This window comes from Brachybacterium vulturis (genome assembly GCF_043641765.1).
GTDB lineage: Bacteria > Actinomycetota > Actinomycetes > Actinomycetales > Dermabacteraceae > Brachybacterium > Brachybacterium vulturis_A.
Window position 1 is genome coordinate 1 of sequence record NZ_JBHZRO010000002.1, and the last position, 57,671, is coordinate 57,671.

Annotated in this window: 49 protein-coding genes and 2 tRNA genes (1 of these 51 running past the window's edge); 34 read left to right on the top strand and 17 right to left on the bottom strand. The window is 70.4% G+C overall.

Translation table 11 applies throughout. The annotated features are described in order from the left end of the window. Positions 1 to 292 precede the first annotated feature (292 nt). Complete coding sequence (locus tag ACHUEU_RS01480; RefSeq protein WP_394214108.1) at positions 293 to 784, top strand: single-stranded DNA-binding protein; 492 nt, start codon at positions 293 to 295, stop codon at positions 782 to 784. 19 nt (positions 785 to 803) lie between these two features. On the opposite strand, the gene ACHUEU_RS01485 is transcribed toward ACHUEU_RS01480, so the two are convergent. Further along, on the bottom strand, positions 804 to 1,331 hold the full coding sequence (locus ACHUEU_RS01485) for a PPA1309 family protein (RefSeq protein ID WP_394214109.1): 528 nt from the start codon (positions 1,329 to 1,331) through the stop codon (positions 804 to 806). A gap of 154 nt (positions 1,332 to 1,485) precedes the next feature. Between ACHUEU_RS01485 and ACHUEU_RS01490 the strand changes: the two genes are divergently transcribed. The 3 genes from ACHUEU_RS01490 to ACHUEU_RS01500 all read left to right on the top strand — a co-directional run bounded on the left by ACHUEU_RS01490 (position 1,486) and on the right by ACHUEU_RS01500 (position 5,531). Then, on the top strand, positions 1,486 to 4,587 hold the full coding sequence (locus tag ACHUEU_RS01490; protein WP_394214110.1) for a UPF0182 family membrane protein: 3,102 nt from the start codon (positions 1,486 to 1,488) through the stop codon (positions 4,585 to 4,587). Positions 4,588 to 4,760: 173 nt separating this feature from the next. Beyond that, positions 4,761 to 4,834, top strand: a tRNA-Met gene (locus ACHUEU_RS01495). 67 nt (positions 4,835 to 4,901) lie between these two features. Next, complete coding sequence (locus ACHUEU_RS01500; protein ID WP_394214111.1) at positions 4,902 to 5,531, top strand: SGNH/GDSL hydrolase family protein; 630 nt, start codon at positions 4,902 to 4,904, stop codon at positions 5,529 to 5,531. Positions 5,532 to 5,543: 12 nt separating this feature from the next. Here ACHUEU_RS01500 and ACHUEU_RS01505 read toward each other — a convergent pair whose 3' ends face one another. The 6 genes from ACHUEU_RS01505 to ACHUEU_RS01530 form a co-directional block, all read right to left on the bottom strand. Beyond that, positions 5,544 to 6,236, bottom strand: a complete 693-nt coding sequence (locus ACHUEU_RS01505) for a C2 family cysteine protease (protein WP_394214112.1) — start codon at positions 6,234 to 6,236, stop codon at positions 5,544 to 5,546. 228 nt (positions 6,237 to 6,464) lie between these two features. Continuing rightward, entirely contained in the window at positions 6,465 to 7,685 is a 1,221-nt protein-coding gene (locus tag ACHUEU_RS01510) for a pyrophosphate--fructose-6-phosphate 1-phosphotransferase (RefSeq protein ID WP_394214114.1), read from the bottom strand. Between the two features lie 118 nt (positions 7,686 to 7,803). Continuing rightward, a complete protein-coding gene (locus tag ACHUEU_RS01515; protein ID WP_394214115.1) occupies positions 7,804 to 8,598 on the bottom strand; it encodes an inositol monophosphatase family protein in 795 nt (264 codons plus the stop codon). Between the two features lie 99 nt (positions 8,599 to 8,697). Then, complete coding sequence (gene rsgA, locus ACHUEU_RS01520; RefSeq protein WP_394214116.1) at positions 8,698 to 9,765, bottom strand: ribosome small subunit-dependent GTPase A; 1,068 nt, start codon at positions 9,763 to 9,765, stop codon at positions 8,698 to 8,700. Then, the gene (gene aroA, locus ACHUEU_RS01525; RefSeq protein ID WP_394214118.1) at positions 9,762 to 11,087 is read right to left on the bottom strand and encodes a 3-phosphoshikimate 1-carboxyvinyltransferase; all 1,326 of its coding nucleotides are present in this window, start codon (positions 11,085 to 11,087) and stop codon (positions 9,762 to 9,764) included. The genes rsgA and aroA overlap by 4 nt, the downstream gene beginning before the upstream one ends. A 4-nt stretch (positions 11,088 to 11,091) precedes the next feature. After that, on the bottom strand, positions 11,092 to 11,658 hold the full coding sequence (locus ACHUEU_RS01530) for a hypothetical protein (protein ID WP_394214120.1): 567 nt from the start codon (positions 11,656 to 11,658) through the stop codon (positions 11,092 to 11,094). A gap of 277 nt (positions 11,659 to 11,935) precedes the next feature. Between ACHUEU_RS01530 and ACHUEU_RS01535 the strand changes: the two genes are divergently transcribed. Both ACHUEU_RS01535 and rsrA read left to right on the top strand, forming a co-directional pair. Then, positions 11,936 to 12,658, top strand: coding sequence for a sigma-70 family RNA polymerase sigma factor (locus ACHUEU_RS01535; protein WP_394214121.1), 723 nt, complete (start codon positions 11,936 to 11,938; stop codon positions 12,656 to 12,658). Continuing rightward, entirely contained in the window at positions 12,655 to 12,999 is a 345-nt protein-coding gene (gene rsrA / locus ACHUEU_RS01540; protein WP_394214122.1) for a mycothiol system anti-sigma-R factor, read from the top strand. The genes ACHUEU_RS01535 and rsrA overlap by 4 nt, the downstream gene beginning before the upstream one ends. 136 nt (positions 13,000 to 13,135) lie before the next feature. Here rsrA and ACHUEU_RS01545 read toward each other — a convergent pair whose 3' ends face one another. The 5 genes from ACHUEU_RS01545 to ACHUEU_RS01565 all read right to left on the bottom strand — a co-directional run bounded on the left by ACHUEU_RS01545 (position 13,136) and on the right by ACHUEU_RS01565 (position 20,004). Further along, a complete protein-coding gene (locus ACHUEU_RS01545; RefSeq protein WP_377017627.1) occupies positions 13,136 to 13,210 on the bottom strand; it encodes a 50S ribosomal protein bL37 in 75 nt (24 codons plus the stop codon). A gap of 120 nt (positions 13,211 to 13,330) precedes the next feature. Beyond that, positions 13,331 to 13,975, bottom strand: a complete 645-nt coding sequence (locus tag ACHUEU_RS01550; protein WP_394214123.1) for a GDSL-type esterase/lipase family protein — start codon at positions 13,973 to 13,975, stop codon at positions 13,331 to 13,333. 81 nt (positions 13,976 to 14,056) lie between these two features. Beyond that, entirely contained in the window at positions 14,057 to 17,968 is a 3,912-nt protein-coding gene (locus tag ACHUEU_RS01555; RefSeq protein WP_394214124.1) for a multifunctional oxoglutarate decarboxylase/oxoglutarate dehydrogenase thiamine pyrophosphate-binding subunit/dihydrolipoyllysine-residue succinyltransferase subunit, read from the bottom strand. Between the two features lie 123 nt (positions 17,969 to 18,091). Beyond that, entirely contained in the window at positions 18,092 to 19,186 is a 1,095-nt protein-coding gene (locus ACHUEU_RS01560; RefSeq protein WP_394214125.1) for a sensor histidine kinase, read from the bottom strand. Further along, a complete protein-coding gene (locus ACHUEU_RS01565) occupies positions 19,183 to 20,004 on the bottom strand; it encodes a response regulator transcription factor (protein ID WP_394214126.1) in 822 nt (273 codons plus the stop codon). The genes ACHUEU_RS01560 and ACHUEU_RS01565 overlap by 4 nt, the downstream gene beginning before the upstream one ends. A 382-nt stretch (positions 20,005 to 20,386) precedes the next feature. Here ACHUEU_RS01565 and ACHUEU_RS01570 point away from each other — a divergent pair, with 382 nt between their 5' ends. The 3 genes from ACHUEU_RS01570 to ACHUEU_RS01580 all read left to right on the top strand — a co-directional run bounded on the left by ACHUEU_RS01570 (position 20,387) and on the right by ACHUEU_RS01580 (position 22,405). Next, the gene (locus tag ACHUEU_RS01570; RefSeq protein ID WP_394214127.1) at positions 20,387 to 21,196 is read left to right on the top strand and encodes a M23 family metallopeptidase; all 810 of its coding nucleotides are present in this window, start codon (positions 20,387 to 20,389) and stop codon (positions 21,194 to 21,196) included. After that, a complete protein-coding gene (gene tsaD, locus ACHUEU_RS01575; protein WP_394214128.1) occupies positions 21,193 to 22,251 on the top strand; it encodes a tRNA (adenosine(37)-N6)-threonylcarbamoyltransferase complex transferase subunit TsaD in 1,059 nt (352 codons plus the stop codon). Before ACHUEU_RS01570 ends, tsaD begins: the two co-directional genes overlap by 4 nt. A 78-nt stretch (positions 22,252 to 22,329) precedes the next feature. After that, a tRNA-Arg gene (locus ACHUEU_RS01580) sits at positions 22,330 to 22,405 on the top strand. 52 nt (positions 22,406 to 22,457) lie between these two features. Here ACHUEU_RS01580 and ACHUEU_RS01585 read toward each other — a convergent pair. Next, positions 22,458 to 24,740 (bottom strand): bifunctional alpha,alpha-trehalose-phosphate synthase (UDP-forming)/trehalose-phosphatase, encoded by a 2,283-nt coding sequence (locus tag ACHUEU_RS01585; protein ID WP_394214129.1) that lies wholly within the window; start codon positions 24,738 to 24,740, stop codon positions 22,458 to 22,460. A 335-nt stretch (positions 24,741 to 25,075) separates the two neighbouring features. Here ACHUEU_RS01585 and lysA point away from each other — a divergent pair, with 335 nt between their 5' ends. The 22 genes from lysA to ACHUEU_RS01695 all read left to right on the top strand — a co-directional run bounded on the left by lysA (position 25,076) and on the right by ACHUEU_RS01695 (position 48,364). Continuing rightward, a complete protein-coding gene (lysA, locus tag ACHUEU_RS01590) occupies positions 25,076 to 26,488 on the top strand; it encodes a diaminopimelate decarboxylase (protein ID WP_394214130.1) in 1,413 nt (470 codons plus the stop codon). A gap of 165 nt (positions 26,489 to 26,653) precedes the next feature. Then, complete coding sequence (locus ACHUEU_RS01595) at positions 26,654 to 28,021, top strand: homoserine dehydrogenase (RefSeq protein WP_394214131.1); 1,368 nt, start codon at positions 26,654 to 26,656, stop codon at positions 28,019 to 28,021. A gap of 4 nt (positions 28,022 to 28,025) precedes the next feature. Continuing rightward, a complete protein-coding gene (gene thrC, locus ACHUEU_RS01600; RefSeq protein WP_394214132.1) occupies positions 28,026 to 29,084 on the top strand; it encodes a threonine synthase in 1,059 nt (352 codons plus the stop codon). Next, complete coding sequence (gene thrB / locus ACHUEU_RS01605; RefSeq protein ID WP_394214133.1) at positions 29,081 to 29,995, top strand: homoserine kinase; 915 nt, start codon at positions 29,081 to 29,083, stop codon at positions 29,993 to 29,995. Before thrC ends, thrB begins: the two co-directional genes overlap by 4 nt. 330 nt (positions 29,996 to 30,325) lie before the next feature. After that, entirely contained in the window at positions 30,326 to 32,284 is a 1,959-nt protein-coding gene (rho, locus tag ACHUEU_RS01610; protein WP_394214134.1) for a transcription termination factor Rho, read from the top strand. Positions 32,285 to 32,514: 230 nt separating this feature from the next. Then, positions 32,515 to 34,527, top strand: a complete 2,013-nt coding sequence (locus ACHUEU_RS01615) for an aldo/keto reductase (protein WP_394214136.1) — start codon at positions 32,515 to 32,517, stop codon at positions 34,525 to 34,527. Next, positions 34,524 to 35,507, top strand: coding sequence for a LacI family DNA-binding transcriptional regulator (locus tag ACHUEU_RS01620; RefSeq protein WP_394214137.1), 984 nt, complete (start codon positions 34,524 to 34,526; stop codon positions 35,505 to 35,507). The genes ACHUEU_RS01615 and ACHUEU_RS01620 overlap by 4 nt, the downstream gene beginning before the upstream one ends. Before the next feature lie 131 nt (positions 35,508 to 35,638). Continuing rightward, positions 35,639 to 35,851 carry a 50S ribosomal protein L31 gene (rpmE, locus tag ACHUEU_RS01625; RefSeq protein ID WP_394214138.1) on the top strand — a complete coding sequence of 71 codons (213 nt, stop codon included), beginning with the start codon at positions 35,639 to 35,641 and terminating at the stop codon, positions 35,849 to 35,851. Positions 35,852 to 36,024: 173 nt separating this feature from the next. Further along, positions 36,025 to 37,161, top strand: coding sequence for a peptide chain release factor 1 (prfA, locus tag ACHUEU_RS01630; protein WP_394214139.1), 1,137 nt, complete (start codon positions 36,025 to 36,027; stop codon positions 37,159 to 37,161). Beyond that, the gene (locus ACHUEU_RS01635; RefSeq protein ID WP_394214140.1) at positions 37,161 to 38,066 is read left to right on the top strand and encodes a N5-glutamine methyltransferase family protein; all 906 of its coding nucleotides are present in this window, start codon (positions 37,161 to 37,163) and stop codon (positions 38,064 to 38,066) included. The genes prfA and ACHUEU_RS01635 overlap by 1 nt, the downstream gene beginning before the upstream one ends. Continuing rightward, positions 38,063 to 39,067 (top strand): L-threonylcarbamoyladenylate synthase, encoded by a 1,005-nt coding sequence (locus ACHUEU_RS01640; protein ID WP_394214141.1) that lies wholly within the window; start codon positions 38,063 to 38,065, stop codon positions 39,065 to 39,067. Before ACHUEU_RS01635 ends, ACHUEU_RS01640 begins: the two co-directional genes overlap by 4 nt. Continuing rightward, complete coding sequence (locus tag ACHUEU_RS01645) at positions 39,064 to 40,188, top strand: MraY family glycosyltransferase (protein ID WP_394214142.1); 1,125 nt, start codon at positions 39,064 to 39,066, stop codon at positions 40,186 to 40,188. The genes ACHUEU_RS01640 and ACHUEU_RS01645 overlap by 4 nt, the downstream gene beginning before the upstream one ends. After that, positions 40,172 to 40,672: a hypothetical protein gene (locus ACHUEU_RS01650; RefSeq protein ID WP_394214143.1), complete on the top strand. Its 501-nt coding sequence runs from the start codon at positions 40,172 to 40,174 to the stop codon at positions 40,670 to 40,672. Before ACHUEU_RS01645 ends, ACHUEU_RS01650 begins: the two co-directional genes overlap by 17 nt. Before the next feature lie 164 nt (positions 40,673 to 40,836). Continuing rightward, positions 40,837 to 41,685: a F0F1 ATP synthase subunit A gene (gene atpB, locus ACHUEU_RS01655; RefSeq protein ID WP_394214144.1), complete on the top strand. Its 849-nt coding sequence runs from the start codon at positions 40,837 to 40,839 to the stop codon at positions 41,683 to 41,685. A gap of 79 nt (positions 41,686 to 41,764) precedes the next feature. Further along, positions 41,765 to 41,995 (top strand): ATP synthase F0 subunit C, encoded by a 231-nt coding sequence (gene atpE / locus ACHUEU_RS01660; protein ID WP_089064063.1) that lies wholly within the window; start codon positions 41,765 to 41,767, stop codon positions 41,993 to 41,995. 11 nt (positions 41,996 to 42,006) lie between these two features. Beyond that, complete coding sequence (locus tag ACHUEU_RS01665) at positions 42,007 to 42,552, top strand: F0F1 ATP synthase subunit B (RefSeq protein ID WP_394214145.1); 546 nt, start codon at positions 42,007 to 42,009, stop codon at positions 42,550 to 42,552. Between the two features lie 9 nt (positions 42,553 to 42,561). After that, positions 42,562 to 43,377, top strand: coding sequence for a F0F1 ATP synthase subunit delta (locus ACHUEU_RS01670; RefSeq protein ID WP_394214146.1), 816 nt, complete (start codon positions 42,562 to 42,564; stop codon positions 43,375 to 43,377). A gap of 99 nt (positions 43,378 to 43,476) precedes the next feature. Then, a complete protein-coding gene (atpA, locus tag ACHUEU_RS01675; RefSeq protein WP_394214147.1) occupies positions 43,477 to 45,102 on the top strand; it encodes a F0F1 ATP synthase subunit alpha in 1,626 nt (541 codons plus the stop codon). A gap of 72 nt (positions 45,103 to 45,174) precedes the next feature. Next, a complete protein-coding gene (locus ACHUEU_RS01680; protein WP_394214148.1) occupies positions 45,175 to 46,086 on the top strand; it encodes a F0F1 ATP synthase subunit gamma in 912 nt (303 codons plus the stop codon). Positions 46,087 to 46,148: 62 nt separating this feature from the next. Beyond that, on the top strand, positions 46,149 to 47,621 hold the full coding sequence (gene atpD, locus ACHUEU_RS01685; protein ID WP_394214149.1) for a F0F1 ATP synthase subunit beta: 1,473 nt from the start codon (positions 46,149 to 46,151) through the stop codon (positions 47,619 to 47,621). Then, positions 47,618 to 47,899, top strand: a complete 282-nt coding sequence (locus ACHUEU_RS01690) for a F0F1 ATP synthase subunit epsilon (RefSeq protein WP_394214150.1) — start codon at positions 47,618 to 47,620, stop codon at positions 47,897 to 47,899. The genes atpD and ACHUEU_RS01690 overlap by 4 nt, the downstream gene beginning before the upstream one ends. An 18-nt stretch (positions 47,900 to 47,917) precedes the next feature. Beyond that, positions 47,918 to 48,364 carry a DUF2550 family protein gene (locus ACHUEU_RS01695; protein ID WP_394214151.1) on the top strand — a complete coding sequence of 149 codons (447 nt, stop codon included), beginning with the start codon at positions 47,918 to 47,920 and terminating at the stop codon, positions 48,362 to 48,364. Between the two features lie 30 nt (positions 48,365 to 48,394). On the opposite strand, the gene ACHUEU_RS01700 is transcribed toward ACHUEU_RS01695, so the two are convergent. Continuing rightward, positions 48,395 to 49,624 carry an N-acetylglucosamine-6-phosphate deacetylase gene (locus tag ACHUEU_RS01700; RefSeq protein ID WP_394214152.1) on the bottom strand — a complete coding sequence of 410 codons (1,230 nt, stop codon included), beginning with the start codon at positions 49,622 to 49,624 and terminating at the stop codon, positions 48,395 to 48,397. Between the two features lie 73 nt (positions 49,625 to 49,697). Beyond that, entirely contained in the window at positions 49,698 to 50,405 is a 708-nt protein-coding gene (gene nucS, locus ACHUEU_RS01705; protein ID WP_394214153.1) for an endonuclease NucS, read from the bottom strand. A 192-nt stretch (positions 50,406 to 50,597) separates the two neighbouring features. Between nucS and ACHUEU_RS01710 the strand changes: the two genes are divergently transcribed. The 3 genes from ACHUEU_RS01710 to ACHUEU_RS01720 all read left to right on the top strand — a co-directional run bounded on the left by ACHUEU_RS01710 (position 50,598) and on the right by ACHUEU_RS01720 (position 53,446). Further along, the gene (locus tag ACHUEU_RS01710; RefSeq protein WP_394214154.1) at positions 50,598 to 51,386 is read left to right on the top strand and encodes a hypothetical protein; all 789 of its coding nucleotides are present in this window, start codon (positions 50,598 to 50,600) and stop codon (positions 51,384 to 51,386) included. A 41-nt stretch (positions 51,387 to 51,427) separates the two neighbouring features. After that, the gene (locus ACHUEU_RS01715) at positions 51,428 to 52,471 is read left to right on the top strand and encodes a hypothetical protein (RefSeq protein ID WP_394214155.1); all 1,044 of its coding nucleotides are present in this window, start codon (positions 51,428 to 51,430) and stop codon (positions 52,469 to 52,471) included. A gap of 75 nt (positions 52,472 to 52,546) precedes the next feature. Beyond that, positions 52,547 to 53,446 carry a co-chaperone YbbN gene (locus ACHUEU_RS01720; RefSeq protein ID WP_394214156.1) on the top strand — a complete coding sequence of 300 codons (900 nt, stop codon included), beginning with the start codon at positions 52,547 to 52,549 and terminating at the stop codon, positions 53,444 to 53,446. 68 nt (positions 53,447 to 53,514) lie between these two features. Here the strand turns inward: ACHUEU_RS01720 and glgB are convergent, their stop codons facing one another. Continuing rightward, entirely contained in the window at positions 53,515 to 55,755 is a 2,241-nt protein-coding gene (glgB, locus tag ACHUEU_RS01725; protein ID WP_394214157.1) for a 1,4-alpha-glucan branching protein GlgB, read from the bottom strand. Between the two features lies 1 nt (position 55,756). Further along, positions 55,757 to 57,671: the 3' portion of an alpha-1,4-glucan--maltose-1-phosphate maltosyltransferase gene (locus tag ACHUEU_RS01730; RefSeq protein WP_394214158.1), read on the bottom strand. 113 nt of this gene lie beyond the right edge of the window; the window shows 1,915 of its 2,028 coding nt (coding positions 114–2,028); the start codon falls outside the window, past its right edge; the stop codon is at positions 55,757 to 55,759.

The window sequence follows — 57,671 nt, forward strand, 5'->3', positions numbered from 1 at the left end:
TGAGCTCCTGCTGCGGTCCCGACCTCCTGCCGCGCTGCGCGCCGGGTGCGGACGGGCCGCTGAGCGTCCCGGACGGGCCGATGGTGAGGTGAGCCGGCAATAGTGCCGGCCCGTCGCACCATCGGCCCGTCTGTTGCATCGTGGGTGAGACGTGAGGGACGGTTCCTCCCCAGGGCCCCACCGTCCACATTCTCGGACCGGCACTGGAGCGAGCCGCGTCCGCAGGGAAGCCTGAGACACATCGGCAAGGAGCCGACGCCGGGATCCCCGGCACCTCAGGAAGGACACCGCCATGCGCGACATCCAGACCACTCTCTTGGGTAACGCCACCGCTGACCCCATCGAGCGAAAGCAGGCCGACGGGAGCCCCTCCGCGAGCGTGCGGATCGCAGTCACCGGCAGCTACTTCAACTCCGCCACCGGGGACTTCGCCGACCGGAAGACGGAATTCATCACGGTGTTCGCCCGGCGGAACCTGGCACGGAACCTGCTGGCCTCGGTGCGCAGGGGACAGCCGCTGGTGGTCAGCGGCCGGCTCAGCACCTCGGAGTGGACGGGAGAGGATGAGACGCTCCGCCACTCCCTGAACATCCAGGCCGAGGCGATCGGGCACGACCTCACCTACGGCACCGCCACCTTCTCGAAGCCGCTGCGGGACAGGGACACCCCGGACATCGACCCGCAGACCGCCACGGTCATCCCGAGTCGCCCGGCGGACGAGGACGAGGAGACCGACACGGCCGACCAGGAGGCCGGCGAGAGCTCGTACGCGCCGGCATTCTGACCCCGCCCGTGCACTGGCCTCAGTCGGAGGCCTGCAGCGTCTGGACCAGGGCCTGGGAGATCTCGGGGAGCAGCGCGACGCCGAGGACGTAGCCGTCCTCGTCGCCATGGTGCACCGCCGACCAGGTGGTGCCGTCCTCCAGCGCGGCGACCACCACACGCAGCGACCGCTCGGCCGGCAGCTGACGATCGCCCTGGTCATCACGGACGGTCCAGGCGGCGGGGGCGAGGTCGCAGGCGATCGCTCCGCCCGCGGCCAGATCCGGCCATTGCGCCGACTCGAGCGCGGCCAGCGGGTCCGCAGCAGCTGCGGTGCCGTCCTCGAGATCGATCGGGGTGAGGTGGAGAGCGTCCTGGGCGTCGCCCCCGTCCGCTCCCAGCAGGGCGGCGAGCGAGGGTGAGGCCGCCATCAGTTCCGCGCTGCGAGCCAGCGCGAACAGGCGGGGTGCGGGCAGCGGACCGTCCTCGACATGGCGGGCCACCTCGAGAACTGCCGCCGCCAGAGCAGCCGTCGGAGCATCCAGAGGGTCCGGAGAAGCAGTCGTCATCGGATCGAGAGGTCCCTTACAGGTTTGCCTGACAGAATGGGGTGACCGGCGCGGTGACGCGGCGGGACCACACTGTACCCGGAGCTCTCGGACCAATGCCTGCGCAGCGGCAGGCGGGACCGTCGACTCCGACACCGAATCACCGAGGTTATCTGTGAGCTTCTCCGCCCCGTTCGGCGACATGCCCCGGCCGCGTCCCCGGCCGTCCCCTGATGCGAGTCCCCGCGGTCCCCGGCGGATCTCGCCGCTGGCGATCAGCGCCGGGGTCGTCGCCCTCCTGGTCATCCTGCTGGTCATCGCCTCCGAGGTGTGGACCAAGTTCCTGTGGACGGACCAGCTGGGGTACACGGACGTGCTGCTCACGCGCTGGGGCACCCAGGCTGCGCTGTTCGTCGGCGGTGCCGTGGTGTTCGCGGTGCCGCTGTTCATCAGCCTCCGCCTGGCGTACATGAAACGGCCCGTCTACCCGCCCGTGACCCGGGAGCAGGAGGCGCTCGAGCAGTTCCGCGCGGCCGTGGATCCGCTGCGGCGCGGCCTGACCTACGGTGCCCCGGTGGTGATCGGCGCCTTCGGCGGCCTGGCGCTCTCCCGCCGCTGGCAGGACGTGCAGCTCTTCCTCCACCCCCAGGACTTCGGACAGACCGATCCGGTCTTCGACAACGACATCGGCTTCTACGTCTTCACCCTGCCGCTGATCGACATGGTCATCGCCTTCGGACAGTTCGTCCTGCTGGTCGCGATCGTGGGTGCGCTGATCGGCCACTTCGTCTACGGCGGCGTCAGCTGGGGCCAGGAGAGCGGCCTCGAGGTCACCCGCTCCGCGCGCCGCCACCTCGGCATCCTCGCCACCATCTACGTGCTGCTGCTCGGCGCCGGGCACTGGTTCCAGCGCTACGACCTGCTCACCGCGTCGCACCCGCGGTTCGAGGGTGCGTCCTACGCCGACGTCAAGGCGATCCTCCCTGCCCAGACCATCCTCGCCATCGCCTCGATCGCGGTGGCGGCACTGTTCGTGGTGTGGGTCTTCCGCTCGGACTGGCGCATCCCCGCGATCGGCGCCGGCCTGATGATCCTGTCCACGCTGGTGGTGGGCAACCTCTACCCCTGGGCGATCCAGCAGTTCCAGGTCCAGCCCAACGAGCGTGCGCTCGAGCAGCCGTACATCCAGAACAACATCGATGCGACCCGTGCCGCCTTCAACCTCGACGACGTCAACGAGGTGCCCTACACGGCCAGCACGGATGCTGAGCCGGGAGCTCTGCGCGAGGACGCCTCGACCACCGCGCAGATCCGCCTGATGGATCCTCACATCATCTCGCCCACCTTCGAGCAGCGCGAGGCGAACCGCCGCTACTGGGGCTTCGATGACGTGCTCAGCGTGGACCGGTACGAGATCGACGGCCAGCTGCAGGACACCGTCATCGGCGTGCGCGAGCTGCGCCCGGACAAGTTCGGCCTGGCCGGGCGCTCCTGGGTCGATCAGCACATCATCTACACCCACGGCTACGGCACCGCGGCCGCCTACGGCAACCGCCGCAACGCGGACGGCGAGCCCTCCTTCCTGCAATCCGGCGTGCCCGGTGACGGTGCCTTCGGCGAGTATCAGGAGCGGGTGTACTTCGGCCAGTACTCGCCCGACTACTCGATCGTGGGCGCTCCCGAGGGCAGCGAGCCCGAGGAGTTCGACTACCAGCGCGTCAGCACCGAGGACGCAGAGGGCGGAGACCAGGTCTACAACACCTACCAGGGCGATGGCGGACCCTCCGTCGGCGGATTCATGAATCAGCTGCTCTACGCGATCAAGTTCCGCGACCCGAACATCGTGATCTCGGACTACCTCAACGAGGAGTCGCAGATCCTCTACGACCGCGAACCGCAGCAGCGGGTCCGGGAGGTCGCCCCGTTCCTGTCGCTGGACTCCCAGATGTACCCGGCCGTGGTCGACGACACGCTGGTGTGGGTGGTCGACGGCTACACCACCACCTCGGAGTTCCCCTATGCGCAGTCGGTGAACCTCGACCAGACCGTCGATGATTCGCAGACCGATCCGGGCGCCACCGCGGCCATCCGCGACCGTTCGGCGAACTACATGCGCAACTCCGTCAAGGCGACCGTGAACGCCTTCGACGGTTCGGTCACGCTGTACTCCTGGGACACGGAGGACCCGATCCTGAGGTCCTGGGCAGAGGTGTTCCCGGAGGCGCTGAGGCCGGCCTCCGAGATCAGCGGTGAGCTGATGTCGCACCTGCGCTATCCGGAGGACCTCTTCAAGGCCCAGCGGGAGATCCTCTCCACCTATCACGTCACCGACGCGGACGACTTCTTCACCCAGCAGGACTTCTGGCAGGTCCCGCCGGATCCCACGGTCCCCGCGCCGACGAACCCCGACGGCACCACCGGTGAGCAGGCGCCGCAGCCGCCGATGTACCTCACGATGCAGATGCCCTCGGATGAGTCCCCGCGCTTCATGCTCTCCTCGAGCTTCATCCCCGCCGAAGGGCAGAACGTGCTCACCGGCTATCTGGCGGTGGACTCGGAGACCGGAGACCAGAGTGGCAACCCCGCGGACTCCTTCGCGGACATGACCCTGCTGGTGCTTCCGGCCTCGAACCCCGTCAACGGTCCGGGACAGGTGCAGGCGACCTTCAACGCGGAGCCGAACGTCTCGCAGGCGCTGAACCTGCTGAAGTCCGGAAACTCCGAGGTGCTCAACGGCAACCTGCTCACTCTGCCGGTCGGCGGCGGGCTGCTGTACGTCCAACCCGTCTACCTGCAGTCCTCCGCCTCGGGCGGTGGCACCCAGTACCCGCTGCTGCAGATGGCGCTGGTCTCCTTCGGGGACAAGATCGGCTTCGCGCCGACTCTCGATGAGGCACTGGACCTGGTCTTCGGCGGCGACTCCGGCGCGACGGCCGGCGATGCCGAGGTCTCCGACCCCGACGCCCCCTCCGGCACGGCCGATGCCGTGACCGAGGAAGGCGGCGGCGAGGAGGGTGAGGATCCCGCTGCCGAGGGCGAGGAGCCGAGCGCGGCGCCGTCCGCGGACGGCACGGCGCAGGAGCGCCTGGAATCGGCGCTCACGGACATGGACACTGCTGTCACCGATGCGGAGACTGCGATGGCCGACGGTGACTGGGCCGCCTACGGTGCGGCGCAGGAGCGTCTGGCGGACGCCCTGAACCGGGCGATCGCCGCCAATGAGGAGCTCGGCGGCAGCGGTGTTCCGGCCCAGCCCTCCGATGGCGGAGGCGGCTGATCCGCAGCTGACCCCCAGCCCGAGGACGCCCGACCGGCGCCGGCCCACCGCCGGATCCGGTCGGGCGTTCCGGCGTCAGGGCAGGTGAACGATCCATGAACGTGTCATGGCACACGTTGGGCCACTGCTGAGTGGACGCGGAGGTGGGGGAGCCGTAGAGTTACACATGTCGCCGCGGGGTGGAGCAGTTCGGTAGCTCGCCGGGCTCATAACCCGGAGGTCGTAGGTTCAAATCCTGCCCCCGCTACGAGATGAAGGCCCGGACAGTGGAAACACTGTCCGGGCCTTCTGCGATGTCTGGCACGATGTCGTCCATGACCGCCTCCGCTGTCCCCGCTCCCCGCAGGCTGCTGTTCATCGGCGACTCCATCACCGACTGCGGGCGGCGTGAGGACCCCGAGGGTCTCGGCCACGGCTACGTGCGACTGCTGGCCGAGCACGTCGCCACTCATGAACCTACGGCCACGGTGATCAACCGCGGGATCAGTGGTGACAGGGTCGCGGATCTCGAGGCGCGCTTCGACGCCGACTGCCTCGACCTGACACCCGATGCGGTGACGATCTATGTGGGCGTGAATGACGCCTGGCACCGCTTCACCCGCGGTGAGCGGATCACCGAGGAATCCTTCGCGCAGGGATACCGCCACCTGCTCGAGCAGCTCGCCGCCGCGGTGCCCGCGGCGCCGGTGGTGCTGATCATCCCCTTCGTCGCGGACATCGACGAGGGCGCAGCGCAGATCCACGCCGACCTCGATGGCAAGGTGGCGATCATCCGCGCCCTCGCGAGCGAGCACGGGCACCGGATCGTGGATCTTGAGCAGATGCTCACCACGGCCTACGCCGCCGGGCACACCCCCGCCACCATCGCGGAGGACGGCGTCCACCCCACCCCCGCCGGGCACCGCCTGATCGCCGACGCCTGGCTCGACGCCGTCGGCCGCTGAACGGACCGCGGATCAGCGCAGCGGCCCGGTGACGTCCACGGAGAGGAACCCGCGGCGGAAGCGGCGGGCATCGAGCACCAGGACCCTCGCGGGGCGCACCGGATTGCGCAGGTGGATGTGCCCGGTGCGGGCGTCGGCACCGACCACGGCGAAGACGTGACTGGGCGGCAGCGGCCCGGCGGAGGTGGGCACCAGCAGCGGACTCAGCGGATGGGTCGAGGCGCAGATCGCCCGGCCCTCGGCCCGCCACGCGATGATCTGAGCGGCATTCGGCATGCGCAGGTCCGAGCGCACCCGCTCACCCAGCAGCAGTTCGAGGCCGAAGCGCGCGAAGCCCCGCTGCAGGAAGGCGTAGCCGCCGGCCACGTGGACGGCGATCGCCTTCTCCAGCACGCCCACCCAGCCGGGATTCGCGCCGTCCCGGCGGCCGAAACGGAAGGCGCCCCGGGCATCGACCGGGAGATGGCGATCCACCCGGATCGGGCTCGGCATCCCCGGCAGGTGCACGGCGACGACCCCGCCCGCCTCTTCGGTCAGCAGCTCGCGCAGACGCTCCGGAGCGGCCTCGTGGATCGCGAGCATCGGGGCCATCACCCAGCAGTCCCCGAGTCGGCCCTGGCGGGGCCGCAGCAGACGTCGGGGCAGCAGCGGGCCGGTGTCGTCCCGCAGCGCGACGGCGCGCGGACCGGGTCCGATGCGCAGCACCGGTCTGTCGCCCGCCGCATCCCCCGGTCCAGCACCCCATTGCGACCGACGGCACCTCATACGGCGCGGGAGAGGTGCCGTGGGCAGCACTCGGTCACCGATGCCCCCGGCAAGCGCGTCGCGCGCCCGCCCGGTGAGGGCGAGCGCGCGAAGGGTGCGGCGCCAGGTGCGCACGCGGGGGCGGTGAGCACTCATCAGCATCTCCGCCCCGTCGGTGGCCACCGGTGGTCAGTGCGCCTCGGCCGGGACGATCTTCTGGCCGGTGCGCTCCATGACCTCATGGAACCAGGGCTGGGAGATGTCGAAGGCCTTGTGGCCGGCGACCCGCTCGAACTCGACGGCGCGCAGCACGTTCCCGCGCTCCTCGTCATGCCCGACCAGGCCCGAGCCGCCCTCGAGGGCGACCTGCACGGCATAGTCGGTCATCGACTTGATCAGCCGGATGTCCTCGGGGTTCGCCTTCGCGGAACGGGCGAAGTAGCCGGACTTCTGGACCATGACCTTCTCGGCGCCGAGCCGCGGGGCGAACTGCTTCGCGAACCACTGGCCGGGGTTGATGGTGTCGATCTTGACGTGGCCGAAGGGATCCTTCTCCGGCTCCTCGCCGCGGGCCTGCATCTCGGCGACGATCTCGGGGATCCCGGCGCCCTCGGAGAGGAAGATGTTCACGCAGCCGGCATCGTCCATGACGGCCTTGAGGCGCTCGGCCTCGGCGTCGATGTCGAGCGTGAGCTCGGGCAGGTAGACGGCGTGGACGTCCCAGCGCTCGGCGCGGTGGCCGATCCCGGGCAGCCACTCCTGCTGGGAGTGCCAGCTCTGGTAGTACTCGGCGGCCTGCGCCGTGAGGTAGCCGCAGGCACGGCCCATGATCTCGTGGATGATCAGCATCTTCGGGTTCGAGCCGTGCTCGGCGATGATGTTCTGCGCGAAGACGCTGCTCTGCTCCGCAGCGGACTTCGCGCCGAGGGACTGACGGATCGGCACGATGTCGTTGTCGATCGTCTTGGGCAGGCCCACTACCTGCAGCTCGTGGCCGTTCTCGTGGAGGAACTTCGCCAGGTCCGCGGCGGTGGTGTTGGTGTCGTCGCCGCCGATGGTGTGCAGCACGTCCACACCGTCGTCCTTGAGCTTGTTCGCGGCCACCTCCAGGGCGTTCTCGCCCTCCTGGATCAGGCCGCGCGTGACCAGATCCTCGGTGTTGGTGAGCTTCACGCGGGAGTTGCCGATGGGGGAGCCGCCGTAGTTGTGCAGCAGGCCCGCCTTCGCGCGCACCTCGTCGTCCACCACCAGCTTCTCGCCGGAGAGCAGACCCCAGTAGCCGTGCTGGTAGGCGATGATCTCGACCTCGGGCACCAGTTCGGTGTACCGCTCGATGAGACCGCCGACGGCGGAGGACAGGCAGGGGGCATAGCCACCGGCGGTCAGAAGGGCGACGCGCTTGACGGTCATGGAGAGGGAGTTCCTTCACGGTTCGGGGTCAACGATGTCCCGAGTCTACCGAGGAGACCTGGACGGCTCCTGCCGCGGTCCAGGCGTGGACGCTCTGTCCTGGACGTGGCCCTCGCGCTCAGGACTGCCGGGCCGCGAGGGCCTCCAGGATCTCCTCGTGCAGGAGGCCGTTGGTGGCCACGGCGTTCCCGCCGAAGGGACCGTCCTCTCCGTCCAGCGAGGTGAAGCGACCGCCGGCCTCGGTGACGATCGGGGCCAGTGCGACCATGTCGTGCAGTGCGAGCTCCGGTTCACAGGCTGCATCGACCGCGCCCTCGGCCACCAGCATGTAGGACCAGAAGTCGCCGTAGGCGCGGGTGCGCCAGAAGCGCTGCATGAGGTTCAGCATCTGCGGCAGTCGATCCCGCTCCGCCCAGCCGTGCAGCGAGGAGTAGGACAGGGAGGCCTCCGCGAGCGAGTCGACGGAGGAGACCTGCAGGCGGGAGGCGCTGTTGATGCGTGAACCGGTCCAGGCCCCTACGCCCTCGCCTCCCCACCAGCGTCGGCCCAGCGAGGGCGCGGAGACGAGCCCCACGACGGGGCGGCCGTCCTCGATGAGCCCGATGAGCGTGCCCCACACGGGCACCCCGCGCACGAAGTTGCTGGTGCCGTCGATGGGGTCGATCACCCACTGCCGCGGGGAAGCGCCGGTGCTGCCGAACTCCTCCCCGATCACCTGATCGCGGGAGCGGACGCGGGAGAGCTGGGCGCGCACCAGCTGCTCGGCCGCACGATCGGCGTCAGTGACCTCGGTGAGGTCCGGCTTGGCCGAGACCTCGAGATCCTGCGCCTTGAAGCGCGACATGGTCAGCTGGTCCACGGCATCGGCCAGCACATGGGCCAGGCGCAGGTCATCGGCGAATCGACTGGACATGCGCCTACAGTACGGGCCCGGGCCGTCGGCTCCGGGCAGCGACGCGGGACCGTCCCGGGGCATGGCCGGCGACGGTGCGCCTCACGGGTCCGAAGCGGCTCACATCTCCCAGGCGTCGTTCTTGCGCAGCGTGGTGGCCAGTCGCCGGTAGGAGAGCAGCCGGGCCGGGCCGGCGCTGCCGGCACCGCCGGCGGCGACCTGCTGGTCCAGGGAGCAGTCCGGGGCGTCCTCGAGGTGGGTGCAGCCGCGGGGGCACTGCTCCGCCAGCTCGGCGAGGTCCGCGAAGGCGTCCAGCAGCTCCTCGGGATCCACATGTCCCAGTCCGAAGGAGCGCACCCCGGGAGTGTCGATCACCCAGCCGGCATCGCCGGGCAGGGGCATCGCCAGCGCCGAGGAGGAGGTGTGGCGGCCCCGCCCGGTGACGTCGTTGACCACGCCGATGGCGCGGTCCGTGCCCGGCACCAGGGCGTTCAGCAGCGTCGACTTCCCCACGCCGGAATGGCCGATGAGCACGCTGACGCGACCCGAGAGCCGCGCCCGCAGCTCCTCCAGCCCCACGATCGCGGGGAGTGAGGGGTCCGTGGTCTGCTCCGGCGTCTCGCGGCGCGTGACCACGTGCTCGAGCCCCAGGGGTGCATAGGTGGTGAGGAACTCCTCGGGGGCGCGCAGATCGGTCTTGGTGAGCACGAGCAGGGTGTCGATCCCGGCGACGAAGGCGGCGACCAGGCAGCGGTCGATCATCCCGCCGCGGGGCTCCGGCTCCGCGACGGCGGTGACCATCACCATCAGGTCCACGTTGGCGACCAGGGGACGCTCCGTCGAGTCGTCGTCGTCCGCGCTGCGTCGCAGGAAGGAGCTGCGTTCCCGGATGCGCACGATCCGGGCGAGCGTGCCGTCCCGTCCCGAGGTGTCCCCGACCAGACCCACCAGGTCACCGGGGACGATGGGGGAGCGGCCCAGCTCGCGGGCGCGCATCGCGGTGACCGCCCGCTCCTGGTCCGTGCCCTCGGCGAGCAGGGTCCGCCACCGTCCGCGGTCCACGGAGACCACCCGGGCGGTGACGGCGTCCTCGTGCTTGGGCCGATCCTTCGTGCGCGGTCGTGAGCCGCGCCGTTGCGGGCGGACCCGCACGTCGCTCTCGTCGTACTCCCTCGCGGAGCGGCTCACGCGGGGTCCGCCGCCGGCTCCGGGTGCAGCATCGACAGCCACATCCCCACGAAATCCGGGAGCGTCTTCTGCGTGGTGCTGATGTCGACCACCCGCAGATCCGCGACCCGCAGGCCGATGATCGCGCCTGCGGTCGCCATCCGGTGGTCCTCGTAGCTCTCGAAGACCGCGCCGCGCAGCCGGCCGGGATGGATCTCCACCCCGTCCGCCAGCTCCTCGGTGCGGGCACCGACCTTGGTCAGCTCCGTGGCAAGCGCCTTCAGCCGATCGGTCTCGTGACCGCGCAGGTGCGCGACGCCGGTGAGCCGGGATGGTGAATCCGCCAGCGCGCACAGAGCGGACATCGTCGGCACCAGCTCGCCCATGGCCGACATGTCCGCGTCGATCCCGTGGATCTGTCCGTCGCCGCGCACGCAGAGGGTGCGGCCCTCCCGCCAGACCGTGCCGCCCATCCGGGCCAGCAGGTCACGGTAGGCGTCGCCGGGCTGGGTGGTCGTCTCGGGCCAGTCGTCGACGGCGATGGTGCCGCCGGTGGCCAATGCCGCGGCCAGGAACGGCCCGGCGTTGGAGAGATCGGGCTCGATGGTGACCGCCACCGGCCGGATCTCGCCACGGCGGACCGACCAGCACTGGTGCCCCTGCTCATCGATCCGGTGGGAGGCCTCGACCCCGGCCTGGCGCATGGTCTCGATCGTCATGTCGATGTGCGGCAACGAGGGCAGCACCTCACCCACGTGCACCAGCTCGACATCCTCCTGAGCTCGGGCCGCGACCAGGAGCAGGTTGGAGATGAACTGGCTGGACGCGGAGGCGTCGACCTCGAGGCGACCACCGCGGAGCTGCCCGGTGCCGTGCACGGTCAGCGGCAGCCGACCGGGCTCTCCGTGCTCGGTGACCTCCACACCCTGCTGACGGAGCAGGTCGACGACCGGATCCATCGGCCGTTGCAGCGCCGCGGCATCGCCGGTGAAGCGGACATCGCCATGATGCAGCGCCGCGAGCAGCGGCACGAAGCGCATCACCGTGCCCGCGAGCCCGGTATGGATCTCGATCGGCTCGGCCGGCTGGGCGGCGGGCGGCGGGAGCGGGGTGACGTGCAGGGCCCCGTCGTGCACCTCGAGCTCCGCGCCGAGGCGTTCGAGCGCATCTCGCATCAGCCGTGTATCGCGGGAGACGAGTGCTCCCCGCAGCACCGAGGGTTCCGTTGCGGCGGCGGCCAGCAGCATCCATCGTGCGGTCAGGGACTTCGATCCCGGCACCCTCACCAGAGCGTCGACCGGCTGGTCGGCGACCGGTGCGGTCCACAGCACCTCTGAGGTCACGTGGTCAGCCCCGCTGGTCGGCGAGCTGCTTCCGCGCGGTCGCGACCGCGCCCTTCGCCTTCTTCTCCAGCGTCCCCGCCTTCTTCTCGAGCTCGCGCTGCTTCGCCGCGGCCTTCTTCTGGCTGCGCTCGAGGAACTTGTTCGCCCGGTAGCCGAGCGAGGGGCGGCCGTCATGGTCCACCACGGCCAGCAGCACGCCGCCGAGCAGACCGGCATCGGTGAGGATGGACTGGACCTCCTGGGTCAGCTCCTCGCCGCGCAGCTCCCACACCTTCTTGCGACCGGCCCAGCCGACGGACGTGGTCGCCAGGAGCGCCACGGCGGCGGCGCGCGGGTAGCGGTTGGTGGCGTACAGGACACCGGCACCGGCAGCGACGGCGCCGCTGACGCGGATGACGGTCCGCACGTCCACGAACCCGGGGGCGGAGCTCTTGGCGATCGCGGAATCGGCCGCGTCGAATGCCTGCGGATAGACATCGATCTCCCGCTCGGGGTGCACAGCGGTGCGCACTCCCTCGACGACGAAGGGTGCAGCGAGCAGGGGCCGGGCGATGCGACGGACCAGAGACATGGTGTCCTCACGTTCTCGACGGGGTCAGGAGGTCGGGCGATCCGGCCGTGTCGGCCAGGTCACCGGGATCCAGACTACCGTCCGGGGAACATCTCTCGTGCCGAGCGCGTTGTACTGGACGGCGCGGCATGACCGCCGCGCCTCATGACGACCGCGCGGCGGCCGCATGACCACCGCAGGACGAGACGCCCACAGGTGTCGGGGAGGCAGGCGGCCCATGACGGCTTCGGCGCTGCAGGACGCTCCGACCCGGCTCGGTGGCGTAGGTTTGAGGGTGATGACCCGAACAGATCCCGCCCTGGGCCCCGATGCGGGCCTCCCGGACCCCGCTCCCGTCGCGGATGAGCCGGGGACCGCTGGCGCCCCGGACTTCGACTTCGAGACCGAGGCGCTCTCGCACCTCGACTCCCTCTACGGCGGTGCGCTGCGGATGACCCGCAACCCGCACGACGCCGAGGACCTGGTGCAGGACACCTTCGTCAAGGCCTTCCGGGCCCGTGACCGGTTCACCCCCGGCACCAACATGCGTGCCTGGCTGTACCGGATCATGACCAACAGCTTCATCTCGATGTACCGGACCAAGCAGCGCCGACCCAAGGAGGCCTGGACCGACACCGTCGAGGACTGGCAGCTGGCCGAGGTCGCCGGGCACACCAGCCGCGGCCTGCGCTCCGCGGAGACCGAGGCGCTGGATCACCTGCCCGACTCCGCGGTCAAGGAGGCCCTGGGCGAGCTCCGCGAGGACTACCGCATGGCGGTCTACCTCGCCGACGTCGAAGGCTTCGCCTACAAGGAGATCGCAGAGATCATGGACACCCCGATCGGGACCGTCATGTCCCGTCTGCATCGGGGACGCCGCCAGCTGCGGGAGAAGCTCTCGGACTACGCCTACCGCAGCGGATTCCTGCGCGGGGATCCCGCGACCGCCGAGGCATCCACCGGCGGCAGCACGGCCGAGGGCAGCACGAGAGGATCGATGGATCGGGAGGACGAACGATGAGTGACGACGATCTGACCGGTCGCGGTGGCTCCGTGGAGCAGGAGCGGCGCGATCTGCGCTTCGGGCTGGAGGAGGCGCTGGACGGTGAACTGCCCGAGGAGGTGGTCCAGCGCATGCAGCGCCACACCGATGACTGCCCGGAGTGCGCCGAGGAGTGGGAGCAGGTGCGGCGGATGAAGGAGCTGGTGCGTCGCAGCTGCGCCGATCGTGCCCCGTCGGAGCTGCGCGAGCGCATCACCGTGCAGTGCCGTACCGTCTCGGTGACCCGCACGGAGACCGACGGCAGCACGGTGCGGGTCACCCGCACCGAGACCGTCCGCCGCGGGTTCCCGGCACCCTGAAGGTCGACGGCGCCTGCCCGCGCGGAGCCGATCCGGTGCACGGACGACAGCGTGCAGGGGCGGGCCGAAGCACAGACGACGGGCCGTTCCCGAGAGGGAACGGCCCGTCGTCATGTCGCGCGCGGCGACGTCACGGTCAGCTGTTGGGGCGCTTGCCGTGATTCGCGCTGTTCTTGCGGCGAGCCTTGCGCTTGCGTCCTCGCTTGCTCATCACGATCTCCTTCCTTCGCCCGGATGATCTGACGATTGTGCCACATCGCGCTGGCAGCGGCGTCGCTGAAAGAGGTGTCCGCCCGCCGCTGAGTCCGAGGTCACTCGGGAGGTGAGGGCGTCAGGAGGAGGTGCCCAGCCAGCGGCCGAAACCGCCGTGGAGCACCAGCCAGGCGATCAGGCCGTAGCCGGTCTGCCCGGGGTGGTCGCCGGCGGAGCGGGCGAGATCGGACTCCCACTGGTCGTGGCCGATCAGGCCGCCGACCGTGTCGACGTAGGGGATGCGGCGGCGGGAGCAGACATCCTCGAACGCTCCGGAGAGCTCCTGCACCGCGGCGGTGGTCCCGGGGTCCCTGCTGGGGGTCGGCCCCACCACGAAGGCCGGGATGCGCAGACGCTCCAGCCCGTCGAGCACCTTGGCGAGGTTCAACCGGGAGCGGGCCAGGGAGATGCCGGCACCGACATCGGCACGACCCATCGCCAGCACCACGCGATTGTCCACGGAGCCATCGGCCTGCCCCTGGGTCGAGAAGCGGCGCTGCACGTCCTGGTCCCAGCGGTCGGCGAGCTCGGCGGAGGTCTCCGCGGGCAGCGCGGCGCTGAACACGTCGATGCGGTTGGCCGCTCCCTGCTCACTGGCCACGGCACGGCCGAGCCATCCCAGCGCTCGAGCATCACCCACCCCTGCCAGGAGCTCGTCTCCGAGCGCGATGATGCGGATCCGGGACTCCGGAGACGGGGCGGGCGTCATGGGCACTGTGAGCACCGGGACCTCCTGGGCGGGGACGGGATCGTCAACTCTAACGGCGGCGCGGGTCACGGGCGAACCCGGGACCCGCGGCGGTGCTCAGGCCTCGAAGGCCCGGTCCAGCAGATCCTCCTGCTCGATCTTGTGCGTCGCGTTCGAGCCGGTCGCCGGGGAGGCGGAGGCGGCGCGGGCGACGACCCGCAGCGTGCGGCCGACCTCGACGGCGAAGTTCATCGCCATGAAGCTCCAGGCCCCCTGGTTCTGCGGCTCCTCCTGGACCCAGGTCAGTGATGCCTCCGGGTAGCTCTCCAGGACGGCCTGCAGCTGCTCGGTGGGCAACGGGTAGAGCTGCTCGACCCGCACGATCGCAGTATCGGTGATGCCCTGCTTCTCACGCCGGGCGACGAGGTCCCAGTAGACCTTGCCGGAGGTCAGCAGCACGCGGCTGACGCCGGCCGGGTCCACGGTGGTATCGGGCAGGACGGGCTCGAACGTCCCGGTGGTGAAGTCCTCGACCGCGCTGACCGCGGCCTTGTTGCGCAGCATCGACTTCGGGGTGAAGACGATCAGCGGCTTCTTCGCCTCGGTGAGCGCCTGCCTGCGCAGCAGGTGGAAGTAGCTCGCCGGGGTGGACGGCGCGGAGACCCGCATGTTGTTCTCCGCGCACAGCTGGAGGAAACGTTCGATGCGGGCGGAGGAGTGGTCCGGGCCCTGGCCCTCGTAGCCGTGGGGAAGGAGCATGACCACGCTCGACTTCTGTCCCCACTTCTGCTCGGAGGCGGAGATGAACTCGTCGATGATCGTCTGCGCGCCGTTGACGAAGTCGCCGAACTGCGCTTCCCACAGCACCAGCGACTGCGGGCTCTCGACCGAATAGCCGTACTCGAACCCGAGCGCTGCGAACTCCGAGAGCGAGGAGTCGTAGGCGTTGAACCTCGCCTGGTCGTCGGAGAGGTAGGCGAGCGGGGTCCAGGTGTCTCCGTTGTCGTGATCGATGAGCACGCTGTGCCGCTGGACGAAGGTGCCGCGGCGGGAGTCCTGGCCGGCCAGTCGCACCCGATGTCCCTGCAGCAGCAGCGACCCGAAGGCCAGCAGTTCGCCGAAGGACCAGTCGATGCTGCCCGCGGTCGCCATCTGGGCGCGGCGCTGCAGCACCGTCATCAGCTTGGGATGGACGGCGAAGGAGGCGGGGACCTCCGAATGCGCCGTCCCGATCCGTTCCAGCACAGCGGCCTCGACCGCGGTCTGCACCTGCGCCTCGTCGGCGGTTCCCTGCTGCGCGTCCGGCAGGTCCAGGCCCTGGACGTTCTGCTGCGTCGCCGGGTCGGTGGACGGCGCCGTGCGGGTGGAGGTGAAGGCTTCGTCCAGGTGCTCCTGGAAGTTCCGCACCAGCCCTTCGGTCTCCTCCTCGGTGAGGTCGCCGCGCTCGATGAGCGCCTCCGTGTAGAGCTTGCGGGTCGAGGGCTTCTCGGCGATCAGCTTGTACATCTCGGGCTGCGTCATCGAGGGGTCATCGCCCTCGTTGTGCCCGCGGCGGCGGTAGCACTGCATGTCGATGACCACGTCGCGGTGGAACTTCTGACGGAACTCGAAGGCGATCTCGGCGACCCGCACGCAGGCCTCCGGATCGTCGCCGTTGACGTGGAAGATCGGCAGCTGGGTGGACTTGGCGACGTCGGTCGAGTAGTACGACGAACGCGAGGAGTCCGGCAGCGTGGTGAAGCCGATCTGGTTGTTGATGATCACGTGGATCGTGCCGCCAGTGCGGTAGCCGCGCAGCTCGGAGAGGTTCAAGGTCTCGGTGACCACGCCCTGGCCGGCGAAGGCGGCGTCGCCGTGCACGAGGACCGGCAGCACCGGGAACTCCTCGGGACGCTCGAGGCGGTCCTGCTTGGCGCGGACGATGCCCTCCAGGACGGGGTTCACGGCCTCCAGGTGGGAGGGGTTCGCGGCGAGGTACACCTTGGTGCTCTTGCCGTCGTGCGAGGTGTAGGAGCCCTCGGTGCCCAGGTGGTACTTCACGTCGCCGGAGCCGAGCTTCTGGCCGTAGTTGCCCTCGAACTCCTGGAAGATCTGCCCGTAGCTCTTGCCGGCCAGGTTCGAGAGCACGTTGAGCCGGCCGCGGTGGCTCATCCCGATGGCCACCTCCTCCATGCCGTCGTGCGCGGCGCCGTGCAGCACAGCGTCGAGCATCGGGATGACCGCCTCGCCGCCCTCGAGGGAGAAGCGCTTCTGTCCCACGAACTTCGTCTGCAGGAACGTCTCGAAGGCCTCGGCGGAGTTGAGGCGATCCATGATGTGGGTGAGCTCGTCCTTGTCGAACGGCCGGCGCGGGATCTCCATCTTCTGCTGGATCCAGTCGCGCTCCTCCGGGTCGGAGATGTGCATGTACTCCACACCGATGGTGCGGCAGTACGCATCACGCAGCACGCCGAGGATGTCGCGCAGGGACATCTTGTCCTTGCCGCCCAGCCCGCGGGTGGGGAAGGAGCGGTCCAGGTCCCACAGGGTCAGCCCGTAGGTCTCGACGTCCAGATCCGGGTGGGTGCGCACCTTGTACTGCAGTGGATCGGTGTCCGCCATCAGGTGCCCGCGCACGCGGTAGGCGTGGATCATGTCCATCACCCGGGCCAGACGCTCGGAGGTGGTGTGCCGGAAGGGGTTGTCCGGCACCCAGCGGACCGGCTGGTAGGGCAGGCGCAGCGAGGCGAAGACCCGGTCGTAGAAGCCGTCCTTGCCCAGCAGCTTGTCGCTCATCCGCTTGAGGAACTCGCCGGAGGCGGCACCCTGGATGATGCGGTGGTCGTAGGTCGAGGTCAGCGTCATGACCTTCGAGATCGCGAGCTCGGCGAGGGTGGCGGGACTCGCGCCCTGGAACTGCGCGGGATAGTCCATCGCGCCGACGCCGACGATCACGCCCTGGCCCTGCATGAGGCGGGGGATGGAATGGACGGTGCCGATGCCGCCGGGGTTGGTCAGGGAGACCGTGGTGTGCGAGAAGTCCTCCATCGTGAGCTTGCCGGTGCGGGCCTTGGCCACGACCTCTTCGTAGGCCTTCCAGAAGCCGCGGAAGTCGAAGCGCTGGGCGGCCTTGATGCTCGGCACCACCAGGCCGCGGGAGCCGTCGGGCCGCGGCATGTCGATCGCGAGCCCGAAGTTGATGTCCTCGCGCTTGAGCAGGAGCGGCTTGCCCTTCTCGTCGACGTCGAAGCCGTTGTTCATGTCGCTGATCTCGGTGATCGCCTCGATCATCGCCCAGCCGATCAGGTGGGTGAAGGAGACCTTGCCCGCGCGATGGCGCTTGAGGTGGTTGTTGATCACCAGGCGGTTGTCGAACAGCAGCTTCACCGGGACGTCGCGCACCGAGGTGGCGGTGGGCACCTCGAGGGACTCGGCCATGTTGCGCACGATCGCCGCGGCGGGTCCACGGAGCTTGACGACCTCGGGCTCCCGCAGCTCCACCACAGGGATCTGTGCGGTGGTGGTGGGGACCTTCGCCGGGCGGTCCGAGGTCGTGGAGACAGCGGGCTGCGCGGAGGCGGCGGAGTCCTTGGAGGTGTCGGCGTTCACGGCAGGGGATTCCTTCGGAGACGGAGAGACGGTCGCGGGGGCGGCGGTCGTGGAGGTGGAGGAGGAGGTCGACGTGCTCGTCGCGGGCGCGGAGCTCGAGGGAGCGGGCGTCGGCGGCTCACCGGGGTCTGCCTGCTCCGGTGCCGCCTCCGGCGACGTCGCTCCCGAGGGGGCTGCGGTCGAGGCCGCCGACGTCGACCGTGACGTCGGTGAGGACTCTGAGGACTCTGAGGACTCTGAGGACTCTGAGGGCTCTGAGGGCTCTGCGGGCCTCTGGGAGACGGAGGTGACGGAGGTCACCGAGCCCGGGCCGGAGAAGTACTCCGCCCAACTGGGATCGACGCTCGAGGGATCCTCGCGCCACTGCTCGCGCAGTGCGTCCACGAGCCACTGATTCGGGCCGAACTCCGCGGAGTCGGAGTCCTGTGTCTGCTGTGACACTCTGAGATCGCCAGCCTTCTCACGGTCGGGTGATACGGAATGCTCCCAGCCTAGCGGCAGGAGATGATCGCCGTGCACCGTCCTCGGTGCTCGACCGGCGAAGATGCTGCGGAGTGCGTGAGATCACGGTGTCGTCGCCGTGTCCGGCAGCATCACCCGGATCAGGGACGAGCGTCCCTCACGGGCATGCTCGCTGCGGGGATCGTCGAGCACCTCGATCGAACCGCCGTGCAGGCCCACGGCCCAGCGTGCGATGGCCAGGCCCAGCCCGGTGCCGCCTGAGGTGTCGGCATAGCCGCCGCGCTGGAAGCGCTCGAACACCCGCGAGCGGTCCTCGCGGGCGATGCCGGGCCCCTCGTCGTGCACATCGATGCGCACCCCGTCGTCCTGCTCGGTGCGGGCGGCCGAGACGTGGATCCGGCCCCCGGCCGGAGAGTGCCGCGCGGCGTTCTCCAGCAGGTTGTGGATCACCTGCTGCAGCCTCGCGGCGTCGGCGGGGACCGCCAGGTCGGCGGGCTCGACGTCGATGATCCAGCGCACGTCGCGGCCGCTCGAGGCGAGGGAGGCGGCATCGACCACCTCGTGGAGGAACGGCGTGAGCTCCACCTCCTCGACGTCCAGCTCGACCACCCCGGCATCGAGACGGGAGAGATCCAGCAGGTGGTCCACCAGCTGCGAGAGCCGTTCGGTCTCGGTCAATGCCACCTCGAGCGCGGCCGGATCCGGTTCGGTCACACCGTCCACCAGGTTCTCCAGCTGCGCACGCAGGCCGGTCACCGGGGTGCGCAGCTCATGGGAGACGTTCGCGACCAGGTCCCGGCGCATGCGGTCGGTCTGCTCGAGCTCGGAGGCCATCGTGGAGAATGCGGAGGCCAGCTGACCCACCTCGTCCCGGCTGGTGGTGCTGACGGCGCGGCTGTAGTCCCCGCGGGCCATGGCGCGGGCCGCACCGGTCATCTCCCGCAGCGGTGAGGTCATCCCGCGGGCGAGGATCTGGGTGAACACCAGCGCTGCGATCACCACCAGCGGCAGCGCCAGCAGCGGCTGGATCCCGGCGCGGATGCTCACCTGGGTCAGCAGTGCGGCCACGCTCACGCTCGCCCCGACCAGGATCCCGAGCTTGACCTTGAAGGAACGGAACCTGTCCAGCGGGCGGACGTCCAGACGATCCGGTACCCGCCGCTGAGCATCGCCCGCACCGTCGGCCGGTGGCGTCACGAGTCGTCGTCGGGCAGGTTCGGGGTGGGCATGGAGGAGAGGTCCGACGCTCCGGTGGCGCCGCGGGCCGCTCCGCTCCCGTCCTCGGAGTCCTCCGGGATCTCGAGGGCGTATCCCACGCCGTGGACGGTGCGCACCAGATCGGAGCCGAGCTTGCGCCGCAGCGCCTTGACATGGGAGTCGACGGTGCGGGTGCCGGTGGCGTCCACCCAGTCCCACACGTCGGCCAGGAGCTGCTCGCGGGTCAGGACGGTGCCGGGGGCGTTCGCCAGGCACAGCAGCAGGTCGAACTCGGTGGGGGTGAGGTGCGCGGGTGCGCCGGCACGCATGACCCGGCGCCCTGCGCGATCGATCACCAGGTCGCCGAACTCCAGGGCGTCCTGCTTCTCGGACTCGCTCGGTGCGGGTGCCCCGACCCGGCGCACCCGACGCAGCAGGGCCTTCAGTCGGGCGACCAGCTCGCGCATCGAGAAGGGCTTGGTCATGTAGTCGTCGGCGCCCACTCCGAGCCCCACCAGCATGTCGGTCTCGTCATCGCGTGCGGTCAGCATCAGCACCGGCACGGGCTCGTCAGCCTGGATCCGTCGGCACACCTCCAGGCCGTCGAAGCCGGGCAGCATCACGTCCAGCACCACCGCGTCGGGGCGCACCTCGGACACTGCGCGCACGCCGGAGGGTCCATCGGGGGCGGTGGTGACCTCCCAGCCTTCGGCGGTGAGCCGATCGGTGATCGCACGGGTGATCGTCTGCTCGTCCTCGATCACGACCACGCGCACGGGTGCGGTGCCGGGGGCGGCGTTCTTGTCCGGGGTCGACATGGCGCCACTCTAGACGCCGCCTGCTGGGAGCACACGGGATCCGTCACGCAGCGTGCGGGGCGCTCCCGGGCCCGGGGCGGGAGGCATGGAATGTGACCCGCGGGTCGTCCCGAGCTCCGTCGGAGTGACCTGGTACGCGGGTGCCGGGCCGCGCTCGTCAAGATCGGGCAACCTTTGGGGCATCTGGGCAAAAACTTGGCAATGACCGCGTCGGGGCGGTCGTCATGCCAGGTGGGGGGCACGTAGGTTGGTCCAGGTTGTTCGGCGACGCGTCCTTCCCCTGCTCGGCGTCACGATCGGACAGGCGCTTGGACCAGATCTACACAGTCGCAATGGAAGAGGTCAGCACGTGGCGAATCACCGCGCGGATGGACGAGCAACGGTGCGCAAGCATCGTCTGGTCGGAGGCACTCATCGCGACTCCGCTGTCTCCGCCGGAGCCGTGAAGGTCGGGGTCCTCGGAGTCCTCGCCACCGCCACGATCGCGGCGCCGCTCGCGGCCGCCGCGGCCGGGATCGACGAGACCGCCCCGCAGGGCGAGACGATCGCCCAGGCCCAGCCCGCTGCCCCCGCCGCCCAGGCGCCCGCGCCCGTCGCACTCCCGGTGGCCGATGACGTCGCCGAGGCGACGGTCGAGACCCGCACCGAGGATCCTGACGCCAGCCGCTCCGAGGCGCGCACCTCGCCGACCCCCGACGACTCCGAGACGCAGACCGAGGCCTCCGAGGAAGCGGCGGGCACCGGGATCGAGGTCTCCGTCCCCGAGCCCGTGGAAGAGGCCTCCGCCGCCGAGCCGGTGGGCGACAACGGCTATGTGCGTCCGGTCAGCGGCCCTATCACCTCCGGCTTCGGCGGGCGCATGCACCCCGTCCTCGGCTACTTCAAGGGTCATGACGGCGTGGACTTCGGTGCCGCCTGCGGAACCCCCGTCGCCGCCGCCCAGTCCGGCACCGTCGTCGCCGTCGAGTACCACCACGCCTCCGGCAAGCGGGTGAAGGTCGACCACGGCAACGGGGTCGTCACCGGCTATTACCACCTGCAGGGTTACAACACCTCGGTGGGGGCCACCGTCGCCGCCGGCGAGACCATCGGCTATGTCGGCTCCACCGGCCGCTCCACCGGGTGCCACCTTCACTTCGCCAAGATGGACGAGGCGGGCAACTACTCCAACCCGATGTCGATCCTGCGGTGACGACCCTCGGGTCCCCGCTCATCCTCGGGGTCGAGTCCTCCTGCGACGAGACCGGCTTCGGCCTCGTCTCCGAGGGTGTCCTGCTGGGACAGGGCCTCGCCTCCAGCGCCTCCCAGCACGCCGACTTCGGCGGAGTGGTCCCCGAGATCGCCGCTCGCGCCCACCTCGAGGCCGTCGTGCCCACGCTGCGGATCGCGCTCGAGGACGCCGACGTCGACCTGGCCGACATCTCGCACGTCGCCGTCACCTCCGGGCCGGGCCTGGCCACGGCCGTGCATGTGGGCCTCGCCGCCGCGAAGTCGATCGCCTGGTCGCTCGGCAGGCCTCTCTACGGTGTGCACCACCTCGCCGGGCACGCGGCGGCCGACACCCTGGAGCACGGCCCGCTGCCCGAGCGCAGCATCGCGCTCATCGTCTCCGGCGGCCACACCTCGCTCCTCGCCGTCGGTGACCTGGTGCGGGACCCCATCGAGCATCTCGGCGACACCCTGGACGACGCGGCGGGGGAGGCCTTCGACAAGGTCTCCCGCCTGCTCGGCCTCGGCTACCCCGGTGGCCCCGCGATCTCCCGTGCCGCCGTCGACGGCGATCCCACTGCCTTCTCCTTCCCGCGCGCGATGCTGCGGCCGAAGGATGCGCCGTTCACCTTCTCCTTCTCCGGGCTCAAGACCGCCGTGGCCCGCACCGTCGAGACCCTCGAGCGCGCCGGGCAGCCGGTGCCGGTCGCGGACATCGCCGCCTCCTTCGAGCAGGCCGTGGTGGACGTGCTGGTCAAGAAGGCGGTCCGCGCCGTGCGCGAGCGGAACCTGGACACCCTGGTCATCGTGGGCGGCGTCGCCGCCAATGCGCGCCTGCGCGCGGTCGCGCGGTCGACGTGCGAGACAGCGGGCATCGAGCTGAGGATTCCGCCGCCGCGCCTGTGCACCGACAACGGCGCGATGATCGCGGCGGTCGGAGACCTGCTGGTGCGCTCCGGTGCTGAACCGAGCGGTCTGGGCATCGCCGCGGACCCCTCCGCCGTGCTCCACGGGGCGCAGCTCCCCCTGCCGCGGTGAGGTCCCTCTCACACCCGGCGCCCTCGACGGCGGTGATGCGGTCCGCCACCCGCAGATGTTGCTAGACTTCCCACGTCCGCCCGCGTAGCTCAGTGGATAGAGCGTCTGCCTCCGGAGCAGAAGGTCGTAGGTTCGAATCCTGTCGCGGGCACCACGAGAATCCCCGGTCACAGGCCATCACGGCCTGTCACCGGGGATTCTTCTGCTCAGCTCTGCTGGGCGCGCAGCTCCAGAAGCCGCCGCAGCAGATCCCGCGCCGCTGCGGTGTCCGCGATCCGCAGGCCGGCGGCGGTGTCGCCGCCGCCCACCTTCACGCCCACGTCGTGCTCGCCGAGCTGGGCGAAGACCGACTCGTCGGTGACGTCGTCACCCAGGTACAGCCAGGCATCGGCAGCGCCGGCCCGGGACAGCGCATCGATCGCCACCCCCTTCGAGGTGTGCACGACCGCGAACTCGACGACCTCCTTGCCCGGCGTCACCGTGACGTCGGGCAGGGTGGTGGCGTACTCGAGCGCCGAGTCCGTGGCGTTCAGCCCGCCGCGGCCCTTGGCGTTGCGGGTGTGCAGCACCGCCGCCGTCGGCTTCGTCTCCACCTCCGTGCCGGGGTGGGCACGGGCGATCCTCCGCAGAGTGGTGGTGATCGCGGCGAGCTGCTCCTCCTTCTCCGGCGTCATGCTCAGCGCGGACTTGTCCAGCACCTCGGCCTGCATCCACGGGGGCAGCGCCCCGACCTCCGCGCCGTGGGACCCCACCAGTACCACCGAGCTGGGCATCGCCGTGTGGGAATCGAGATCGGCCAGGGCGCGCCCGGAGACCAGGGCGACGGCGACCCCCGGCAGATCGGACAGCTCGCGCAGCGCCTGCAGAGCCTCCTGATCGGGCTGGACCGCATCGCGGTCGGGGACGATCGGCGCCAGCACGCCGTCGAAGTCGGTGGCGATCAGCAGGCGCGGCACGTCCGTGAACTCGCGCAGCGTCGTATCCAGCTCCGCAGGGTCGGTCAGGGCGTCCCCGGCGAGTCGGACGATCTGCGCCGCCTCATCCTCCGGGGACCCCGACATGGTCAGGCGCTCGAGGAACTGGTGGGCCCAGTGCTGCACATCGTGCTCCATGACCTGGTGGCGCAGGGAGCGCATCGCCTCCTCCTGCTCCTCGGGCGGCATCGCCAGCGAGCGCAGGATCGCGGCCTTGAGCTCATCGATGTCGTGCGGGTTCACCAGTACTGCGGCACGCAGCTCGTCGGCCGCGCCGGCGAACTCGCTGAGCACCAGCACCCCCTGGAGATCCGGGCGGGAGGCGACGTATTCCTTGGCCACCAGGTTCATGCCGTCGCGCAGCGCCGTCACCAGCACCACGTCGGCGGCCATGAACAGCGCTGTCATCTCCCGTCGGTCGAAGGAGTGATGCTGGTACGACACGGCCGGCCGGCCCAGTGGGGCGTGCTCGCCGTTGATCCGCCCCACCGTCAGCTCCACCTCGTCGCGCAGCTGCCGGTACGCCTCCACCCGCTCCCGGGACGGCGTGGCGATCTGGATCATCACCGCGTCATGCGGGTCGATCGAGCCGTCGTCCAGCAGCTCGCCCCAGGCCTTGAGGCGGTGCCGGATGCCCTTGGTGTAGTCCAGGCGGTCCGCCCCCAGCACGATCTTCTCCGGATCGCCGAGGTCCCGGCGCAGCTCGGCGGCACGCTCCCGGATCTCGGGATCCTCGGTGAGGGTGGAGACGGCGGAGGCGTCGATGGAGATCGGAAAGGTCTGCACCTGGACCTCTCGCACCGGGGCGGCGCCGATCCCGGGCACCGAGATCGTCATCCCGTCCACGTGGTGGCCCAGCAGCTTGCGCACCGCAGCGAGGAAGTTCAGCGAATCGCTCTCGCGCTGGAAGCCCAGCAGATCCGCGCCGAGCAGCCCGCGCAGGATGGAATTGCGCTTGGGGAGCTGGGAGAACAGCTCCACCGGAGGGAACGGGATGTGGTTGAAGAACCCGATCCGCACATCGCTGCGCCGGTCCCGGATCATCTGTGGGACCAGCTGGAGCTGGTAGTCGTGCACCCAGATGGTCCCTCCCGGGGCCGCGACCGGGGCCGCCTCCACGGCAAAACGTCGGTTCGCCGAGAGGTACGAATCCCACCAGCCGCGATGGAACTCCGGGTCGACGATCACATCGTGGTACAGCGGCCAGAGGGTGGCGTTCGAGTAGCCCTCGTAGTACCGCTCGATGTCTTCTTGATCCAGCCGCACCGGATACAGGCTCATCCCATCGGCCTCGAAGGGATCGGGGGCCTCTCCGGGGGAGCCGGCCCATCCCACCCAGGCACCGGAGTCGACGTTGCGCATCACCGACTCCATTGCGGTGACCAGGCCGCCGGGGCTGGTCACCCATTCGGTGGCGCCGTCGGGGAGGGTGCGCGAGTCCACCGGCAGCCGATTGGCGACGACCACCAGCTCGTGCTCGCCGGGACGGTCCTTGACCGAGGATGAAGTGGGCACCGGAACTCCTTCGCAGGGAATCGATCACGGAGACGAGGGAGCGGGCGCGGGGCACCCGGTGGGGTCGGACCGCGGCTCCCGCGCCGACGCCCCGACACTATCAAGTGCTCTCGCTCACCTGCCGGGCCTCGGGTCCCATGCCATCCCGTGTGTACTGCGCTTCCGAACGGGGCGGACCGGCCCCTACCGGACGGACGGGGCGGCAGCCTCGCACTGTTCGCAAGCCGGACAGGAGTGCGAGCGCTCCGCCCGCACACCTACCCTCGGAGGGCGCCGACGGCGCGAGCCGCCCGGCGGGAGCGTGCGGGCGGGATGGTGCGAGACCAGGAGCAGACATGCGCGCCCACGAGGCCGGAGCCCTACACGGCAACGACGCAGCCCCCACCTGGCTGCCCTACCCCCAGGACGTCAATCACCTGATCGACGGCCTGTGGTCGCGGAACACCGTCCGCAGCGCCGAGGGTGCCGTCGAGATCGCCGGCGTGGACGTGCGCCGGATCGCCGAGGAGGTCGGCACCCCCGCCTTCGTGCTCGACGAGGACGACTTCCGCCACCGTGCCCGCAGCTTCCGCGATGCCTTCGCCGACGCCTTCCGCCCCCACCGCGGTGCTGAGGTCTATTACGCGGGCAAGGCCTTCCTCTGCGGCGCCGTCGCCCGCTGGGTCGAGGAGGACGGGCTGGGACTGGACGTCTGCACCGGCGGCGAGCTCGCCGTCGCCCTGCGCGCCAGCTTCCCGACCGAGCGCATCGCTCTGCACGGGAACAACAAGTCCGAGGCGGAGATCCGCCGCGCCCTCGAGGCCGGGGTGGGCCGCATCGTCATCGACTCCCTCGACGAGATCGCGCTGGTCGACACGGTCGCCGCCCAGCTGGGCAGGCGCGCCGCCGTGATGGTGCGGGTGACCACCGGCGTCGAGGCCCACACCCACGAGTTCATCGCCACCGCGCATGAGGACCAGAAGTTCGGCCTCTCCCTCACCGGCGGCGTCGCCTTCGACGCCGTGCGTCGCGTGCTCGAGGCCCCGCACCTGGACCTGCTGGGCCTGCACTCCCACATCGGTTCCCAGATCTTCGACACCGGCGGCTTCGAGGTCGCCGCCCGCCGCGTGCTCGACCTGGTCGCCCACGTCCGTGACGAGCTCGGTCACACCATCGATCAGCTCGACCTGGGCGGCGGCTTCGGTGTCATGTACAACACCCAGCACACCCCGGCCACGCCCGCGGCGCTCGCCGCCGGGATCGCGGGGATCGTGGAGAAGCAGTGCCACGAGCTCGAGCTCGAGGTGCCCCACGTGTCCTTCGAGCCCGGCCGCGCGATCGCCGGCCCCTCCACCCAGACCCTGTACTCGGTGGGCACCGTCAAGGACGTGCGGCTCGGCGGCCCCCACCACCGCGTCTACGTCTCCGTGGACGGCGGGATGAGTGACAACGTGCGCACCGCGCTGTACGACGCCGACTACTCCTGCCTGCTCAGCGGCCGGGTCTCCGACGCTGTGCCCGAGGTGGTCCGCGTGGTCGGCAAGCACTGCGAGAGCGGCGACATCGTGGTCAAGGACGAGTACCTCCCCGGCGACGTGGAGCGCGGCGACCTGCTGTCGGTGCCGGTCACCGGCGCCTACTGCTACTCGCTGGCCTCCAACTACAACCACGTGCCCCGGCCACCGGTGATCGCGGTGCGCGACGGCGAGATCCGCACCCTGATCCGTCGCGAGACCGAGGAGGACCTCCTCGGCCTGGACCTCGGCTGATCGACTCACAGCGAGGAACCAGCGCAGCAGGTCGGTCGGCGAGCGGGCCTGATGCGCTCCGTCGCAATCGTTCACGTCCGGACACATGGTGAGGTGACCCTCGGCTAGAGTTCGAGGGCCCGTCCCGCCCCCTCCGTCGGCCCCTGTGGAAGGACCACTGCGCACATGTCACAGCACGCTTCCGGCAACTCAGCGTCCGGGGAGCACTCCTCCCTCTCGACGCTGCCCACCCTCCGGGTCGCGGTCCTCGGCGCCGGCACCGTCGGCGGCGAGGTGCTGCGCCTGATCTCCCAGCAGGCGGACGAGCTCGCCCATCGCGTCGGCGGGCGCCTCGAGGTGATCGGAGTGGCCGTGCGGGACCTCGGTCGCGACCGCGGAGAGCATGTGCCCGCCGCACTGCTCACCGAGGACGCCGCCTCCCTGGTGCACGATGCGGACCTGGTCATCGAGGTGATGGGCGGCATCGAGCCCGCTCGCACCCTGCTGCTGGACGCCATGGCGCACGGCGCCAGCGTGGTGACCGCCAACAAGGCGCTGCTGGCCCAGGACGGGGCCACCCTCTACGAGGCCGCGGACACCCACGGCGTGGACCTGTACTTCGAGGCAGCCGTCGCGGGCGCGATCCCGCTGGTGCGTCCGGTGCGGGAATCGCTCGCCGGGGATCGCATCCAGCGGGTGCTCGGCATCGTCAACGGCACGACCAACTACATCCTCGACGCGATGACGCGCACCGGCGCGAGCTTCGACGACGCGCTCGCCACCGCCCAGCAGCTCGGCTACGCGGAGGCCGATCCCACGGCCGACGTCGAGGGCCACGACGCGGCGGCCAAGGCCTCGATCCTCGCCTCGCTCGCCTTCCACAGCCGGGTGCGGCTGGCCGCTGTGCACTGCGAGGGCATCACCACGGTCTCCGCCCAGGACATCGCCGCCGCCGCACGGATGGGCCGGACCATCAAGCTCCTCTCGATCGTCGAGCGCATCGAGGAGGAGGACGGAGAACGGATCTCGGCCCGCGTCTACCCGGCGCTGATCCCCGAGGAGCACCCGCTGGCCTCGGTCGCCGAGGCGTACAACGCGGTGTTCATCGAAGCGGATGCCGCCGGGTCGCTGATGTTCTACGGTCAGGGTGCCGGAGGGTCCCCGACCGCGTCGGCCATCCTCGGCGATGTGGTCTCCGCCGCCCGCTCCCGGGTGCACGGCGGGGTGGGCCCGCGGGAGTCGCGGTACGCCGAGCTCGAGTCGATCCCGCTCGAGGAGCTGCGCAGCGCCTTCTACATCTCGCTGACCGTGGAGGATCGCCCCGGCGTGCTCGCCGAGATCGCCGGCACCCTGTCCGGCTACGGGATCTCCATCTCGACCATCCACCAGGAGCTGCTCGAGCAGGAGGAGGGGTCCGACGAACCGGCGCGGGCGCACATCGGCATCAGCACGCATCGTGCGCTGGAGTCCGCGATGACCGCCTCGCTGGACGTGTTCTCCTCCACCGCCACGGTGCTCAGCATCGATTCCGTCCTGCGCATCGAAGGAGAATGACCACATGGCACATCAGTGGCGCGGCATCCTCGCCGAGTACCGAGAGCATCTTCCGTTCGCCGAGAACGACACCCTGCTGACGTTGGGGGAGGGCGGCACCCCGCTGCTCCCGGCCCCGGCCCTGTCGACGGCGGTCGGTGCGGACGTCCACGTCAAGGTCGAGGGGATGAACCCCACCGGCTCCTTCAAGGACCGCGGCATGGTCTCGGCGATGTCGAAGGCGCTGGGCGACGGCGCGACCGCCGTGGTGTGCGCCTCCACCGGCAACACCAGCGCCTCGGCCGCGGCCTACGCCACCGCCGCGGGCCTGACCTGTGCGGTGCTGCTGCCGCAGGGGAAGATCGCGGCCGGGAAGCTCGCCCAGGCCGTGGTCCACGGCGCCAAGCTGATCCAGGTCGACGGCAATTTCGACGACTGCCTGGAGATCGCCCGCAAGCTGGACGCGGAGCACCCGATCGAGCTGGTCAACTCCGTGAACCCGTATCGCCTCCAGGGACAGAAGACCGCCGCGTTCGAGGTCGTCGACGCGCTGGGGACGGCTCCCGACATCCATATCCTCCCCGTCGGCAACGCCGGGAACATCTCCGCCTACTGGATGGGCTATCGGGAGTACCGCGAAGCGGGCCTCACCGACTCGCTGCCGCAGATGTGGGGCTTCCAGGCCGCCGGCGCCGCCCCCTTCGTGGCCGGGCACCCGATCACCGACCCCGAGACGGTGGCCACCGCCATCCGCATCGGCGCCCCCGCCTCCTGGCACCTCGCGGTCGAGGCGCGCGACGACTCCGCCGGCCTCATCGACGCGGTCACCGACCAGCAGATCCTCGATGCGCAGAAGCTGCTCGCCGGCGAGGTCGGCATCTTCGTCGAACCCGCCTCGGCGGCCGGCGTGGCGGGGCTGCTGCAGCAGGCCGAGAAGGGGCTGGTCCCACCCGGAGCGACGATCGCGATCACCGTCACCGGCAACGGTCTCAAGGACATCGATACCGCGATGATCCAGCACGATCTCACGCCGGCCGTGGTGCCGGTGGACATCGCCGCGGCGGCGGAGGCCATCGGCCTGTGAGGATCCAACACACCCGCGTCTCGGTGCGGATCCCGGCGACCTCCGCGAACCTCGGTCCGGGATTCGACACCCTCGGGCTCGCTCTGGACCTCTGCGACGACCTGAGCGTGGAGGCGACCACCGGTGCGGTCGAGATCACCGTGACGGGGGAGGGCGCCGGCTCGGTGCCCGCCGGCGAGGATCACCTCGTGGTGCGTGCCCTGCGGCGCGGTCTCGACCATGCCGGGGCTCCCCAGACCGGGCTGCGGTTGCAGGCCACCAACCGCATCCCGCATGGTCGTGGCCTGGGATCCAGTGCCGCGGCCACCCTTGCCGGGCTGCTGCTGGCCCGGGGGATGATCTCCGACCCCGACGCGCTGGACGACCAGGTCGTCCTGCAGCTGGCGACGGAGTTCGAGGGGCATCCCGACAACGCCGCGCCGGCGCTGTTCGGCGGTGTGGTGCTGTCCTGGATGCGGGGCGCCGTGGCCCGTGCCGCATCGCTGCGCGTCGCCGGTGATGTGCTGCGGCCGGTGGTGCTGCTGCCCACCGCCACCCTCTCCACCCACCGGGCCAGAGGTCTGCTGCCTGACGAGGTCCCGTACTCCGACGCGGTGTTCAACGCCTCCCGCTCCGCCCTGCTCGTCCACGCCCTCGCCGGCGCGCCGGAGCACCTGCTCGAGGCGACCGAGGACCGGCTGCACCAGGATCGGCGCGCACCGGGCATGCCCGAGAGCGTCGAGCTGATGCGCGTGCTGCGGCAGGAGGGCCACCCCGCAGTGATCTCGGGCGCGGGACCCTCCGTGCTGGTGATGGCGGGAGAACGCACGCAGCTGGCGCCCCTGGTGCGCCGGTTCGTGGGCGATCCCGCCGCATGGCGGATCGCCGAGGTACCGCTGCGGACGGCCGCCGCGGCTCCTGTGGTAGGTTGACCCTGCGTCCAGGCGACATCGCGCGACGCAGAACCCTGCAGCAGATCCCTGGTGGATGCTGTGTGCAGAACTCCGCGTTCCGATGTGCTTCCTGATCAAGCGCCCCGCACGGACCATGTGCACCATTGTTGACGTGCCATGCAGGCCCGTGCGCCGCCGTTGACGCACCCCGAATCACACCGGCAGGCCCCCCGAGGATGCCTTGCATCGTGGGGGAGAACCCTGTGCGGACCTGTCGTGACAGCACCCGGAGACCAGATGTCCCCGGTGCTGTGCGGCACCCAGACCAGTAAAGAGCCGGCGAGACCGGCTCAACAGGAAGGAACCCGGGTGAACGACACCACCTCCGGCGCAGATCTTGCGGCGAAGAAGCTTCCCGAGCTGCAGGCCATCGCTGCCGAGCGCGGCATCAAGGGGGCTCGTCGCCTGCGCAAGGGCGAGCTGATCGAGGCGATCCGCGGGGGCGGAACGCCGCCGACGGCCACCGCTGTCGCCGACGCCCCCGCGGCAGCGGCCGCTGGCCCCGCGCAGGAGGCGCCCGCTGCGCCGGACGTCGCAGGCGCGGAGGCGACCGGTCGCCACGAGCGGTCCCGGTCCCGCTCGCGCTCCCGCACCACCGACTCCGGTGGATCCCACGGCGACTCCGCGCCGGACCTCGGCATCGACGTGCCGACCGACGGCGGAGCCGGCCCGCAGCGGGATAGGCGCGGCGACGGCTCCGTGAACCGCGACGAGGGCGGCGACGACAAGGGCGGCCGGGAGGACGACAGCCGCAGGTCCCGCGGCGATGACCGCCGTGAGGACCGTGGCCGGGGCGACGATCGCGGTCGCGGCGGCAACCAGCGCCGCCGGCTGGAGGACATCGAGCTCCCGGACCGCTCCGGGGAGCAGGACGACGACGACCGTCAGGGCGGCGACGGCTACGACGACGACCGTCGAGCTCGCTCCCGCAGCCGCAACCGCTCGCGCGATCGCAAGCGTCGCGGTCGCGGCGGCCAGAACGACCAGGGTGGGCAGAACTCCCAGGGTGGGCAGAACTCGCAGGGTGGCCAGCAGGACGACGGCCAGGCCCGCGAAGGTGATGAGCTGATGACCATCGCCGGGATCGTGGACATCCGCGACAACAACGCCTACGTGCGCACCACCGGTTACCTGCCCGGCGCCAGTGACGTCTACGTGACCATGAACCAGGTCAAGCGCGCCGGCCTGCGCAAGGGCGATGCCATCACCGGCCAGGTCAAGGCGCCCCGGGACGGCGAGGACCACCGCGTCGAGCAGCAGCATGGTGGCGGCCGCAATCGCCGCGGCAAGGGCGGCGGCGGCAACCAGAACAAGTACGCCGCACTGGTGCAGGTCGACACCGTCAACGGGATGCCGACCGAGCGCGCCCGGCAGCGGGTCGACTTCAGCAAGCTCACGCCGCTGTACCCGGACGAGCGGCTCCGGCTGGAGACCGCACCGAATGCCATCTCCCCGCGCATCATCGACCTCGTCTCGCCGATCGGCAAGGGCCAGCGCGGCCTGATCGTCTCGCCCCCGAAGGCCGGCAAGACGATCATCATGCAGCAGATCGCCAATGCGATCACCGTGAACAACCCCGAGGTCCACCTCATGGTCGTGCTCGTCGACGAGCGCCCCGAGGAGGTCACCGACATGGAGCGGACGGTCAAGGGAGAGGTCATCGCCTCGACCTTCGATCGCCCGGCCTCGGACCACACCATCGTCGCCGAGCTCGCCATCGAGCGGGCCAAGCGCCTGGTGGAGATGGGCCGCGACGTGGTGGTCCTGCTGGACTCGCTGACCCGCCTGTCCCGTGCCTACAACCTGGCCGCACCGGCCTCCGGCCGGATCCTCTCCGGTGGTGTCGATGCCTCGGCGCTGTACCCGCCCAAGCGGTTCTTCGGCGCGGCGCGCAACATCGAGCACGGCGGTTCGCTGACGATCCTCGCCTCGGCACTGGTGGAGACCGGTTCCAAGATGGACGAGGTCATCTTCGAGGAGTTCAAGGGCACCGGCAACATGGAGCTGCGCCTCTCCCGTCACCTCTCCGACAAGCGCATCTTCCCGGCCGTCGACGTCAACGGCTCCGGCACCCGCCGGGAGGAGGCGCTGATGGGCAAGGAAGAGCTGGCCATCATGTGGAAGCTCCGCCGTGTCCTGGGCTCCCTCGAGCAGCAGCAGGCGCTCGAGCTGCTCATGGAGCGGGTGAAGAAGACGCAGTCGAACTCCGAGTTCCTGATGACGGTCCAGAAGAACACGCCCAGCGTGGGCGGGCGCAGCTCGGACTGATCTCCGCACCGCACACCGTGCCGAGCACGGTGCGGAGCTCGAGGGGCACCTCCACCGCGGTGGAGGTGCCCCTCGTCGGGTGGGCGCCGCGCCGTCGCACCGCTCCTCGACGCGGCGCTCCATCGCCAGGGCCGACGGCATTGCCCAGGAGGACAGAACGGGATAGCGTAATCCCAGCCGTGAACGTTCACGGCCTCTTCCTCCCACCTGCGAAGGACGTCGACGTCGACATGAGCACTCCCCCCACCCCGTTCCGCTGGGCAGTCCTCGGGCCCGGCGGGATCGCCCGCCGCTTCGCCTCACAGCTGTCCTCCTCGCAGGACGGTGTGCTGGTGGCCGTCGGCAGCAGTTCCGCCGAGCGCGCGAAGGCCTTCGCGGAGGAGTTCCCTCTGGACGGACCGGCGCTGATCGGCGACTACGAGCAGGTGCTCGCGAGTGACCAGGTCGATGCCGTCTACATCTCCACCGTCCACACCGGACATGCGCGCCTGGCCGCGCTGGCCCTCGAGGCGGGCAAGCACGTGCTGTGCGAGAAGCCGCTGACCCCGAACTCCGGCACCACCATGGCGCTGATCGACCTCGCCGCTCGCAGCGGGAAGGTCCTGCTCGAGGCCTTCATGTACCGCTTCCATCCCCAGACCGTCCGGGTCCTGGAGCTGGTGGCCGAGCGAACGATCGGCGAGATCACGCACGTGGACGCCTCCTTCTCCTTCGACACCGGCGCTCGCAGCGGGCGCCTGTTCGACCCCATGACCGCTGGGGGCGGCATCCTGGACGTGGGCTGCTACCCAATGTCCTTCGCCCGTTTCGTCGCCGGCGCCGCCCAGGGCCGCGCCGCCGTCGAGCCGGCCACGATCGCGGGCAGCGGCACCCTGGGAGAGACGGGCGTGGACGAATGGGCCACCGCGGAGCTCACCTTCCCCAGTGGGATCACGGCGAGCCTGCGCACGGGCGTGCGCCTGGCGGACCCGCAGTCCGCGACGATCACCGGGACCCGCGGTGTGATCCGCCTGGATGATCCCTGGGGTCTGGGTGAGGAGACCTGCATCGAGCTGGATGTGGTGGGCGAGCCGGCCCGACGGATCGAGATCCCCGCGGCCCACGCCTACGCGCTGGAGGCCGACGCCCTCGCCGGTGCCGCCCGTAGCGGCGGCGAGGTTCCCGAGCTCACCGGTGAGAACTCCTGGGGGCAGGCGCGCGCCCTGGATCAGTGGCGCGAGCAGATCGGCCTGCGCTACCCCTTCGAGGCCGACGACGCCGACATCCCCACCCTGACCGGCCGGCCCCTGGCCCCCGGCAGTGTGCAGGCCGGACCGGCCATGACCTACGGGAGCATCCCCGGGGTCGACAAGCGGGTCTCCCGCCTGGTGATGGGCTGTGACAACCAGCTGAACCTGGCCCACGCCTCCGCGATGTTCGATGCCTACGTCGAGATCGGCGGAACCACCTTCGACACCGCCTACGTCTACGGCGGCGGCCACATCGAGAAGCTCTTCGGGCAGTGGGTGCGCAACCGCGGCGTGCGAGAGGACGTCGTGGTCATCACCAAGGGGGCGCACACCCCGCACTGCGATCCGGCGTCGATCACCCGTCAGCTCGAGGAGTCCCTCGAGCGTCAGGGCACGGACTACGCGGATCTCTACATGATGCACCGCGACAACCCGGAGGTCCCGGTCGGTGAGTTCGTCGACGCCATGGACGAGCACCTGCGGGCCGGGCGCATCCGCGCCTACGGCGGATCGAACTGGACCCCGGAGCGCGTGGACGAGGCCAATGCCTATGCGAAGGCCAACGGCCGCACCGGCTTCACCATCCTGTCCAACCACTTCGGCCTGGCCGAGGCGCTGGATGTGCCGTGGGCCGGCTGCGTCCACGCCACGGATGCGCAGTCCAGGGCGTGGCTCGAGGAGCGCGGTATCGCCCTGCTGCCCTGGTCCTCGCAGGCGCGCGGCTTCTTCACCGGCCGTGCCCACCCCGAGGACCGCTCGGACGCGGAGCTCGTGCGCTGCTACTACAGCGACGAGAACTTCGAGCGCCTGGCCCGGGCGGAGGAGCTCGGACGCGAGCACGGGGTCCCGGCCACCGCGATCGCCCTGGCCTTCGTGCTGCACCAGAAGTTCCCGACCTTCGCCCTGTTCGGCCCGCGCAGCATCGCCGAGATGCGCTCCTCGACCCTGGGCCTGGGCGTCGAGCTGACCGAGGACCAGCTGGCCTGGCTCGACCTGGGGTCTCCGGCCCGATGAGCGCCGTGGAGCGCAGGGCCACCATCGTCGACGTCGCCGAGCGGGCCGGGGTCTCCCGGCAGACGGTCTCCCGGGCCATGAACGATCAATCCGGCATCAGCATCGACACCCGCGACCGAGTCCTCACGGCGGCGCGGGAGCTGAACTACCGCCCTTCCCGCTTCGGCCGCGGTCTCGTGGAACAGGGGCCGATCACCCTCGGCCTGGTGGTGGAGGACCTCTCCAACGCCTACTTCGCCGAGCTCGGCGCCGCGGTGGTCCGCGCCTGCGCGCCGTACGGCTGGAACGTGGTGCTCGCCGAGGCCATGCACGCCCCGCACCCCGAACAGGTGGCAGGTGACCTGGCGCGCCGGGTCGACGCCCTCGTCGGCTACGGCGTGCTGACCGCCGACATCCGCGGCAAGGGCGGGATGCCGGTGGTCCAGCTGGACGGCCGCCCTGCGCAGCTCGCCGAGGGCGGCGTCATCGAGCTGGTCCGCGAGCCCGCCATGACGGAGCTGGCCGCGCACCTGAGCGATGCCGGGGCCCGACGGCCCGTGGTCCTCGACCTCGTCGGCGGTCTCGGCCGCTCCCGCAGCCTGGCGCTCGCGTCGGCGCTGCGTCCGCTGGTCGGCGGCGACGAGGTCCCGGTGCGGGAGATGGACGCGCGCGAGGGGCATCGGGAGGCGCTCGAGGAGATCCTGGCCGACGGGACGGACACGATCGTCGCCTTCAACGACGAGCTCGCTGTCCGCCTGCTGCGGACCCTGCGGAGCCTCGGGAAGGACGTGCCGGGCCAGGTGCGTCTGGTGGGTGTCGACGGTCTTGAGATCGCCTCGCTGGTCACCCCCGAGCTCACCACCCTGAGCCTCGACATCGAGACGGTGGCCCGCGAGACGGTCTCGCTGGTGGCCGGGATGCTCGACGGCTCCGTCCCGCTCAACGGAGAGGCGGCGCATCGGGCGGTGCCCTACCGGCTGGAGGTGCGCGCCTCGAGCTGACCGGAGCGATGTAGCGCACGCCGCATCCGGAATCCTCGCGCCTGCGGGGCTAGGCGTGGCACACTGTGACGTCGGTTCTGGTTCACGGTGCCCGCCGGGCGCCGACCCAGCGACCCCGAGCAAGGAGAGACATGAAGGCTGAGATCCACCCCGCATACGCCGAGACCCAGGTGACCTGCACCTGCGGCAACTCGTTCACCACCCGTAGCACCAAGACCGACGGCGCGATCAGCACCGAGGTCTGCTCCGCGTGCCACCCGTTCTACACGGGCAAGCAGAAGATCCTGGACACCGGCGGCCGCGTCGCCCGCTTCCAGGCCCGCTACGGCAAGAAGGACTCCTGAGCGACGTACTGCGAGGGACGAGCGGTAGGAGCCCGGGCGACGTCCCCGGCCGCAGCCCGCGCGACGTCCCAGCAGCAGAGAGCACTCTCCGACGCCGGTGCGCGCCCCAGGGCGTGCACCGGCGTCGTCGCATGTGAGCACGGAGGAGTCGGGTGGCTGACGAAGGAGCATCGATGAGCGAGCACGATGCGGGCGATCGTCTCGCGCCGCTGCGCCACGAGCATGCTCGCCTGCAGCAGTCGATGGCGGACCCGGCCCTGCACGAGGATGCCGCCCGCGCCCGTCGCGTGGGCCGCCGCTACGCCGAGCTGGAGGGGATCCTCGAGGCCGCGGCGCAGCTGGACGCCACCCGAGCGGACCTCGAGACCGCCCGGGAGCTCGAGGAGCTGGGGGAGGGGGACGAGGAGCTGGCCGTCGAGGCGGAGCAGCTGGCGGCCCGCCTCACCGCGCAGCGCGAGCATCTCGAGGACCTGCTCGCACCCCGCGACCCCGACGACGCCCGGGACGTGATCCTCGAGATCAAGGCCGGCGCCGGTGGGGAGGAGTCCGCGCTCTTCGCGGCGGAGATGCTGCGCATGTACCGTGGCTACGCCGAGACCCAGGGCTGGCGGGTAGAGGTCCTCACCTCTGCCGAGTCCGATCTCGGCGGCCTCAAGGACGTCACTGTCGCGATCGCCGCACGAGGTGCGGGCGGTCCGGGCGCGGGCGTCTATGCCCATCTCAAGCACGAAGCCGGGGTGCATCGGGTCCAGCGCGTCCCGGTCACGGAGTCCCAGGGACGGATCCACACCTCCGCGGTGGGCGTGCTGGTGCTGCCCGAGGCCGATGAGGCGGACGAGTCGGACGTGCTCGCCGAGGCGATGACCCCGGCGAACCTGCGCATCGACGTCTTCCGCTCCAGCGGTCCCGGCGGGCAGAGCGTGAACACCACCGACTCCGCCGTCCGGATCACGCACCTGCCCACCGGGGTGGTGGTCTCCTGCCAGGACCAGAAGAGCCAGCTGCAGAACCGGGAGCAGGCGCTGCGGATCCTGCGCACCCGGCTGCTGGACGCCCGCCGCGCGGAGCAGGAGGCGCAGTCCTCCGCCACCCGGCGCTCGCAGGTGCGCACCGTGGACCGCAGCGAGCGCATCCGCACCTACAACTTCCCCGAGTCCCGGGTCGCGGACCATCGCACCGGCTTCAAGGCGGGCAACCTCGCCCAGGTCCTGGCCGGCGACCTCGGCGACCTCATCGCCTCCTCCCGCGACGCCGAGCGCGCAGCGCGCCTGGCGGAGGCCCGGGCCGGGACCGACCAGGAGCGCTCCTGATGCACGGTGGGGAGGTCCGCAGCCGCCTGCGCTCCGCCCTGGCGGAGACGACGCGGCAGCTCGGCGAGGCCGGGGTCCCCTCACCCAGCGTCGACGCCCGGGCGCTGATCGCCCATGCCGCAGGGACCGAGCAGCCGCTGGTCATGCTCGATGAGCTGCCGGAGGATTTCGCGCAGCAGCTCGCGCACCTCACCGCCCGTCGCGCACAGCGCGAGCCGCTGCAGCTGATCCTGGGCCGTGCCCCGTTCCGGCACCTGATGCTCGACGTGCGGCCCGGCGTGTTCATCCCGCGGCCCGAGACCGAGCTCGCGGTGGACCTGCTGCGCCAGCACCTGGACGGGCCGCTGCACGAGGTGATCGACCTCTGCGCCGGTTCCGGCGCACTGGGAGCGGCCGTCCTCGACGAGCTGCCGCGCTCGCGCGTGCTGTCCGTGGAGATCGACGCGGCCGCCGCGGAGCTGACCGCACACAACCTCGACCGGGCGGGCACCGGACGCGGCCGCGTCCTGCAGGCCGACCTGCTCGGGGAGATCCCCGAGCTGGCGGCGGTCGGGCCGGTGGATGCCGTGCTGTCCAACCCTCCCTACATCCCGCCCGAGGCCGTGCCGCGCGACGTCGAGGTGCTCGAGCACGATCCGCACCGCGCCCTGTTCGGCGGCGGGGACGACGGACTCGAGGTGCCTCGTGCCGTCATCACCTGGGCGCGGCGGCTGCTGAGGCCCGGTGGCGTGCTGATCATGGAGCACGCGGACGTGCAGGGGCAGGCAGCCCTGGGCGCCGCCGCGGACGGCGGCGGCTTCGACCTGCTCAGCACTGTTCCCGACCTGACCGGACGGGACCGATTCCTGGTGGCGCGTCGCGCCCTCGGGGAACCGACCAGCGGAAGTGAGAGACTGTCCCGGTGACCGTGCACGACACCCAGAACCCAGAGTCCCGCGAGGACGCCCTCGCCGCCGCCGTCGACGCCGTGCGCGGCGGAGACCTGATCGTCCTGCCGACGGACACCGTCTACGGCATCGGGGCGGATGCGTTCACCCCGGACGCCGTCCAGGCCCTGCTCGAGGCGAAGGGCCGCGGCCGCGACACCCCGCCGCCGGTGCTGATCGGCGACCATGCCGTGCTGCTGGCCCTGGCCGCGGACGTCCCCGACTACGTCGAGGACCTCACCGACAAGCTGTGGCCGGGCGCGCTCACCCTGATCCTCACGGCGCAGCGGTCACTGACCTGGGACCTTGGGGAGACCGGCGGCACCGTGGCGCTGCGGATGCCGGATGACGAGGTCGCCCTCGAGCTGCTGCGCCGCACCGGTCCGCTCGCCGTCTCCAGTGCGAACCGTCACGGCAGGCCCGCCGCACTCACCGTGCTGGATGCCGCCACGCAGCTCGGCGATGCCGTCGAGATCTACCTCGACGACGGACCGGCCCGCATCGGCGAGAGCTCCACCATCCTGGACACCACCGTGACCCCGGCGGAGATCGTGCGCGAAGGTGCCATCTCCCGGGAGCGGATCATCGAGGTGGTCGGTGACATCTTCGCCGCGCCCGAGCCCGAGAGCTCCGACGAGCTGTCCTCTGACGATGAGCCCGCTGAGGCGGGAACGCCCGGTGCAGAGAGCACGGGCTCGAGCTCGGACGGCGCGCAGGGCGCGGCCGCTGCGCCGGTCGATGCAGAGCCGACCGCGGATTCCGGGGCGGCCGATCCCACGAAGCCCGATCCCGCGCCGCCGGCGGCGAGCCCGTCAGTGCTGGATCTTCCCGCCGAGCCCGGGCCGGAACCTGACGCCGCAGCTGCCGGAGTGCAGGAACCGGCCACCGAGAGCCCCCTCGAGGGGGTCGGCGAGCAGACGCCGACCACCACGTCCGAGCCCGCTGCGGATGAGGGCGGATCGCAGAGCTCGCCCGGGTGAGGATCTATCTGTTCCTCCTGCTGCTCGCCGCGGCGGTCACCTTCCTGGTGACCCCTGGGGTGAGGCTGCTGGCCCGACGGGCCGGCGCGATGACAGCGGTGAGGGACCGCGATGTGCACGACGCTGTGACCCCGCGTCTGGGAGGCCTCGCCATGCTCGCGGGAGTGCTCTGCGCGATGCTGGTCGCCAGCAACATCCCCTTCCTCGAGGGACTGTTCCGGGATACCCGTCAGCCCTGGGCGATCCTCGCCGCCGGCACCCTGGTGTGCCTGCTCGGCGCCGCCGATGATCGCTGGGACCTCGACTGGGTCACCAAGCTGGCCGGTCAGGTGCTGGCGGCGCTGCTGCTCGCCTGGCAGGGCGTCAGCCTGGTGACCCTGCCGATCAACGGCGTGACCGTGCTGTCCGGACGCACCGCGCTGATCCTCACCGTGCTGGTCGTGGTGGTGAGCATGAACGCGGTGAACTTCGTGGACGGTCTCGACGGGCTGGCGGCCGGCGTGATGGCCATCGGCGGATCCGCCTTCTTCCTCTACGCCTACCTGCTCACCCGCGACGCCTCGGCGGACGACTACTCCTCTCTCGCCGCGCTGCTGACCGCGGTGCTCATCGGTGCCTGTCTGGGCTTCCTGCCGCACAACCTCACCCGGGCGCGCATCTTCATGGGTGACTCCGGCTCGATGCTGCTGGGACTCCTGCTGGCGGCCAGCACCATCGCCGTGACCGGGCAGGTCGATCCGGTTCGGCTCTCCGGAGCGGACTTCTTCGGACAGTTCCTGCCGATCCTGCTGCCCATCGGCGTGATGATCGTGCCGTTCCTGGACTTCGGCCTCGCCGTGCTGCGGCGGATCGGCTCGGGGAAGTCCCCGTTCCATGCCGACCAGGCCCATCTCCACCACCGACTGCTCAGCCTCGGCCACAGCAAGCTCACCGCCGTGCTGATCATGTACACCTGGACCGTCCTCATCTCCGTGGGGCTGCTGCTCCCGCTCGTGCTGCCGATGCGTTCGGTCTATATCTTCTGGGTGAGCGGACTGATGTTCGCCGTCCTGCTCACCTTCGACCCCCTCAGATGGCGCACCGGCCGTCACCGGAAGGATTCCGATGTCCCCTCAGCCTGAGATCCCCGACGCGCACGAACGAGGAGCAGTCCCGGGGCCGCGGCGCCGCACTGCGGGCGACCGCTCGATGCAGCGAGCCACGGTGATCGCGGTGGCCGTCGGCCTGGTGCTGGACGTGATCGTGCTCGTCATCGCCGCCACCCGCCCTGAGTCGACCGCCCTGGCGGGCGCCCTGGTGGGCACCGGCCTCACCCTGCTCGTGGTGCTGCCCTCGATGGGGATCGCGTTCCTCGGCCCGCGCCTGAGCCCGATGAGCATGGCCGCGACCGTGCTCGGCTCCTGGGCGGTCAAGATGTTCGCTGTGATCCTGATCCTACTGCTGGTCCGGGACCTCCCCTCGCTGTCCACCCAGTGGATCGGGCTGGCACTGCTGGTGGGCGCGGTCTCGGCGATGATCGTGGAGGCCACGCTGCTGATGAGGACCCGTCAGCCGCTGGACGTGGAGCCCGTCGGGATCCCGCGGGAACCCCCGGCCGAGCAGTGAGTCTCTGTTATGCTTCCGGAGGTGCTCGACCGCTGATCACGGTGCATTACCGAGGTCCGCACGACCACTGATCGACCACCCGGAACGCTCACGCGTCGTCCATCGCCGTACGTACGGTGGCCGCACCCCGGGGAGGCTCCGATGGAGAACGACGGCCACGGCCGGTGCGATGGCGCCGGACCACACGACCACGGGAGATCGAGCTGAACACCGCAGACCTCAGCCCCACGCTGCACGCCGAGGACGATTCGCTCTTCCACGTCCCGACACTGGACGAGTTCTTCCCGGACGCGATCCTCTTCGACGGGACCTGGTTCGAGTTCAACCGCGTCCAGCTGGTGCGCCTGATCGTGCTCGCCGTCGTGCTGATCGTGATGTGCGTGCTCGCCTCCCGCGCCAAGCTGGTGCCGGGCCGCGGGCAGAGCATCGTCGAGCTGCTCATCGAGTTCGTCAACGGCACCATCATCAAGAACACCCTGGGACTGCGCGCGGGCAAGCACTTCGCCCCCTTCCTCATCACCCTGTTCTTCTTCCTGCTGGCGATGAACCTCGCCGGTGTGGTGCCCGGGCTCAACCTGGCAGGCACCTCGGTGATCGGGCTGCCCTTGCTGGCGGCCCTGTGGACCTTCGTGGTCTACGTGACAGCCGGCGTGAAGAAGCGCGGCATCGCGGGCTATCTCAAGCACGAGACCGCCCCGCCCGGACTGCCCAAGCCGATCTACCTGCTGCTGGTGCCGATCGAGTTCCTGCAGGTCGTGCTGATCCGCTGGGCCTCGCTGACCATCCGACTGCTCGCGAACATGGTCGCCGGCCACATCATGCTGGTGGTGTTCATCGGCCTCACCCAGGGCCTGCTGCTCTCGGGCACCTGGCTGGTCGCGATCTCACCCTTCGCCGGTGCGCTGGCGATCGGCATCTACGGCTTCGAGATCTTCGTCGCCGCCCTGCAGGCCTTCATCTTCACCATCCTCGCCGCGGTGTACATCCAGATGGCCACCTCCGACGAGCACTGACCTGCCCACGACCTTCCATACCCCCTGACATCACCCTGTCCGCCGTCCTCCCGGGCGGCACAACGAAAGGAAACCCCCTGTGGACCCGATGATTCTCTCTGAACTCACCGGCAACGTCGCATCGGTTGGCTACGGTCTCGCGGCGATCGGCCCGGGCATCGGCATCGGCATCATCGTCGGCAAGACCGCTGAGGCCACCGCCCGTCAGCCCGAGCTGCGCGGCCAGCTGCAGTCCACCATGTTCATCGGTATCGCGTTCACCGAGATCCTGACCCTGCTGGCGATCGTCACCGGCCTGCTCTTCGGCTGAGGCCCGCTCCCATGATTCTTGCCGAAGGAGCACAGTCAGTCCCGAGCTGGCGGCTTCTGGTCCCCCTGCCTTCGGAGATCATCTGGTCGCTCATCTTCCTGGTGATCTTCGCGGTCGTCTTCATGAAGTTCGTCCTGCCGCGGCTCAACGCCGTGCTGGACGAGCGGGCGCAGAAGATCGAAGGCGGTCTGCGCAATGCGGAGAAGGTCCAGGAGCAGGTCGACCAGCTCAAGAGCGATCAGGAGCAGGAGCTCGCTGCCGCCCGCCAGGAGGCCGCCTCGATCCGTGAGAAGGCACGCACGGATGGTCAGAAGATCGTCGATGAGGCCCGTACCCGCGCCGAGGCCGAGAACGAGCGGCTGCTCGCCTCCGGCCGTCAGCAGCTGAGCGCCGAGCGGATCGCCGCCTCGACCGAGCTGCGCGGAGAGATCGGGACGCTCGCCAGCGATCTCGCGTCCAAGATCGTCGGCGAGTCCCTCACCGACGATGAGCGCTCCCGCCGAGTGATCGACCGGTTCCTGGACGACCTCGAGTCGAGCCAGGCCACCACCCGATAAGGAACCGTGATGCGAGGAACCTCCTCCACCTCCTTCGCCGAGGTGCTCCGGCACGTCGAAGCCGCCCCGGCGGCCGACGGCGCTGCGCTGGATGCCGAGGCCCAGGAGCTGTTCTCGGTGGCCGATGCCATCGATTCCAGCAATCAGCTCGTGCGCACCCTCTCCGATCCCGGCCGTCCGGTCGAGGTCAAGGAGTCCACGGTCCGCTCGCTGCTGGCGAGCCGGGTCGGCCCGCGCACTCTCGAGACCACCCTCGAGGTCGTGCGGCGCCGCTGGTCCGAGCAGGAGGACATCCTCGATGCCCTCGAGCTGCTCGGGGTCACGGCACTTCTGGACCAGGCGCAGTCCGAGGAAGTCCTCGAGCAGGTCGAGACCGAGCTGTTCGACGTCTCGCGGCTCATCGACGGCAGCGGTGACCTCACCGCCACCCTCGACGGGGAGCGGGGGGAGCCCGCACGGCGCGCATCCCTGCTGGAGCGTCTGCTGGAGGGCCGGGCGCACCGGCTCACGGTCGCCCTGGCGGCCCGGGCCGTCGGGCGTCGCAGCGAGACCAAGCCGGCCCGTCGTGTCGAGGAGTTCGCCCGCTTCGCCTCCGATCGTCGACGGCGCGCTTTCGCGTCGGTCTCCAGCGCAGTCCCGCTGAACGAGGCGCAGCAGGCCCGCCTGGGTGCTGTCCTGGAGAATGTCTACGGCCGTCAGGTCCAGCTGAACCTCACGGTCGACCCCGCGGTCGTGGGCGGTCTCCAGATCCAGGTCGGCGACGACCTCTACGACGCCACCGTGCTGGCCCGGCTCTCCCGAGCCCGGTCGCAGCTCGTGGCCTGACTCATCCCCGACACCGGTTCCTCCCCGAGGACGCGGCGTCCCCAGCATTGTTCAGACCATCCCCGGCACCGGGGAGACCGAGAGGAAGCGAAGCAGCAGATGGCGGAGCTCACGATCAGCCCGGAGGACATCCGGAACGCCCTGGACACCGCGGTGTCCACCTACCAGGCAGGCGCCACCGAGCGCGAGGAGATCGGCCGCGTCAGCGAGGCCGCTGACGGCATCGCGCGCGTCGAGGGCCTCCCGAACGTCATGGCCAACGAGCTCGTCAGCTTCGAGGACGGCACCCTCGGCCTCGCTCTGAACCTCGAGCTGCGCGAGGTCGGCATCGTCGTCCTCGGCGAGTTCTCGGGCATCGAGGAGGGCCAGCAGGTCCGTCGCACCGGTCAGGTGCTCTCGGTCCCCGTCGGCGACGGCTACCTCGGCCGCGTGGTCGACCCCACCGGCGCCCCCATCGACGGGCTCGGCACCATCGAGACCGTCGGCCGTCGTGCCCTCGAGCTGCAGGCGCCCGGCGTCATGCAGCGCAAGGCCGTCAAGGAGCCGATGCAGACCGGCCTCAAGGCGATCGACGCGATGACGCCGATCGGCCGTGGTCAGCGTCAGCTGATCATCGGCGACCGCCAGACCGGCAAGACCACGATCGGCATCGACACGATCCTGAACCAGAAGGCCAACTGGGCCTCCGGCGATCCCGACAAGCAGGTCCGCTGCATCTACGTGGCCGTCGGTCAGAAGGGCTCGACCATCGCCTCGGTGCGCGCGACGCTCGAGGAGAACGGCGCGATGGAGTACACCACCATCGTCGCGGCCCCGGCGTCCGACCCGGCCGGGTTCAAGTACATCGCTCCCTACACGGGATCGTCCATCGGACAGCACTGGATGTACGAGGGCAAGCACGTCCTGATCATCTTCGACGATCTCTCGAAGCAGGCCGAGGCCTACCGCGCCGTGTCGCTGCTGCTGCGCCGCCCGCCGGGCCGCGAGGCCTACCCGGGCGACGTCTTCTACCTGCACTCCCGGCTGCTCGAGCGCTGTGCCAAGCTCAGCGACGAGATGGGGGGCGGTTCGATGACCGGCCTGCCGATCATCGAGACCAAGGCCAACGACGTCTCGGCCTACATCCCGACCAACGTCATCTCGATCACCGACGGTCAGTGCTTCCTGCAGTCGGACCTGTTCAACGCCAACCAGCGCCCGGCGGTAGACGTCGGCGTCTCGGTCTCCCGCGTCGGCGGCTCCGCCCAGACCAAGGCCATGAAGTCGGTCTCGGGCACGCTGAAGATCGACCTCGCGCAGTTCCGCGACCTCGAGTCCTTCGCGATGTTCGCCTCCGATCTGGATGCGGCCTCGAAGCAGCAGCTGAGCCGCGGTGCGCGTCTGATGGAGCTGCTCAAGCAGTCCCAGAGCTCGCCGTTCCCGATGGAGGAGCAGGTCGTCTCGATCTGGGCCGGCACCAAGGGCAAGTTCGACGACATCGAGGTCGAGGACGTCCGAGACTTCGAGGGACAGCTGCTCGAGCACCTGCGGCACAACGGCGGCGTGCTCGACGCGATCCGCAGCACGGGCAAGTTCGAGTCCTCGACCGAGGAGGAGCTCGCGAGCATCCTCGAGCAGGTCAAGCAGGACTTCCTGGCCGGCAAGGGGCAGGATGCGGCGCGGAACGACGAGGACGGTCGTCTCGCCGCTGACCAGATCGAGCAGGAGCAGATCGTCCGCGGCTGATGCGAGAGGCCGCCGCCCCGGACGGGGCGGCGGCTCCCGCCCAGGACGCATCGATCCCGCACGAGGAGAGACATGGGAGCCCAGCAGAGGGTTTATAAACAGAAGATCCGCTCCGCACAGGGGATGAAGAAGATCTTCAAGGCCAAGGAGATGGTCGCGGCCTCGCGCATCGCCAAGGCGCACGCCCGGGTCGAGGCGACGACGCCCTACGCCGAGGCGCTCACCCGCGCGATCGGCTCGGTGGCGACGCACTCCAACGAGATCTCGCATCCGTTCCTGGACAATGAGCGGTCGCAGACGGGGCGCGCCGGAATCCTCCTGGTCACCGCGGATCGCGGTATGACCGGCCCGTACTCGCACAACGTGATCCGCGCGGCCGAGCAGCTCGCGAACACGCTGCGCGACGAGGGCAAGGAGCCGGTGATGTACGTCGTCGGCCGCAAGGGCGAGGCGTACTACCGCTTCCGCAACCGCACGCCGCAGCGCTCCTGGACGCCCTACAAGGAGGACGAGCTGCCGCGCCTCGGCCGGGAGATCGCCGCAGCCGTCACCGAGGACCTCGTCTCCGAGGACCCCGCCGTGCATCTCGACGAGCTCTACGTCGTCTCCACACGCTTCCTGAGCCGCTTCGTCCAGAAGACGCACTCGGTCCGCATGGTGCCGATGGGCCTGGGCGATGTGCAGGGCGAGAACGCCCCGACCTATCCGCTGTACGAGTTCGTGCCGGACGCGGAGACGGTCGTCGGCGAGCTGCTGCCGCGCTACGTCCAATCGCGGATCGTCAACATCCTGCTGCAGGCGATGGCCTCGGAGCACGCCTCCACGCAGCGTGCGATGAAGTCCGCGACCGACAACGCGGAGACCCAGATCGACAAGTTCACCCGGTTGGCGAACTCCGCCCGCCAGGCGGAGATCACCCAGGAGATCACGGAGATCGTCGGCGGCGCCGACGCCCTCTCGGGATCCGGCCGCACCGAACGCTGACCCAGGCCGACGACACCCTGGCCGACGAGGCCCCGCGTCGGCACGACATGGAGAGAACGCACATGACCACCACCACTGACAGTCAGGCCCCCGTCGCTCCGGCGGCCGGTGCCACCGGACGCGTCGCCCGCGTCACCGGCGCCGTCATCGACATCGAGTTCCCTCCCGGGAACATCCCGCCGCTCTACAACGCGCTCACCATCCAGATCGAGGACACCGGCTCCGGGCTGGAGGCCTCGACGCTGACCCTCGAGACCGCCCAGCACCTCGGCGACGGCATGGTCCGCGGCATCGCGCTGAAGCCCACCGACGGCGTGGTCCGCGGCCAGGCCGTGACCGACACCGGCGCCCCGATCTCGGTGCCCGTCGGCGATGTCACCCTCGGCACCGTGTTCGATGTGGTCGGCAATCCGCTGAACAAGCCGGTCGACCAGCTCGAGATCACCGAGCGCTGGCCCATCCACCGCACGGCCCCGAACTTCGACCAGCTCGAGTCCTCGACGGTGATGTTCGAGACCGGCATCAAGTCGATCGACCTGCTCACCCCGTATGTCCAGGGCGGCAAGATCGGCCTGTTCGGCGGCGCGGGCGTCGGCAAGACGGTGCTCATCCAGGAGATGATCTACCGCGTGGCCAACAACCACGACGGCGTCTCCGTGTTCGCCGGCGTCGGCGAGCGCACCCGTGAGGGCTGGGACCTCATCGAGGAGATGACGGAGTCCGGCGTCATCGAGAAGACCGCCCTGGTCTTCGGCCAGATGGACGAGCCGCCCGGCACCCGTCTGCGGGTCGCGCTGTCCGCGCTGACGATGGCGGAGTACTTCCGCGACGAGCAGGCGCAGGACGTGCTGCTGTTCATCGACAACATCTTCCGCTTCACCCAGGCCGGCCAGGAGGTGTCCACCCTGCTGGGCCGGATGCCGTCGGCCGTGGGCTACCAGCCGAACCTCGCCGATGAGATGGGCATGCTCCAGGAGCGCATCACGTCCACCCAGGGCCATTCCATCACCTCGATGCAGGCGATCTACGTCCCGGCCGACGACTACACCGACCCGGCGCCGGCGACCACCTTCGCCCACCTCGACGCCACCACGGAGCTCTCCCGCGAGATCGCCTCGCGCGGTCTCTACCCGGCGATCGACCCGCTGACCTCCACCTCGCGGATCCTGGACCCGCGCTACGTGGGTCAGGACCACTACGACACCGCGGTGCGCGTGAAGCAGATCCTGCAGCGCAACAAGGAGCTGCAGGACATCATCGCGATGCTCGGCGTCGACGAGCTCTCCGAGGAGGACAAGGTGATCGTCTCGCGCGCGCGGCGCATCCAGCAGTTCCTCTCGCAGAACACCCACCTCGCCAAGCAGTTCACCGGCGTGGACGGCTCCGATGTCCCGCTGCAGGACACCATCGAGGGCTTCAAGGGCATCTGCGACGGCGAGTTCGACCACATCACCGAGCAGGCGTTCTTCAATGTCGGCGGCATCGACATGGTGCTCGAGAACCAGCAGCGCATCGACAAGGAGCTCGGGGCGTGAGTGCGCTCGAGGTCACCTTCGTCGCTGCTGACCGCACCGTCTGGTCCGGTCAGGCCGCGCAGGTCGTCGTGCCGGCGGTCGACGGCTCGATGGGCATTCTGCCGCAGATGCAGCCGACCCTGGCGATCCTCGGCACCGGCGTGGTGCGGATCATCGATCAGGACGGCCACGTCGAGGCGGTGGACGTCGAGGGCGGCTTCGTCTCCGTCGACTCGGACATCGTGACCATCGGTGTCGATGACGCCGTGGTCGTCGCGCCCACGTCCTCTCGCCTCTGAGCCGACTGCGCAGACGGCATGAACGACCTGAGCATCCCGATCCTCCTCCTGGGGATCGGGATGCTCTCGGTCGTGCTGGTGGCGGTGCTGCTGCTCGTCATGCGCCAGCTGCTCGTCTCCCGCAGTCGCGGCGCCTTCGAGTGCACGGTGCGTCGACGCGGGCTGGTGGGCGGGTCCAGCTGGCAGCACGGACTGATGCGCTTCGGCACCGACCGACTGCGCTGGTTCCGCGCCTTCTCGGTGCGGCTGCGTCCCGAGCTGGTGCTGCGCCGCAGCGAGATCGGGGACGTCCGCCGGCAGCGACTGCCCGCCCAGATCGACGGCGGAGAGGAGCAGTACCTGATCGAGTTCACCCTGCGCGGCGGCCGTGAGGTCAGTGCGATCGTCGACCTGTCCTCGGGGGCGGCGCTGAACTCCTGGCTGGAGGCGGCGCCGACGGGCTCCGTGGTCGGGGACGCGGACTGAGCAGCCGACAGGTCGGCGCCGCGAGCGAGCTCAGTCGGCGACGACCGCGCCGGCGCGCAGCACGGTCACCGGTGCCAGCTCCGGGTCCACCAGCACGGCATCCGCGCGTCGGCCCGCCGCCAGCACACCGATCCGGTCCTGCATCCCCAGCACGGCCGCCGGCACCGAGGAGGCGGCTCGCACCGCCCGCACCAGATCCACCCCGGCCTCGGTGACGGCGAAGCGCACCACATCGAGCAGATGCGCGGTGCCTCCCGCGATCGCCGAGGCTCCGGTGAGGGTCGCGACCCCCGCCTCGACGGTGACCTCGAGCGCGCCGAGCCGGTACTGACCCTCCGGCATCCCGGCTGCCGCCATCGCATCGGTCACCAGCACCACATTCTGCTCGCCGGCGATCGCGAAGACGTGGGCGACGGTGCGCGCATCGAGATGGACGCCGTCGGCGATCACCTCCACCACCAGGTCACCGGAGGCGGCCGCGTCCAGCGCCGCGAGCGCGGGCCCGGGATCCCGGTGATGGATCGGTCGCATCCCGTTGAACAGATGGGTCGCGGTGGGCAGTGCGGAGCGGCCGTGCGCCCGACGCAGCGAGTCGCGGGCGTGGCCGATGGCATGGGTCATCTGGGCGCTGGTGCCGTCCGTGTGACCGAGCGACGGCACGGCGCCCGTCGCGGAGAGAGCCTCGATGACCTGGTCCGCGCCCCTCACCTCCGGGGCCACGGTCATGGTGGCCAGCGCTCCGCCGGCGAGCCGGGCCAGCTCGCGAACCAGCTCCGCATCGCCGTCGGTGATGTGCTCGGGGTTCTGTGCGCCGCGCCGTTCGACGGAGAGGAACGGACCCTCGAGATGGATCGCGGCGATCTCCCCGTCGGCCGCCAGCTGCGCCAGGTCCGCGACCCGCGACCGCAGGGTGGCGGCGTCGGCGGTGACCAGCGAGGCGACCAGGCTGGTGGTTCCGTGACGGCGGTGCTCGCGCACCGCGGTGAGCATGTCCTCGGCGGTGGCGGCGTCCGGGAAGGAGGCACCGCCGCCGCCGTGGCAGTGGAGGTCCACCAGCCCGGGCAGGATCAGGCCGTCGTGGACGAGGGTCCGCCGCGCCTGGTGCTGCGGGGCGTGGGCGGCCGGACCGGCCCAGAGGATGTCACCGCCGGCGATCAGCACCAGCGCCTCGGGGACCAGCCCCTGCTCGAGCACGGCGCTGCCGCGCACGACCAGCTCGGCGGTGACCGTGGAGGAATGCGGGGAGGGGGAGGTGCTCATGTCTTCTCCTGATGCGCGGTGGACGAAGGTTCGAGGAGGACGGCGGCCGGCGGGTCCGGAGCAGGCAGTGCGCTCAGAACAGTCGTGACTCCGCGTCATCGAGGCCGCGCAGCGCGTCGTAGTCGAGGGTCACGCAGTCGATGCCGCGATCGGCCGCGAGCACGCGCGCCTGCGGCTTGATGGCCTGGGCGGCGAAGATGCCGCGCACCGGGGCCAGCAGCGGGTCCCGATTGAGCAGGTCCAGGTAGCGGGTGAGCTGCTCGACGCCGTCGATCTCGCCGCGCCGCTTGATCTCGATCGCCACCGAGCCGCCGGAGCCGTCACGGGCGAGGATGTCCACCGGGCCGATGGCGGTGAAGTACTCGCGGCGCACCAGCGACCAGCCCTCGCCGAGGGTGTCGATGTTCTCGGCGAGCAGGGCCTGGAGATGTGCCTCGACGCCGTCCTTCTGCAGGCCCGGATCCACTCCCAGCTCGTGGGAGGAGTCCTCGAACACCTCCACCAGGCGTACCCGCAGCCTGTCACCGGTCTTGTCGTGGACCACGTCCCACTGCTCGATCCAGTCCCCCTCGGGGTCCTCGCCGGCCTCCTCGTCGCCGCGGCGCGAGGTGGTCAGCGTGCAGGGCGGGGTCATCCAGTTCAGCGGTTTGTAGCTGCCGCCGTCGGAATGGACCAGCACACTGCCGTCGGCCTTGACGATCAGCAGCCGTGGGGCCAGCGGGAGATGGGCGGTGAGCCGACCGGTGTAGTCGACTGAGCAACGGGCAACGACGAGACGCACAGGGTCAGGATACGGCACCACCAGCACCGCAGGGGTCCTGGCCTGCTCATGAACGGCCGATGAGACGATCATGTGGAGTGCTTTACCCAGGTGCAGATGCTCACTCGGCACTGTTCGGCCCCGCGCCCTGCTCGTATCGTGGACTGGTCATCCGTTCGGCCTGCGCCGAGCCACTCCGAAGGAGCATCTACCGTGCAACGACTCCTGGCCGTCCTCCTGGTCCTGATCGGCCTCACCGGGCTCGTGCTGGGCCGCCTGGGCGAGACCACCTGGGCCCCCGAGACCGAGACCACGGCCACGGTGGAGCTCTCCGCTCCCGGGCCCGCCGTGGTCATCGACCCCGGCGTGCTGTACGTGGGCGGCGAAGCGGGCGAGCTCGTGATCGAGGGTGCCTCCGACGTCTCCGTGATCACCGCCGGAGGCGGGGACATCGAGGCCTACCTCGAGGATGTCCACTACACCCGCATCACCGGAGCGAGCGGCTGGAGCACCCTCAGCACCCAGGAGGTCAACCCGGAGGGCGCGGACCAGCTGAGCGATCCCACCTCCTCGGACCTCTGGCGCACCGTCGAGACGACGCCGAGCCCGCACACGCTCGACGTCGCCGAGTTCTGGGCCGCAGAGAACGGCGAGAACGAGCAGGTGTACCGCTCTCTGCTGATCGTCACCGATGGCACCGAGGCCGGGGCGGAGCAGATCTCCATCACCTGGCCGGTGGACGCGGAGAACGAGTGGGTGCCCTTCGCCTACGCGGGCGGAGCGGCGATCGCCGTGATCGGCCTCGTGCTGCTGGTGGTCTCGCTCGGCGGTCGTCGCCGTGACGAGGACCAGGCCGAGCTGGTCGAGGACGCCCCGCGGCCCCCCGCCGGCGACCCCGTCGAGCATGCTGACCCCGCCGTGGACCCGACGACGGAGGGGACCCCCGACGACGACCGGACCGAGCAGATCGACGTCGTCGATGATGAGGAGGGACGGCGATGACCCGCTACGACCTGCGCCACAGTGCGCGGAAGGATCTGACGATGAGCACTCGCCCCATCGGCCGCCGCGGCCTCTTCCTGGGGGCGGGCGGCCTGCTCGCCACCGGACTGCTCGCCGCCTGCGGCTCCGAGATCGAGCCGCCCGCGGCACCGCCCACCGGCAAGCAGCTGGCCGAGCCGACCCCGGTCCAGACCACCGAGCAGCTCACGAGCATCGTGCCGGAGGTGAACGCGGCGGTGGTGGCTGCGGACGAGGCACGGGATGCGGAGATGCTCGCTCCCCGCGTCTCCGGGTCCGCCGTCGACTTCCGCACCGCGGCCTACGCGATGATCGAGGAGGCCGAGGAATGGGCGGAGGAGCTCCGGGTCCCCGGCGCGGAGCTCCTGGTGCCGCTGACCTCCGTGAGCTCCGAGTTCCCGCGGGTGGCGATCGCCCTGGTCGAGGACTCCGAGGAGGCGGGCGTGCCGTACTTCATGGCACTCCAGCAGCCCGATGCGACCTCGCCGTACGCGGCCTGGGGATGGGCGCAGCAGGCGGTGGGCATCGAGATGCCGATGGTGGCCAACGCTGAGGTGGGTTCCGAACAGGTCACCGTCGACAGCGAGGGGTTCGTGATGACCCCGACCGCGGCCCTGGAGCTGTACGCGAAGGTGCTCTCCCTCGGCGACGCCGAGGACCCGGACGATCAGCTGGCGCCGAATCCGTTCCAGACTGGGACCCATGAGCGCATCCAGACAGAACGCACTGAGCTCAACGCGGGCGTCGAGAAGGACGAGGCGGCCACCGTCCACGAGTCCTTCTCCGTGAAGTCGGAGGAGTTCGCCGGGCTGCGCACCGATGACGGCGGGGCGATCGTGATGGGGACCCTGCTCTCGACCCGGACGGTCGACATCAAGGACGGCGCCACGATGAGCTACGCCGAGGACAACAAGTACACCAAGGTGATCGGGAAGAAGGAGTTCACCTCCGAGTACATCCGGACCTTCGGCACCCATGTCGCGATGTACATCCCCTCGGCGGACGCCGGCGGCCAGATCCAGCCCATCGGTGCCACCCAGACCGCGCTCAGCGCCACCGGGGAGTGACCGGGCCGCGAGAACGCAGCAGCGGACGGACTCCCTAGACTGGGTGCGTCCCGCAGTCATCGAAGGAGTTCACCTGTGACCGATCCATACGGAATCATCGACCTCGCCGCGCTGAAGCAGCCTGCCGGCACCGCGACGGGCGGGGCGGCACCGACGGGCACGCCGTCCGCCCACGAGGTCGCCGTCACCGAGCAGGGGCTCGACCAGCTCATCGCCGACTCCCAGCAGATCCCCACCCTGCTGCTGGTCACCAGCGCTCGAGTGCCGGAGGCGGACCAGTTCCTCAGCGGGCTGCGCCGCGCGGTCGATGCGAAGGGCGGGGCCGTCCGTCTGGGCATCGTCGATGCCGACACCGAGCAGCGCGTCGCCGGCGCCCTGCAGGTCCAGCAGCTGCCCACCCTGCTCCTGCTGATCCAGGGCCAGCTCCAGCCGATCGTCCAGTCGGTGATCCCCGACGCGGAGATCGACAACCTCCTCACCCAGGTGGTGGAGGTCGCACGCCAGCAGGGCATGGAGCTGCCCGAGGGGGAGGAGGCGCCGCAGGAGCCGCAGGAGGAGCCGCTGCCGCCGCTGATCGCCGAGGCCTACGAGGCGATCGAGCGCGGCGATCTCGACGCCGCCGTCGCGGCGTACGAGAAGCAGCTGCAGGAGAGCCCGGCCGACGCGGAGGCGAAGGCGGGACTGGCCACGGTCTCGCTCATGCATCGCACCCAGGACGCGGATCTCGCCGCGTCCCGCGAGGCGGCGGCGCAGCGCCCCGACGATCTGGAGGCGCAGCTGCTGGTCGCGGATCTGGACATGCTCGGTGGCCATGTCGATGATGCCTTCGCCCGCCTGCTCGAGCAGCTGCGGGGAGCGGACCAGGAGACCAAGGACGTCGTGCGCGCCCGCCTGCTCGAGCTGTTCGAGGTGGCCGGTCCCGCCGACCCGCGAGTGGCCCCGGCCCGCAAGCGGCTCGCGAACCTGCTGTTCTGAGCTCACTGCACTGAGCAGAGTCGCAAAAAGGGGCGGTGGCCGATGGCCACCGCCCCTTCCGTCATCCCTCAGTCCCGCAGTCGCTCGGGGACGAGGATCACCGCGGCCAGCGGCGGCACCGACAGCCGCACCGAGTGCTCGCGGCCGTGCAGGGACAGCTGCTCGGCGTGCACGCGCCCCAGGTTCCCGACCCCGCTGCCGCCGTACACCGGCGAGTCGGAGTTGAGCACCTCGAGCCAGGTCCCTCCCTCGGGCAGCGGGATGCGGTACTCGTGCCAGGGCTCCGCCGAGAAGTTCAGGACCACGACCACCGGATCCCCGGCGGTGTCGCGTCGCACGAAGGACAGCGCGTTGTGGGCGGCATCGTCACCGACCAGCCATTCGAAACCGCCCGGGTCCTGATCCCGCTCGTACAGCGCCGGGAACTCCGCCTGGACGGCGTTGAGGTCCTTCACCAGCTGCTGGGCACCGCGGTGCAAGGGGTACTCCAGCAGCCACCAGGGCAGCCCCGCCTGCTCGGACCATTCGGTGCCCTGGGCGAACTCGATGCCCATGAACACCAGCTGCTTGCCCGGATGGGTCCATTGGAAGGCCAGGTAGGCGCGCAGCGTCGCCGCCTGCTGCCAGTCATCGCCCGGGGCCTTGCGCAGCAGCGAGCCCTTGCCGTGCACGACCTCGTCATGGCTGAGCGGGAGCACGAAGTTCTCGGAGTACTGGTAGACCATCGAGAACGTCATCTCGCCGTGGTGGTACTGGCGGTGGATCGGGTCCTGTCCGAGGTACTCGAGGGTGTCGTGCATCCACCCCATGTTCCATTTGAAGCCGAAGCCCAGGCCACCGGCGTCGGTGGGGCGGGTGACCCCCGGGAAGGAGGTGGACTCCTCGGCGATCATCATGATGCCGGGGGCCCGCTTGTACGCGGTGGCGGTCGCCTCCTGGAGGAAGGCGATGGCCTCGAGGTCCTCGCGCCCACCATGGCGGTTGGGGATCCACTGGCCGTCCTCACGGGAGTAGTCGAGGTACAGCATGGAGGCGACCGCATCGACCCGCAGGCCGTCGACGTGGAACTCCTCGAGCCAGTAGCAGGCGTTGGCGACCAGGAAGTTGCGCACCTCGTTGCGGCCGGTGTCGAAGATGTACGTGCCCCAGTCCGGGTGCTCGCCGCGCCGCGGATCGGCGTGCTCGTACAGCGGGGTGCCGTCGAAGCGACCCAGCGCCCACTCGTCCTTGGGGAAGTGGGCCGGCACCCAGTCCAGGAGCACGCCGATGCCGGCGTTGTGGAGGGTGTCGATGAGATGGCGCAGCTCGTCGGGGGTGCCCAGCCGGGAGGTGGGGGCGTAGTACCCGGTGACCTGGTAGCCCCAGGAGCCGCCGAAGGGATGCTCCGCCACCGGCATGAACTCCACATGTGTGAAGCCCATCTCCGTGACGTAGTCCGTCAGCTCGGTCGCCAGCTCCAGGTAGCTCAGTCCCGGCCGCCAGCTGGCCAGGTGCACCTCGTAGATCGACATCCGGGAGGTGAGCGGGTCGTGCGCGGCACGCTCCGCCAGCCAGTGGTCATCGGTCCACTCGAAGTCGCTGCGGGTGATCACGGAGCCGGTCGCGGGCGGGACCTCCGCGAAGCGGGCCATCGGATCGGCCTTGTCGCGCCAGACGCCGTCGGCCCCGAGGATCCGGTACTTGTAGGTGTCGCCGTCCCCGCTGCCGGGGGCGAAGATCTCCCAGACGCCGGAGGCCCCGAGGGAGCGCAGGGCGTGCAGGCGCCCGTCCCAGCCGTTGAACGTGCCCACCACCTGCACCGCCCGGGCATTCGGGGCCCAGACGGTGAAGGAGGTGCCCTCCACGCCGTCGAGGGTGCGCTCGTGTGCGCCCAGCGCCTGCCACAGCTCCTCGTGGCGGCCCTCGCGGATGAGGTGGAGATCCAGCTCGCCCACGGTGGGCAGGAAGCGGTACGCCTCCTCGAGCTCGATCGGCTCGGCCTGCGCGGACCAGGTGACCCGGATCCGGTAGGCGGGGAGCTCGGCGTGCTCCACCACTGCGACCCAGATGCCGTCGTACTCGTGCTCCATGGCGACGGAGCCGCCGTCGGGGAGCACCACGGCGACCTCGTGCGCGAAGGGCTTGAGCGTGCGGACGGTGACGGCCCCCTCGTACTCGTGGGCGCCGAGCACCGAATGCGGCTCGTGGTAGCTGCCGGTCGCGGTGGCTCCCAGCTCGTGCTCGCCCAGCGGCATCACCGCCGCGGCGAGGGTGCGCGCAGTCCGAGCTGCCGGAGCGGTGGCCGTGGGACGTTCGGGAGTCTCGGTCATGTCAGCTCTCCTCTGGGTGGATGATCCGCAGGACGTGGGCGGGCCGGTCGGCCGCGCTCAGGATCACGAAGGGGGCGCGCCCCCAGCTGAACCGTTCGCCGGTCAGCAGGTCCTCGACCTCGAACGACTCGCCCACCCCGAGAGCGTCGAGATCCAGGTGGACGGTGGTGCGGGCATCGCGGTCGTGAGCGGTCAGGGAGACCACCAGCACGGTGTCCGGCGCGCCGGTGCCGCTCGCGGCGGCATCGAGGTGCTTGGAGAAGACCAGCACCTGCTCGTCGTCCGCCTCGTGGAAGCGGATCGTGGTGAGGGTCTGCAGCGCCGGGTGCTCGCGACGGATCCGGTTCAGCGTCCCCAGCAGCGGCTCGAGGCTCTGCCCGCGGGCGAGAGCACCGGCGTAGTCACGGGGCTTGAACTCGTACTTCTCGTTGTCGATCTGCTCCTGGGCGCCCGGCCGGGGTACGTCCTCGACCAGCTCGTACCCGCTGTAGATGCCCCAGGTGGGGACCAGGGTGGCGGCGAGGATCGCCCGCAGCACGAAGGCGCTGCGACCGCCGGAGCTCATGTACGGGGTGAGGATGTCGTGGGTGGTGGGCCAGAAGCTGGGTCGCATGTACGGGGCGGACTCCACCAGCTCCTCGAGGTACTCGCGCAGCTCCTGCGCGCTCTCGCGCCAGGTGAAGTAGGTGTAGCTCTGGTGGAAGCCGACCTTGCCCAGGGTGTGCATCATCGTGGGCCGGGTGAACGCCTCGGCCAGGAAGATCACCTCGGGATGCTTCCGGTCGAACTCCGCGAGCAGCTCCTCCCAGAAGCGCACCGGCTTGGTGTGCGGGTTGTCGATGCGGAACAGCGTCACCCCGTGGGCGACCCAGTGCTCGAGCATGTCCCGGATCGCGGCATACAGCCCTTCGTAGTCGGTGTCGAAGCTCAGCGGGTAGATGTCCTGGTACTTCTTCGGCGGGTTCTCCGCGTAGGCGATGGTGCCGTCGGCCTGCACCGTGAACCACTCCGGGTGCTCGGTGACCCAGGGATGGTCGGGGGAGCACTGCAGGGCGATGTCCAGCGCCACCTCGAGCCCGAGCTCGCGGGCCCGGGCCACGAAGGCATCGAAATCCTCCAGCGTGCCCAGCTCCGGATGGATCGCCTCGTGACCGCCCTCGGCCGAGCCGATCGCATAGGGGGAACCGGGATCCCCGGGCTGCGGGTCCAGGGTGTTGTTGCGCCCCTTGCGGAAGGTGGTGCCGATCGGATGGATCGGGGTCAGGTAGGCGACGTCGAAGCCCATCTGGGCGATCCGCTCCAGGGAGCGGGCGGCGGTGCGGAAGGTGCCGGAGGTCCAGCCGTGCTCGGGGTCGAAGCGCGCGCCCTCGGAGCGGGGGAAGAACTCGTACCAGGAGCCGTACAGCGCCCGTCGACGCTGGGCGATCAGGGAGTACGGCCCGGAGACGGTGACCCCGTCGCGCAGCGGACGCTCGGCGAGGACTCCGCGCAGGTCCGCCGCCAGGGCCGGGGCGACGCGGGCCGAGGCCGGCAGCCCTGGGGCGCGCAGGCTCTCCAGCGCGGCGGCCACCACCGGGCCGTCGGCGGCCGGACGGGTGCCGGCCTCGATCTCGGCGAGGACGCGTCGCAGCACGACGGCGCCCTCGGCGCAGACCAGGTCGGGGTCGATCCCCGCCGGGATCTTCACCTCGGCGGTGTGGGCCCAGCTGTCGTACGGCGCGGAGAACGCTTCGATCCGGAAGCTCCAGTGGCCGGTGGACCCGGGACGGATGGTGGTCTCCCACAGGTCCAGGCCCGGGTTGACCGAGCGCAGCGCCTGCCGCTGCTCCGCACCGTCGGGGGAGACCAGCACCAGCTGCACGCCCATCGCGTCGTGTCCCTCACGGAAGGCGTTGGCGCTGACCGTGACGGTCTCG

What these genes read in the sequence shown, in the direction of transcription:
- glgB (WP_394214157.1), bottom strand. Translation starts at nt 55,755, where the DNA reads ATGACCGAGACTCCCGAACGTCCCACGGCCACCGCTCCGGCAGCTCGG.
- ACHUEU_RS01680 (WP_394214148.1), top strand. Translation starts at nt 45,175, where the DNA reads ATGGGAGCCCAGCAGAGGGTTTATAAACAGAAGATCCGCTCCGCACAG.
- ACHUEU_RS01485 (WP_394214109.1), bottom strand. Translation starts at nt 1,331, where the DNA reads ATGACGACTGCTTCTCCGGACCCTCTGGATGCTCCGACGGCTGCTCTG.
- ACHUEU_RS01650 (WP_394214143.1), top strand. Translation starts at nt 40,172, where the DNA reads ATGTCCCCTCAGCCTGAGATCCCCGACGCGCACGAACGAGGAGCAGTC.
- ACHUEU_RS01665 (WP_394214145.1), top strand. Translation starts at nt 42,007, where the DNA reads ATGATTCTTGCCGAAGGAGCACAGTCAGTCCCGAGCTGGCGGCTTCTG.
- ACHUEU_RS01530 (WP_394214120.1), bottom strand. Translation starts at nt 11,658, where the DNA reads ATGTCTCTGGTCCGTCGCATCGCCCGGCCCCTGCTCGCTGCACCCTTC.
- ACHUEU_RS01620 (WP_394214137.1), top strand. Translation starts at nt 34,524, where the DNA reads ATGAGCGCCGTGGAGCGCAGGGCCACCATCGTCGACGTCGCCGAGCGG.
- rsrA (WP_394214122.1), top strand. Translation starts at nt 12,655, where the DNA reads ATGAGTGACGACGATCTGACCGGTCGCGGTGGCTCCGTGGAGCAGGAG.
- ACHUEU_RS01700 (WP_394214152.1), bottom strand. Translation starts at nt 49,624, where the DNA reads ATGAGCACCTCCCCCTCCCCGCATTCCTCCACGGTCACCGCCGAGCTG.
- ACHUEU_RS01510 (WP_394214114.1), bottom strand. Translation starts at nt 7,685, where the DNA reads ATGACCGTCAAGCGCGTCGCCCTTCTGACCGCCGGTGGCTATGCCCCC.
- ACHUEU_RS01480 (WP_394214108.1), top strand. Translation starts at nt 293, where the DNA reads ATGCGCGACATCCAGACCACTCTCTTGGGTAACGCCACCGCTGACCCC.
- ACHUEU_RS01535 (WP_394214121.1), top strand. Translation starts at nt 11,936, where the DNA reads ATGACCCGAACAGATCCCGCCCTGGGCCCCGATGCGGGCCTCCCGGAC.
- thrC (WP_394214132.1), top strand. Translation starts at nt 28,026, where the DNA reads ATGGCACATCAGTGGCGCGGCATCCTCGCCGAGTACCGAGAGCATCTT.
- rpmE (WP_394214138.1), top strand. Translation starts at nt 35,639, where the DNA reads ATGAAGGCTGAGATCCACCCCGCATACGCCGAGACCCAGGTGACCTGC.
- ACHUEU_RS01515 (WP_394214115.1), bottom strand. Translation starts at nt 8,598, where the DNA reads ATGTCCAGTCGATTCGCCGATGACCTGCGCCTGGCCCATGTGCTGGCC.
- ACHUEU_RS01500 (WP_394214111.1), top strand. Translation starts at nt 4,902, where the DNA reads ATGACCGCCTCCGCTGTCCCCGCTCCCCGCAGGCTGCTGTTCATCGGC.
- ACHUEU_RS01635 (WP_394214140.1), top strand. Translation starts at nt 37,161, where the DNA reads ATGCACGGTGGGGAGGTCCGCAGCCGCCTGCGCTCCGCCCTGGCGGAG.
- atpA (WP_394214147.1), top strand. Translation starts at nt 43,477, where the DNA reads ATGGCGGAGCTCACGATCAGCCCGGAGGACATCCGGAACGCCCTGGAC.
- ACHUEU_RS01615 (WP_394214136.1), top strand. Translation starts at nt 32,515, where the DNA reads ATGAGCACTCCCCCCACCCCGTTCCGCTGGGCAGTCCTCGGGCCCGGC.
- ACHUEU_RS01565 (WP_394214126.1), bottom strand. Translation starts at nt 20,004, where the DNA reads ATGTCGACCCCGGACAAGAACGCCGCCCCCGGCACCGCACCCGTGCGC.
- ACHUEU_RS01695 (WP_394214151.1), top strand. Translation starts at nt 47,918, where the DNA reads ATGAACGACCTGAGCATCCCGATCCTCCTCCTGGGGATCGGGATGCTC.
- ACHUEU_RS01715 (WP_394214155.1), top strand. Translation starts at nt 51,428, where the DNA reads ATGAGCACTCGCCCCATCGGCCGCCGCGGCCTCTTCCTGGGGGCGGGC.
- prfA (WP_394214139.1), top strand. Translation starts at nt 36,025, where the DNA reads ATGAGCGAGCACGATGCGGGCGATCGTCTCGCGCCGCTGCGCCACGAG.
- atpD (WP_394214149.1), top strand. Translation starts at nt 46,149, where the DNA reads ATGACCACCACCACTGACAGTCAGGCCCCCGTCGCTCCGGCGGCCGGT.
- lysA (WP_394214130.1), top strand. Translation starts at nt 25,076, where the DNA reads ATGCGCGCCCACGAGGCCGGAGCCCTACACGGCAACGACGCAGCCCCC.
- ACHUEU_RS01670 (WP_394214146.1), top strand. Translation starts at nt 42,562, where the DNA reads ATGCGAGGAACCTCCTCCACCTCCTTCGCCGAGGTGCTCCGGCACGTC.
- ACHUEU_RS01595 (WP_394214131.1), top strand. Translation starts at nt 26,654, where the DNA reads ATGTCACAGCACGCTTCCGGCAACTCAGCGTCCGGGGAGCACTCCTCC.